At 71.5% G+C, this 57671-nt stretch carries 48 protein-coding genes (1 of these 48 only partly in view); 28 read left to right on the top strand and 20 right to left on the bottom strand.

The genetic code is table 11. The features are described 5' to 3' along the window. A protein-coding gene (locus ABT057_RS32195) for a pyruvate carboxylase (RefSeq protein WP_352347167.1) crosses the window boundary here: on the top strand, window positions 1-529 show its 3' end. 2846 nt of this gene lie to the left of the window's left edge; the window shows 529 of its 3375 coding nt (coding positions 2847-3375); its start codon lies off the left edge, out of view; the stop codon is at window positions 527-529. A 27-nt stretch (window positions 530-556) separates the two neighbouring features. On the opposite strand, the gene ABT057_RS32200 is transcribed toward ABT057_RS32195, so the two are convergent. Then, complete coding sequence (locus tag ABT057_RS32200; protein WP_352347168.1) at window positions 557-1537, bottom strand: STM4015 family protein; 981 nt, start codon at window positions 1535-1537, stop codon at window positions 557-559. Between the two features lie 225 nt (window positions 1538-1762). On the opposite strand from ABT057_RS32200, the gene ABT057_RS32205 reads away from it, so the two are divergent. Continuing rightward, complete coding sequence (locus ABT057_RS32205; RefSeq protein ID WP_502974001.1) at window positions 1763-2869, top strand: M23 family metallopeptidase; 1107 nt, start codon at window positions 1763-1765, stop codon at window positions 2867-2869. Between the two features lie 100 nt (window positions 2870-2969). Here ABT057_RS32205 and ABT057_RS32210 read toward each other — a convergent pair whose 3' ends face one another. Next, complete coding sequence (locus tag ABT057_RS32210) at window positions 2970-3896, bottom strand: GNAT family N-acetyltransferase (protein WP_352347170.1); 927 nt, start codon at window positions 3894-3896, stop codon at window positions 2970-2972. Between the two features lie 209 nt (window positions 3897-4105). Between ABT057_RS32210 and ABT057_RS32215 the strand changes: the two genes are divergently transcribed. Beyond that, on the top strand, window positions 4106-4804 hold the full coding sequence (locus tag ABT057_RS32215; RefSeq protein WP_502974002.1) for an FAD binding domain-containing protein: 699 nt from the start codon (window positions 4106-4108) through the stop codon (window positions 4802-4804). A 20-nt stretch (window positions 4805-4824) separates the two neighbouring features. Here the strand turns inward: ABT057_RS32215 and ABT057_RS32220 are convergent, their stop codons facing one another. Beyond that, window positions 4825-5871, bottom strand: coding sequence for a DUF6745 domain-containing protein (locus tag ABT057_RS32220; RefSeq protein ID WP_352347172.1), 1047 nt, complete (start codon window positions 5869-5871; stop codon window positions 4825-4827). Between the two features lie 31 nt (window positions 5872-5902). Continuing rightward, window positions 5903-6229, bottom strand: coding sequence for a DUF8820 family protein (locus ABT057_RS32225; protein WP_352347173.1), 327 nt, complete (start codon window positions 6227-6229; stop codon window positions 5903-5905). Between the two features lie 172 nt (window positions 6230-6401). Between ABT057_RS32225 and ABT057_RS32230 the strand changes: the two genes are divergently transcribed. Genes ABT057_RS32230 through ABT057_RS32250 form a run of 5 tightly spaced genes read left to right on the top strand, consistent with a single transcriptional unit; the run spans window position 6402 to window position 11561 of the window. Then, the gene (locus ABT057_RS32230) at window positions 6402-7370 is read left to right on the top strand and encodes an STM4015 family protein (protein ID WP_352347174.1); all 969 of its coding nucleotides are present in this window, start codon (window positions 6402-6404) and stop codon (window positions 7368-7370) included. Between the two features lie 11 nt (window positions 7371-7381). Then, the gene (locus ABT057_RS32235) at window positions 7382-8491 is read left to right on the top strand and encodes an STM4014 family protein (protein WP_352347175.1); all 1110 of its coding nucleotides are present in this window, start codon (window positions 7382-7384) and stop codon (window positions 8489-8491) included. A gap of 16 nt (window positions 8492-8507) precedes the next feature. Next, on the top strand, window positions 8508-9323 hold the full coding sequence (locus ABT057_RS32240) for an STM4013/SEN3800 family hydrolase (protein WP_352347215.1): 816 nt from the start codon (window positions 8508-8510) through the stop codon (window positions 9321-9323). Then, complete coding sequence (locus ABT057_RS32245; RefSeq protein ID WP_352347176.1) at window positions 9320-10648, top strand: STM4012 family radical SAM protein; 1329 nt, start codon at window positions 9320-9322, stop codon at window positions 10646-10648. The genes ABT057_RS32240 and ABT057_RS32245 overlap by 4 nt, the downstream gene beginning before the upstream one ends. Before the next feature lie 10 nt (window positions 10649-10658). Then, window positions 10659-11561 (top strand): STM4011 family radical SAM protein, encoded by a 903-nt coding sequence (locus ABT057_RS32250; RefSeq protein WP_352347177.1) that lies wholly within the window; start codon window positions 10659-10661, stop codon window positions 11559-11561. Between the two features lie 45 nt (window positions 11562-11606). Here the strand turns inward: ABT057_RS32250 and ABT057_RS32255 are convergent, their stop codons facing one another. Beyond that, entirely contained in the window at window positions 11607-12563 is a 957-nt protein-coding gene (locus ABT057_RS32255; RefSeq protein ID WP_352347178.1) for an ATP-grasp domain-containing protein, read from the bottom strand. Window positions 12564-12660: 97 nt separating this feature from the next. Further along, window positions 12661-13911 carry an MFS transporter gene (locus ABT057_RS32260; protein WP_352347179.1) on the bottom strand — a complete coding sequence of 417 codons (1251 nt, stop codon included), beginning with the start codon at window positions 13909-13911 and terminating at the stop codon, window positions 12661-12663. Between the two features lie 793 nt (window positions 13912-14704). Here ABT057_RS32260 and ABT057_RS32265 point away from each other — a divergent pair. Next, a complete protein-coding gene (locus ABT057_RS32265; RefSeq protein WP_352347180.1) occupies window positions 14705-15499 on the top strand; it encodes an AfsR/SARP family transcriptional regulator in 795 nt (264 codons plus the stop codon). A gap of 79 nt (window positions 15500-15578) precedes the next feature. Beyond that, window positions 15579-16865 carry an MFS transporter gene (locus ABT057_RS32270; protein ID WP_352347181.1) on the top strand — a complete coding sequence of 429 codons (1287 nt, stop codon included), beginning with the start codon at window positions 15579-15581 and terminating at the stop codon, window positions 16863-16865. A 177-nt stretch (window positions 16866-17042) separates the two neighbouring features. On the opposite strand, the gene cs1 is transcribed toward ABT057_RS32270, so the two are convergent. The 5 genes from cs1 to ABT057_RS32295 are packed head-to-tail and all read right to left on the bottom strand — an operon-like array spanning window position 17043 to window position 23511. Next, window positions 17043-18020 (bottom strand): clavaminate synthase Cs1, encoded by a 978-nt coding sequence (gene cs1, locus ABT057_RS32275; RefSeq protein ID WP_352347182.1) that lies wholly within the window; start codon window positions 18018-18020, stop codon window positions 17043-17045. Continuing rightward, entirely contained in the window at window positions 18020-18913 is an 894-nt protein-coding gene (gene speB, locus ABT057_RS32280; RefSeq protein WP_352347216.1) for an agmatinase, read from the bottom strand. Before speB ends, cs1 begins: the two co-directional genes overlap by 1 nt. Before the next feature lie 53 nt (window positions 18914-18966). Then, a complete protein-coding gene (locus tag ABT057_RS32285; protein ID WP_352347183.1) occupies window positions 18967-20274 on the bottom strand; it encodes an ATP-grasp domain-containing protein in 1308 nt (435 codons plus the stop codon). Continuing rightward, complete coding sequence (locus ABT057_RS32290; protein WP_352347184.1) at window positions 20271-21788, bottom strand: asparagine synthase-related protein; 1518 nt, start codon at window positions 21786-21788, stop codon at window positions 20271-20273. Before ABT057_RS32290 ends, ABT057_RS32285 begins: the two co-directional genes overlap by 4 nt. A gap of 1 nt (window position 21789) precedes the next feature. Continuing rightward, window positions 21790-23511: a thiamine pyrophosphate-binding protein gene (locus ABT057_RS32295; RefSeq protein ID WP_352347185.1), complete on the bottom strand. Its 1722-nt coding sequence runs from the start codon at window positions 23509-23511 to the stop codon at window positions 21790-21792. Window positions 23512-23659: 148 nt separating this feature from the next. Between ABT057_RS32295 and ABT057_RS32300 the strand changes: the two genes are divergently transcribed. From ABT057_RS32300 to ABT057_RS32335, 8 genes are all read left to right on the top strand, one after another. Beyond that, window positions 23660-24742: a GNAT family N-acetyltransferase gene (locus ABT057_RS32300; RefSeq protein ID WP_352347186.1), complete on the top strand. Its 1083-nt coding sequence runs from the start codon at window positions 23660-23662 to the stop codon at window positions 24740-24742. Further along, the gene (locus ABT057_RS32305; RefSeq protein ID WP_352347187.1) at window positions 24742-26370 is read left to right on the top strand and encodes an ABC transporter substrate-binding protein; all 1629 of its coding nucleotides are present in this window, start codon (window positions 24742-24744) and stop codon (window positions 26368-26370) included. Before ABT057_RS32300 ends, ABT057_RS32305 begins: the two co-directional genes overlap by 1 nt. Continuing rightward, complete coding sequence (locus tag ABT057_RS32310) at window positions 26367-27392, top strand: GNAT family N-acetyltransferase (protein ID WP_352347188.1); 1026 nt, start codon at window positions 26367-26369, stop codon at window positions 27390-27392. The genes ABT057_RS32305 and ABT057_RS32310 overlap by 4 nt, the downstream gene beginning before the upstream one ends. Before the next feature lie 142 nt (window positions 27393-27534). After that, entirely contained in the window at window positions 27535-29133 is a 1599-nt protein-coding gene (locus ABT057_RS32315) for an ABC transporter substrate-binding protein (RefSeq protein ID WP_352347189.1), read from the top strand. Between the two features lie 144 nt (window positions 29134-29277). Then, window positions 29278-30444 carry a bifunctional glutamate N-acetyltransferase/amino-acid acetyltransferase ArgJ gene (argJ, locus tag ABT057_RS32320; protein WP_352347190.1) on the top strand — a complete coding sequence of 389 codons (1167 nt, stop codon included), beginning with the start codon at window positions 29278-29280 and terminating at the stop codon, window positions 30442-30444. Window positions 30445-30689: 245 nt separating this feature from the next. Further along, window positions 30690-33179 carry a glycoside hydrolase domain-containing protein gene (locus ABT057_RS32325; protein ID WP_352347191.1) on the top strand — a complete coding sequence of 830 codons (2490 nt, stop codon included), beginning with the start codon at window positions 30690-30692 and terminating at the stop codon, window positions 33177-33179. 3 nt (window positions 33180-33182) lie between these two features. Then, entirely contained in the window at window positions 33183-33608 is a 426-nt protein-coding gene (locus tag ABT057_RS32330; protein WP_352347192.1) for a hypothetical protein, read from the top strand. Beyond that, the gene (locus ABT057_RS32335; RefSeq protein ID WP_352347193.1) at window positions 33605-34291 is read left to right on the top strand and encodes a hypothetical protein; all 687 of its coding nucleotides are present in this window, start codon (window positions 33605-33607) and stop codon (window positions 34289-34291) included. Before ABT057_RS32330 ends, ABT057_RS32335 begins: the two co-directional genes overlap by 4 nt. Window positions 34292-34378: 87 nt before the next feature. On the opposite strand, the gene ABT057_RS32340 is transcribed toward ABT057_RS32335, so the two are convergent. The 5 genes from ABT057_RS32340 to ABT057_RS32360 form a co-directional block, all read right to left on the bottom strand. Then, window positions 34379-36406 carry a glycoside hydrolase gene (locus tag ABT057_RS32340; RefSeq protein WP_352347194.1) on the bottom strand — a complete coding sequence of 676 codons (2028 nt, stop codon included), beginning with the start codon at window positions 36404-36406 and terminating at the stop codon, window positions 34379-34381. A 164-nt stretch (window positions 36407-36570) separates the two neighbouring features. Next, the gene (locus tag ABT057_RS32345; protein WP_352347195.1) at window positions 36571-38616 is read right to left on the bottom strand and encodes a beta-galactosidase; all 2046 of its coding nucleotides are present in this window, start codon (window positions 38614-38616) and stop codon (window positions 36571-36573) included. An 85-nt stretch (window positions 38617-38701) separates the two neighbouring features. Continuing rightward, window positions 38702-40039: an ABC transporter substrate-binding protein gene (locus ABT057_RS32350; protein WP_352347196.1), complete on the bottom strand. Its 1338-nt coding sequence runs from the start codon at window positions 40037-40039 to the stop codon at window positions 38702-38704. 101 nt (window positions 40040-40140) lie between these two features. Further along, window positions 40141-41088: a carbohydrate ABC transporter permease gene (locus ABT057_RS32355; protein WP_352347197.1), complete on the bottom strand. Its 948-nt coding sequence runs from the start codon at window positions 41086-41088 to the stop codon at window positions 40141-40143. A 4-nt stretch (window positions 41089-41092) separates the two neighbouring features. After that, window positions 41093-42019, bottom strand: coding sequence for a carbohydrate ABC transporter permease (locus tag ABT057_RS32360; RefSeq protein WP_352347198.1), 927 nt, complete (start codon window positions 42017-42019; stop codon window positions 41093-41095). A 238-nt stretch (window positions 42020-42257) separates the two neighbouring features. Between ABT057_RS32360 and ABT057_RS32365 the strand changes: the two genes are divergently transcribed. Further along, the gene (locus ABT057_RS32365; RefSeq protein WP_352347199.1) at window positions 42258-43307 is read left to right on the top strand and encodes a LacI family DNA-binding transcriptional regulator; all 1050 of its coding nucleotides are present in this window, start codon (window positions 42258-42260) and stop codon (window positions 43305-43307) included. A 64-nt stretch (window positions 43308-43371) separates the two neighbouring features. Here ABT057_RS32365 and ABT057_RS32370 read toward each other — a convergent pair whose 3' ends face one another. Together ABT057_RS32370 and ABT057_RS32375 are read right to left on the bottom strand one after the other, a co-directional pair. Further along, window positions 43372-44037 (bottom strand): lysophospholipid acyltransferase family protein, encoded by a 666-nt coding sequence (locus tag ABT057_RS32370; protein ID WP_502974003.1) that lies wholly within the window; start codon window positions 44035-44037, stop codon window positions 43372-43374. A 124-nt stretch (window positions 44038-44161) separates the two neighbouring features. Beyond that, on the bottom strand, window positions 44162-44590 hold the full coding sequence (locus tag ABT057_RS32375) for a PPOX class F420-dependent oxidoreductase (protein ID WP_352347200.1): 429 nt from the start codon (window positions 44588-44590) through the stop codon (window positions 44162-44164). A 193-nt stretch (window positions 44591-44783) separates the two neighbouring features. Here ABT057_RS32375 and pgm point away from each other — a divergent pair, with 193 nt between their 5' ends. The 7 genes from pgm to ABT057_RS32410 all read left to right on the top strand — a co-directional run bounded on the left by pgm (window position 44784) and on the right by ABT057_RS32410 (window position 53259). Next, the gene (pgm, locus tag ABT057_RS32380; RefSeq protein WP_352347201.1) at window positions 44784-46424 is read left to right on the top strand and encodes a phosphoglucomutase (alpha-D-glucose-1,6-bisphosphate-dependent); all 1641 of its coding nucleotides are present in this window, start codon (window positions 44784-44786) and stop codon (window positions 46422-46424) included. Between the two features lie 135 nt (window positions 46425-46559). Further along, complete coding sequence (locus ABT057_RS32385) at window positions 46560-47318, top strand: YqjF family protein (RefSeq protein WP_352347202.1); 759 nt, start codon at window positions 46560-46562, stop codon at window positions 47316-47318. Window positions 47319-47566: 248 nt separating this feature from the next. Continuing rightward, the gene (locus tag ABT057_RS32390) at window positions 47567-49120 is read left to right on the top strand and encodes an MFS transporter (RefSeq protein WP_352347218.1); all 1554 of its coding nucleotides are present in this window, start codon (window positions 47567-47569) and stop codon (window positions 49118-49120) included. A gap of 157 nt (window positions 49121-49277) precedes the next feature. Next, entirely contained in the window at window positions 49278-50363 is a 1086-nt protein-coding gene (locus ABT057_RS32395) for an S-(hydroxymethyl)mycothiol dehydrogenase (protein ID WP_352347203.1), read from the top strand. A 187-nt stretch (window positions 50364-50550) separates the two neighbouring features. Beyond that, window positions 50551-50913, top strand: coding sequence for a bifunctional 3-phenylpropionate/cinnamic acid dioxygenase ferredoxin subunit (locus tag ABT057_RS32400; protein WP_352347204.1), 363 nt, complete (start codon window positions 50551-50553; stop codon window positions 50911-50913). Continuing rightward, on the top strand, window positions 50910-52076 hold the full coding sequence (locus tag ABT057_RS32405; protein WP_352347205.1) for an NAD(P)/FAD-dependent oxidoreductase: 1167 nt from the start codon (window positions 50910-50912) through the stop codon (window positions 52074-52076). The genes ABT057_RS32400 and ABT057_RS32405 overlap by 4 nt, the downstream gene beginning before the upstream one ends. A 52-nt stretch (window positions 52077-52128) precedes the next feature. Beyond that, window positions 52129-53259: an aromatic ring-hydroxylating oxygenase subunit alpha gene (locus tag ABT057_RS32410; protein WP_352347206.1), complete on the top strand. Its 1131-nt coding sequence runs from the start codon at window positions 52129-52131 to the stop codon at window positions 53257-53259. A 1-nt stretch (window position 53260) separates the two neighbouring features. Here the strand turns inward: ABT057_RS32410 and ABT057_RS32415 are convergent, their stop codons facing one another. Then, the gene (locus ABT057_RS32415; RefSeq protein ID WP_352347219.1) at window positions 53261-54007 is read right to left on the bottom strand and encodes an IclR family transcriptional regulator; all 747 of its coding nucleotides are present in this window, start codon (window positions 54005-54007) and stop codon (window positions 53261-53263) included. A 202-nt stretch (window positions 54008-54209) separates the two neighbouring features. Here ABT057_RS32415 and betA point away from each other — a divergent pair, with 202 nt between their 5' ends. Both betA and ABT057_RS32425 read left to right on the top strand, forming a co-directional pair. Continuing rightward, a complete protein-coding gene (gene betA / locus ABT057_RS32420; RefSeq protein ID WP_352347207.1) occupies window positions 54210-55880 on the top strand; it encodes a choline dehydrogenase in 1671 nt (556 codons plus the stop codon). 3 nt (window positions 55881-55883) lie between these two features. Then, a complete protein-coding gene (locus ABT057_RS32425; protein ID WP_352347208.1) occupies window positions 55884-56708 on the top strand; it encodes a methylenetetrahydrofolate reductase in 825 nt (274 codons plus the stop codon). Between the two features lie 60 nt (window positions 56709-56768). On the opposite strand, the gene purU is transcribed toward ABT057_RS32425, so the two are convergent. Next, window positions 56769-57641, bottom strand: a complete 873-nt coding sequence (gene purU / locus ABT057_RS32430) for a formyltetrahydrofolate deformylase (RefSeq protein WP_352347209.1) — start codon at window positions 57639-57641, stop codon at window positions 56769-56771. Window positions 57642-57671: the final 30 nt, after the last annotated feature.

The raw sequence follows: 57671 nt of genomic DNA on the forward strand, positions 1-57671 counted from the left end.
GTCCCGCCGCACCACCCTCAACCGGCTCCTGTTCCCCGGTCCGACCCGCGACTTCGACACCCACCGCCAGGCCTACGGCGACACGAGCGTCCTCGACAGCAAGGACTTCTTCTACGGCCTGCGCCCGGGCAAGGAGTACACGGTCGACCTCGAGCCGGGCGTCCGGCTGCTGATCGAACTGCAGGCGGTCGGCGAGGCGGACGAACGCGGGCTGCGCACCGTGATGTCCACCCTCAACGGCCAGCTGCGGCCCATCCAGGTCCGGGACAAGGCGGCCGCCTCCGACATCCCGGCGACCGAGAAGGCCGACCGCGCCAACCCCGGCCATGTCGCCGCCCCGTTCGCGGGCGTGGTGACCCTGGCGGTAGCCGAGGGCGACGAGGTGGCCGCCGGTGCCACGGTGGCCACCATCGAGGCGATGAAGATGGAGGCGACGATCACCGCGCCGAAGGCCGGCCGCGTCAGCAGGCTCGCCATCAACCGCATCCAGCAGGTGGAGGGCGGCGACCTGCTCGTCGAGGTCGGCTGAGCAGCCCGGTCGAACGGTCGCCGGCGGTCACTCGCCGGCGACCACGTACCGCCCGTCGCCGTCCTCGTCATCCTCGTCCGGCTCCGGCTTTCCGGACAGGTCGACCTTCACCCCGTGCGGCTCCAGGGCCTGCCGCACCCGCTCCGCCATCTCGTCCGAGAGGAAGTGGTGGTGCAGGTCGAGCTCCTCCAGGTGCAGCAGCGGCTGACCCGTCAGGAGGGCCTCCGCTCCTTCGTCGCCGAGAGTGCCGCGGCCCAGGTGCAGGGCGGTCAGCCGGGCCACCACCGGGGCGGAGGCGACGGCGGCGGCCACCTCGTCCTGGTTGTCGGCGTTCTGCAGGCCCAGCCGGCGCAGGGCGGGCAGCCGGGAGCCGTCGAGGATCGGTGCCAGGTCCTCCACCGACGTGCTGCGGCCGTAGTACTCCTCGCCCAGCCACAGGTCGAGGTGCTCCAGCGCCGGCAGGTCGGAGGCGACGAGGCCGTGGACCACCTCGGCGGGCAGGCCGCCGGTGTCGAAACGGAGCGTCTGCAGGTGCTCGTGGCGCAGTGGCGTGAACCGCAGCCCCGGCTCGCCGTCGAAGCCGCCGCCGGAACCGCGGACACCGAGTTCCCGCAGCCGCGGGTAGGCCTCGAGGATCGGGCTGACATCGCCCTGGACGATCCAGGAGAGCTCGCACTCCTCGAACGTGAGATCGGCGAGATACAAGGCCTGCAGACCGGTCAGCCGGTCGGCGGCCGCGACGAGCCACTCGGTCGTGGTCCCGGGATCGCCGACGTCCAGCTCGCTGCCGTAGGCACCCTCCCCGAGGACCAGGGCCCGCACCCGCGCCGGGTCCACGGTGTCCAGGAAACGGTCCCAGCACTCGTCGAAGTCCTCCGGGTCGCTCTCCCGCCGGACGAGTTTCCAGGCGACGGACTCCGGCTCCGGCAACTCCGGGACGTCCTCCCCGGGCAGGGGGAACACGAACACCGGCAGACCGTGCAGTTCCTTGATGTGCGGGAAGGCCATGGGCGGGTACCTCCGTGAGCAGACGGCGGCCGGTACTGTGCGCCCGGCCCGTGCGGCGTACTTTCTACCAACCCCCACCGACGGCCCCGGCGCGGTCGTTGCCCGCGGGGGCAGCAGGTCTGCCCTCGCGTCCGGTGACGTGCCGCGGGCCACCCGCTATCGTCCGCACGTGAACAACTGCACTTTTCGGCAGCGGTCGATGACGGACCGTCAGGACTCTGCCGCGTGAGCGACGAGCAAGCCGTCGAGACACCTCCGCAAGTGCCTGCAAGCACTTCCCGACCGCCCGCTCAACGGCCCCGTCGGCGCGGCCCGGGCCCCTTCACCCTCCTGGTCCTGCCCGGCGTGCTCACCCTCACCGCCGTGGCCGGGGGCATCGCCCTGACCGGCGGACTTCCGGACGGCTGGACCGCAGGGGGGAACACCGAACAGGACGCCGCCGGGGGAGTCAACGCGACCTACGGCCCCTGGCTGCGCAAGTCCGCGCAGGCCTGCACCGTCGTCACCCCGTCCGTCCTCGCCGCCCAGATCGACCAGCTCACCGGCTTCAGCGACGACAGCGCCACGACCTCCGGCGAGCAGGGCATCGCCGCCTTCACCGACGCCGGCTGGCGGACCTGGGGCAAGGACGACGACGGCAACGGGCGCTCCTCGCCGCACGATCCGGCCGACGCCATCATGGCGCTGGGCCGCCAGGACTGCTCCCTGGCCCGGAAGGTCACCGATCTCAGAACCGACGGGACCGTCAACGGGGACCTGGTGGACCTCACCCTCGCCGCCTACGCGGTCGGCACGGAGGCGGTGGCGAAGGCGGGCAAGGTGCCCGCCGACGCGAAGACGTACCTCAGCGAGGTGAAGTCCCGGTTCGCGACGTACGCGGACTTCGACAAGGAGGACCCGAGCGGCGGCACCGCCCAGGCCGACGCGATCCTGGCCCCGCCCACCACCGTCCTCACCGTCACGTCGCCCTACGGCTCCCGCAAGCACCCGCTGACCGGCGTCACCAAGCTCCACACCGGGGTGGACTTCGGCGCACCACAGGGGGCGCAGGTCTCCGCGGCGCGCGCGGGCACGGTCGTCTTCGCCGCCATGACCAAGGCCTACGGCAACCGGGTCGTCATCGACCACGGCACCATCGAGGGCAAGCGGCTGCAGACGACGTACAGCCACCTGTCCGCCATCGAGGTCACCGTCGGACAGAGCGTGCAGACCGGCGCCCCGGTCGGAAAGGTCGGCTCCACCGGCCTGTCCACCGGCCCCCACCTGCACTTCGAGGTGATCTACGACGGTTACTACGCGGACCCGATGCCCTGGCTGTCATCGAGCGGCTGACGGGCCGCCATGCGGCCGTCCACCGGCTCGGCCGGTGAACCGGCTGCATGATGCCGCCGGTCGTGCCCGCGCGGCCGCGAGGCACCGGCCTCCTGCGCGGTCACCGCAGGACGGCCTCCCAGGTGTCCACCGCGTAGTGCAGGGTCATCCCGTGGCGCGCGTACAGCGCGGGCGCGCCGGTGTCGTTGGAGGTGTCCACGCCGAGCCCCACGGTGTCCCGCCCCCGGGCGGCGAAGGCCGCGAAGGCGTGCCGCAGCAGGAGCCCGGCGACTCCGCGTCCCCGGGCCTCGCGCAGCACACCGATGCTGCGGATCCAGCCCATCGCCTCCCGGTCGTCCCGGGCCATCAGGAACCCGACGTCCCCGGACTCCTCCGTGGCGGCGATCCACACCAGCGACCAGTCCAGCCGTTCGGCGTCCACGTCGTGCAGCCACAGCTCGTAGCCGCGGGGCTGGAAGTCGAAGTGCTCGGCGAACGAGGCCTGGTACAGCTCGTGGACCCGGATCCGGTCCGCCTCGGTCGTGCAGGAGCGCAGCCGCACGCCCGGCGGCCACGGCGGCACCTGGTCCCGCGCCCGGTCCAGGGCGCGGTGCAGGACGTGGTAGCGCCGGACCACGGACCAGCCGCGGGCCCGGATCAGCGAGGTGTCGAGGGTGGGCCGCACGTTGAGATGAAGATGCACCACGGCTCGCCCGGCGCCGTTCTCCCGCGCCTTCTCCAGCGCCCGCGCCTCCATCGCCGCCAGGACCAGCTGTCCCGCGTCCTGCCGGTCGGGCAGGACGTAGTGGTCGATGTCGACGCGCTCACCGCCGGAGTCCTCCCACAGCAGTCCGTACGCCACCAGCCGGTCGCCCTCGAAGGCCAGCCAGGAGTCCCGGTCCAGGTCCGCGCCGGGATGCTTCAGATCGCTCTCCACGGTGTGCAGATCCGTCTCGGGCCGGCCGATCTCGATGGCGTCGATCTCGTTGAGCAGAGCCGTGACGGCCGCAGCGTCGGCGAGGGCGGCGGGCCGCACGAGGATGGACATGCGCCAAGGGTCCTGTGGAGCCGGACCGGCCGCAACGCAATTTCACCTTGCGCGATGCAGCCATGAGCCCTGTATGCGCCCCCGTGTGCCTGGGCAGAATCCGTTCTGCCATTGATCATGCGGGTGAGTGCCACGGTCTGCCACGGTCCTCCCCGCGAACTACCCGGGAAGGCAGGTCGGTTGTCGTGCAGTTGCGTCTTCCCTCCTCCATGTCCGAAGCACAGCGGTGCCTGGCCGAGGGAGCGGTACCGATCGGCGGAGCCACGCTGGTGTGGGCCGGGTGGCTGCGCGACGGCTTCCCCGAACAGGCCGTGTCACTGCGCAATCTGCCGGAGGCCAACACGGTCGCCCCCGAGGAGCTCGGCGGGGCCGTGCTCCTGCACCGCGTCGACACCACCGTGCCCGAGGTGCTGCACCGGGCCGCCTCCGGAGTGGGCACGGGCGCCGTGCGCCGGGCGGCGACCGTCGGCGGCAACATCGTCGGCAGCACTCTGCGCTGTCTGCTCCCGGCGGCCCTCGTCCTCGGCGCCCGGCCCACCGTCCTGGACGCCGACGGCGTCCGCGACACCGACCTGGCCGAACTGCTGGCGAAGCGCCTGGTACTGCTGACCCTGCGCTGGCGCACCCCCCTGGCCAGCGGCTACCGCAAACTGGACGGCGAGGCCGGCGGGCCGCCGCCCCTCGTGGTCGCCGCCGCGGTGCACACCGACGGCGACGGCCCCGGCCGGGTGCGGGTCGCCGTGCGCGACGGGTACGAGGTGCTCAGCGAGAGCACGCCGTACGACCCGGACACCGGACAGGTGCTGCACGCCCTGGAGGGCACCGACCTGGGCAGCCTGCCCGCCGCGGGCCGGGACGCCGTCCGCGCACAGGTCACCGACGTACTGGCCCGCGCCGCCCGCGCCTGAGAGCCGTCGGGAGCCCGTCCTCACGTCTCCCGAACGGGCGCGTACACCTCGGCGCCCAGGCCGAAGGTCCACGCGACGCCCTCCCGCGCCGTACGCGTCGACGGCGGCACGCGCAGCCAGTAGGTGCGCCGCGTCCCGTCCGGCTCCGGGGTGGAGTTGAGGACTTCCACCATCAGGACGGCCTCGTCGTCGGCCAGGTCGATCCGCCACAGCGTGCCCGTCTCGTCCCGGTGGACGGGGTGGGCCCCGGAGTCCGCCAGATAGCGGTCGTAGCCGTAGTACTCCAGCATGACCCGGCGCAGTTCGGCGTTCTCCTCGGCACGGATCCGCTCCGGGGCGAGCGTCGGCAGCTCGGCCAGGAAGCCGGCCGGTACCGGCATCCCGCGCCACGCGTGGAGGGCGAAGCCGTCCGGATAGGCGAGCGCCGGGCCGTCGCCGCGGTCCAGCCGGCCCGCCTCGTCGCGGTGCAGGGCGACGGGACGCTCGCACACCACCGCCACACGCGTGAACGGCCACCACCAGCCGGCGCTGCGGCACACCGCCGCCAGCCCTTCGAGCGGTCCGCCGTCCGTGGGGAACGCCGCGAGCCACGGTGCGTCGTGCTGCCCCAGCACGGCGTCCAGAAGGGTCAGCCGGACCGCCGTGGCCGCCTGGCCGGTGTCCTCGCCGACCAGGTCCTCCACCACGCCGGTGCGGATCCGGTTCACCAGGGCCTGCGTCGACTCCCACAGACGGCCCCCGGTCGCCGCCCAGTGCGCCGCCCAGCCCGCCGCGCCCAACTCCTCGTGCATTCGCCGCCGTTCGCGGGCCCACGGGGCGCTGCGGACCGCCTCACGCACACTGGGACCCGGGTCCTCGAGCCCCTTGATCAGCTTCACCGCCTCGCGCGGCGAACCGGCCCACACCACCACCTCCGGCTCCGCCAGCCCGGCCTGCCGGTAGGCCAGCCGCACACCCGCCTCCGCGGCGGCCCGGTCGGCCGCCACGGCCGCCGCGGCCCACCCGCGCCAGGCCTGGACACCGGTGTCGTGAGAAACCCCGCCCGCCTGCGTCCGCGTCGTCGTCATCGTCGTCATCTCCCCGTCCCTCACACTCTGTTCAGTCCGCCACGATTCGCACGGACCCCGGCACGTACTCCCGCTGCCGGATCACCCGGTACCAGCCCTTCGGCAGCGAGATCGCCGCGTGCTCCTCGTGGACCACCCGGCCGCCCTGCGGCAGATGCAGCAGCAGCGGGCCGAACGGACCCGGCTCGCGCACCAGCTCACCCGGTCCGACGACCGCGTGGGCATGCCCGGTGACCTCGCCCGACGCCAGCACCAGCCGCCCCCGCCCGTCCCGCGCCTCCCGCGGCGCCTGCCCCACATGGGCCGGCACCGCCTCTTCCGCCACGGACACGATCAGCACATCTCCCTGCCGGTACATGACTCTCCCCTCACCGCCGGGTGCACCTCGCACCGGCCTCACACCCACGACCGTACGGCCCGCCACCGACAACGGTCCCGAACGCGGCCCCCGCCGACGGGCGTTGTCAGTGCCGGTTGGTAGAACTGCGACAGTCACAGACCCCGCACCTTTTCTCCGCAGGAGCAGCCGTATGAGCCGCCAAATCCGAGACCACCTGCACACCCTGTACCGGCTGCCCGCCTACGACTTCCCCGGCCCCGACGAGGACACGACCGACCTGCCCGACCCGGAGGCCCACGCCTGGCGGCTCACCAGCGACACGTACGACGCCGACGAGGAGTGGACCGAGGCGTTCGCCCGCTTCTGCGCAGCCGTCGACACCACCCGCGTCAGGGCCCTGATCGTCGGCGCCTGGAAGGACTCGTACGAGGAGGACCCGACCCCGATCATCGAGGCCCTGCTGGCCGCCCGGGACCGCTTCCCCGCCCTGCGCGCCCTGTTCCTGGGCGACATGGTGGGGGAGGAGTGCGAGATCTCCTGGATCACCCAGACCGACGTCACCCCGCTCCTCACCGGCTTCCCGCACCTCGAGGAGTTCGGCGTGCGCGGTGGAACGGGCCTGGAACTCGAGGCGGTCAGCCACACCGCGCTGCGCAGGCTCGTCGTCGAGACCGGCGGTCTGGGCGCCGAGGTGGTGCGCGGGATCGCCGCCAGCGACCTGCCCGCCCTGGAGCACCTCGATCTGTGGCTCGGCATCTCCGAGTACGGCGGCGACAGCGAGATCGCCGACCTGGAGCCGATCCTGTCCGGCGCCCGCCTGCCGAGCCTGCGCCATCTCGGCCTGCGCGACAGCGAGACGCAGGACGCCGTCGCGGCGGCCGTCGCCGCCGCCCCCGTCGTCGCCCGCCTGGAGGTGCTGGACCTCTCCATGGGCATCCTCACCGACGAGGGCGCCACCGCCCTGCTGGGCGGCCAGCCGCTGACCCACCTGAAGAAGCTCGACCTGCACCACCACTACCTCACCGAGCCCCTCCAGGACCGCATCCGCAAGACCCTGGAGACCGAGGGCGTCGAGGTGGACCTCGACCGGGGCGACGCCGAGGAGGACACCGACGAGGACGACGGCACGGTGTGGCGCTTCGTCGCCGTGGGCGAATGAGCTCTCCGCCCATGGCAGGCCCCCGCTTCGCCGTGGTCGGCAACCCCGAGAACCGCAGGGTCGCCCTGTTCCGCGACGCGGTGCGCGCGGCCGGCCTGCCCGGCCCGCGCGTCGTCGCCTGGCGGGACGTCCTGCGCACCGGGGGAGCCGACTTCGCCGCCGACGAGATCGTCCGCGTCGACTCCCCCGGTGAGAACCCGGAGGTCGACCGGCTGCTGCGGGACGCCGAGGACCCCACCCGGGTCGAGGGCTCGGCCCGCTGGTACACCCGCTTCACGGCCGCCCTGCGCGGCCTGCGCGGCGGCGTCCGCCTCGACGACCCGGACGACCTCGGGGTGCTGTTCGACAAGCGGCTCTGCCACGGCGTCCTCGACGCCGCCGGGGTCCCCGTGCCGGTTTCGCCGACGTCGGGGCCGCGGGGCGCGCCGGTGACCGGCTGGGACGACGTCCGCGCGCTGATGCGCGAGCACCGGATGCCCCGGCTGTTCGTGAAACCCGCGCACGGCTCGTCCGCCTCGGGCGTCCTGGCCGTCGAGTCGGGCGGCGGTGGCCGGATCAGGGCCGCCACCTCCGTCGAACTGGCCCCGGACGGCCGCCTGTACAACTCGCTCCGAGTGCGCCGCCACGACCGCGAACACGAGATCGCGGCCATCGTCGACACCCTCGCCCCGGACGGCCTGCACCTCGAACGCTGGCTGCCCAAGGCCTCCCAGGGGAACCGCGCCGCCGACCTCAGGGTCGTGGTGGTGGCCGGCCGTGCCACCCACGCCGTCGTGCGCACCAGCCGCTCGCCCATGACCAACCTCCACCTCGGCGGCAGCCGCGGCGACCTCGACGCGGCGCGGGACGCCGTCGAGGCGGCGGGAGCCCGCTGGGCCGACCTGCTGGGTGTGTGCGAGCGGGCCGCGGCCTGCTTCCCGCGCACCCTCTGCGTCGGCGTCGACCTGCTGCCGGCCGTCGGCTGGCGCCGCGCCGCCGTCGGAGAGGTCAACGCCTTCGGTGACCTGCTGCCCCGACTCACCGGACTGCCCGGCAGCGGCGCCGAGGGCATGGACACCTACGCCGCCCAGGTGGACGCCGTACTGAACGACCGCCACAGAACAGGAACTCCTCATGCCTGAGCCCGACATGCCCCACATGGCGGATGTCGTCGGCAGTCACGACATCCTCCTGGTCACCCTCGACACCCTGCGCTACGACGTGGCCGTCGAACTCGCGGAGACGGGCCGCATCCCCCACCTGGCCCGCCACCTGCCCGGCGGACGGTGGGAGCGGCGGCACGCCCCGGGCAGCTTCACCTACGCCTCCCACCAGGCGATCTTCGCCGGATTCCTGCCGACCCCGGCCACGCCCGGCCCGCATCCGCGCCTGTTCGCGGCGAGCTTCGCCGGCAGCGAGACCACCGCCGACGGCACCTTCGTCTACGACACGCCCGATCTGGTCTCCGGCCTCGCCAAGCAGGGCTACCACACCGCCTGTGTCGGGGGAGTGGGCTTCTTCAACAAGCAGGGCCCGCTGGGCTCGGTGCTGCCCGGCCTCTTCCACGAGTCCCACTGGACACCGGAGTTCGGCGTCACCTCACCCCACTCCTTCGAGAACCAGGTCGACAGGGCCGAGCGGATCATCGAGGAACTCCCCGCCGAACAGCGACTGTTCCTCTTCGTGAACGTCTCCGCCCTGCACCAGCCCAACTGGTTCCACCTGCCCGGCGCGACCCGGGAGGCCGGCGACAGCCGTGCGACGCACGCCGCCGCCCTGGAGTACGTCGACCGGCACATCGGCCGCCTCTTCACGGCCGCGAGCAGCAGACGCCGCTGCTTCGCGATCGTCTGCTCCGACCACGGCACCGCCTACGGCGAGGACGGCTACACCGGCCACCGCCTCGGCCACGAGTCCGTGTGGACCGTGCCGTACGCCCACTTCCTCCTCGACCCCGCCGAGGCCGCCCGATGACCACAGCCCAGCTCACCAGCCCCTACCAGCACTACGTCTACGCCTACCCCCACAAGACCGCCTACCGCGTCCTCGAGGACCGCCCGCCGCTGAGGGACCTGTGGGCGGCCGAACCGAAGGACGCGCTCTCCCTCTATCTGCACATACCGTTCTGCGAGGTCCGCTGCGGCTTCTGCAACCTCTTCACCCGCATCGGCGCCCCCGACGGCCTGACCGGCGCCTACCTGGACGCCCTGGAACGCCAGGCGGCCGCCGTACGCGACGCGCTCGGGGACGGGATCCGCTTCGCCACGGCCGCCTTCGGCGGTGGCACCCCCACCTTCCTCACCGCCGCCGAGCTGGAGCGCCTCTGCGACATCGCCGAGCACCGCATGGGCGCCGGCCTGCGCGCGGTCCCGCTCTCCGTCGAGGCCTCGCCCGCCACGGCCACCGCCGACCGGCTCGCCGTCCTCGCCGACCGCGGCACCACCCGGCTCAGCCTGGGCGTCCAGAGCTTCGTCGGCTCCGAGGCGCGGGCCGCCGTACGCCCACAGCGCCGCGCCGACGTCGAGGCCGCCCTCGGCCGCATCCGTGACACGGCCATCCCCGTTCTGAACATCGACCTGATCTACGGCATCGACGGCCAGACCGAACAGAGCTGGCTCCAGTCCCTGGACGCGGCCCTCGCCTGGCACCCCGAGGAGCTCTACCTCTACCCCCTGTACGTGCGCCCCCTCACCGGACTCGACCGGCGCAGCCAGGCGCCGGGTCCCGACCCCGCCTGGGACGGGCAGCGGCTGCGGCTGTACCGGGCCGGCCGCGACCACCTGCTCGCGCACGGCTACACCCAGCAGTCCATGCGCATGTTCCGACGCCCCGACGCGCCGCCCCAGGGCGCCGACGACCACGCCTGCCAGACCGACGGCATGATCGGCCTCGGCTGCGGCGCCCGCTCCTACACGGCCGGCCTGCACTACTCCTTCGACTACGCCGTCGACATGCACCAGATCCGCGGCATCATCGACGACTACGTCACCACGGAGGACTTCGCCCGTGCGGAGGTCGGATTCCGCATGGACGCCCGCGAGGCGCGCCGCCGCCACCTCCTGCAGTCGCTCCTGCAGGCCGCGGGCCTCCCCGTCGACGACTACCGGGGCCGCTTCGGCAGCACGCCGGCCGACGACTTCGGCCCCGAACTGGAACGCTTCGCCGACCGCGGCTGGCTGGCCGACGACCCCTCGACGCTCCGGCTCACCCCCGAGGGTCTCGCCCACTCCGACGCCCTCGGCCCCGAGTTGTTCTCCCCGGCCGTGCGCGCCGCCATGGCCGCCTACGAGCGGAAGTGACCGGACCGTCATGGACCTGACCCTCCTCTACCGGGGCCCGCTCGCCTCCTGCGACTACGACTGCCCCTACTGCCCGTTCGCCAAGCGACGCGACTCCACCGCCCAGCTCCGCGCCGACCGCGCCGCGCTGGAACGCTTCGCACAGTGGGCCACGGCCCAGCGCGACGACCGGCTCTCGATCCTCTTCACGCCGTGGGGCGAGGGCCTGGTCCGCTCCTGGTACCGGCGCACGCTCGCCGAGCTCTCCCACCTCCCGCACATCCGCCGGGTCGCCATCCAGACCAACCTCAGCTGCCGCACCGACTGGCTCGCCGGCGCCGACCCCGGCACCCTCGCCCTGTGGTGCACCTACCACCCGGGCCAGACCCCCTACGACCGCTTCCTCACCAAGTGCCGTGACCTGGCCGACCGGGGCATCCGCTTCAGCGTGGGCGTCGTCGGCCTGCCCGAGCACCGGGAAGCCGCCCGCCGGCTGCGCGCCGACCTGCCGGAACACGTCTACCTGTGGGTCAACGCGGCCGAGGGACACACCTACACGGACGCCGAGGCGGACGACTGGACCGCCCTCGACCCGCTGTTCCCCTACAGCCGCCACCCGCACACCAGCGCCGGACTGCCCTGCCGGACCGGCGAGTCCGTGATCTCGGTCGACGGCGAGGGCACGGTCCGCCGCTGCCACTTCGTGCGCGCCGAACTCGGCAACCTCTACGACGGCTCCTACCGCGCCGCACTGCGCCCCCGCGCCTGCCCGCTCGCCGTCTGCGACTGCCACATCGGTTACGTCCATCTCGAGACGCTGCCGCTGTACGACGTGTTCGCGGGCGGCGTCCTGGAGCGCGTCCCCGCGACCGTCCCCGCACGGCACTCCGCCCGCGTCACGACGATCGCGACGCGGGCGGAGCTCACCGGGTAACCGCTGACGGCCCCAGGAGTCGTCCCCGCCTTCCGAAGCGGCCGCTCATACCGCGGCGAGCCGACGCCGGATGTGGTCGACGAGGGCTCCTTCGACCCGCAGGCGTGGGGCGCCGGCGAGGTCCTTGTAGCCGGCCAGGACGGTCATCCACTCGTTGAACACGGGACGGTCCCCGGCCAGCAGCCAGTCCACGCACAGGTAGTCCGCATCGAGGCTGCGGGCCAGCAGTTCGCTGAGCGCGGCGGTCTCCTCCGGCGGCTCGTACGCGGACCCGCTGCCGCCCTGACTGATGTTGGCCAGATACGCCTGTTCCCCGGGGCGCCGCAGCTGCGCCGCGACGGCCTTCCCCTCGTGGACGTAGACCCGCAGGTCGCCGGTGTTGGGCAGGTGGGGCTGGACCAGGCAGCCCAGGCCCGCGGGTGCCAGCAGGTCGACCGTGGCGGCGAGGTGCTGGGGCGTCTCGGCCTTGAGTACGCCGAAGCCCATGGCCATCGAACGCGGCTTCACCACATAGGCACCTTCCGGCAGTTCGGAGCGGACGGCGTCGAGGGCCCGGCGTGCGTAGCGTCCGAAGGGAACGCTGACCGTGGGCAGGACCGTCGCACCGAGCGAGGCCGCGTGGTGGTACATGGCCAGTTTGTCGGTCCCGAGGCCGTCGGGATCGATGGTCCCGTCCGTCAGGAGGACACTGTCCGAGGCGCGGACGGTCCGGACGACGGCCTCGAGGTGGCGGGCGATGCCCGGATCCCATGTCCAGGACGTGACGATGAATCCGGCGCGCTCCGCGAGGAGGTCACCACTGCCGTGCAGGAGCCGCGGGCGGCCGTTCCAGGCGGGGACGAGGTCGCACGAGTGGACGACGCGCACGTCGAAGCCGGCCGCGCGCAGCAGGTCCACGCGCTCCGCCCCTTCGCGTTTCAGCTGCTCCTGAACGTGCGGGTCGTAGTTGTCGGGTGTGGTGATCCAGATCAGGGGCGTCGGGGCCGGTTCGGCGCCGTCCACGGGGTCTCCTTCGACGAGCGGTGACGGTGAGCGGTGATGGCTGAGCGGTGATGGCTGAGCGGTGGCCGGCGGCGGACGGGACGCCTGGTCGGCGGCCTCAGGGGACGCCCGGTTCCGGCACCGCGTCCGGTCCGGGCAGTACGCGCAGGGACCGCAGTGGGGAGCACAGCAGCCACACGCCCGAGAGGGCGGTGCCGGCCGCTCCGGCCCAGACGGCCGTCCGGGTCCCGAAGGACTCCGCGAGGACGCCCCCGGTGATGACGCCGAGCGGTCTGGCGCCCCAGGCGAAGAAGCGCACCGTCGCGTTGACCCGGCCCAGCAGTTGTGGCGGTACGGAACGTTGGCGGTAACTGACCTGGGCGACGTTGTAGACGACCACTCCCGCCGCGAAGGCGAACTGGCCGCACGCCACCAGCGCCAGCCCCGGTCCGGGGGTGGCGAGCGCCGAGAGCAGTGTGCAGGGGCCGCCCAGTGCCACGCTCAGTACGACGGCGCGTCCGTCGCCGAGCCGTTCGATCAGGCGGCGTACGACGGCGGTGGCGAGGAGTCCGCCCGCCCCGCCTGCGGTGAACAGCAGTCCGATGGTGGCGGCGGGCACCGCCAGGTCCTGGGCGAGCAGCACCACGAGCATGGCGTACCCCATGCTCCAGCAGAAGGTCATCGTCGTGGAGCAGGCCACGAGAGGGCGGATCAGCGGATGCCGCCACACATGGCGGACGCCCTCGGCCACCGCGCGGTGCAGGGGCTCGCCGCTCTTCGTCCCGGTCGGCTCGCCGCGGTCCGCGATGCGGCCCAGGCAGATCGCCGAGCCCAGGTACGAGACGGCGGTGACTGCGATGGCCAGCGGCGCGGTGACCGCCTGCACGACGAGTCCGGCGGTCCCGGGGCCGGCGACCGCCGCCGTCTGCTCCACGGTGACCAGTCGCGCGTTGGCGGTGACGAGCCGGTCGGATCCCACCAGGTGCGGAAGGTAGCTCTGTTCGGCGACGTCGAAGAAGGCCGTGGCGGTGCCCACCGCGAGCGCGACCGCGCACAGTGCGGTGACCGTGAGGGCGTCCAGCGCCCACAGGGTCGGGACCAGTGCGAGTGCCGCGGCCCGCACGAGATCGGCCGTGATCATGATCCGCCGCTTGCGCATCCGGTCGACCCAGACCCCGACGGGCAGCCCGATCAGGAGGAAGGCGGTCGTCTGGCACGCGGAGACCAGGCCCACACCGAATGGGGACGCGCGCAGGGAGGTCGCCGCGATGAGCGGCATGGCGAGGTTCATGACGACGAACCCCGCCTGGCTCAGTGACTGCGCGAGCAGCAACCGGCGAAGTCCGGTGGGCAGTCGGTCTCGGCCCACGCCGCGGGCGGTGCCGTTCCGGAGCGTGCTGATCTGCATATGACCGCCGCGGGAACTGCCCGGCGCCGTGAGCACCGGGACGTGGACACGTCAGAACGCGGCGAACCTAAGCGCCTTCGTGCCGTGCCCGCAACAGCCGGCGGGGCGGCGTTCCGCCGCTGTCCCGAGCGTTCCGCGGTTCACCGGCGGCGTCGGGGGTCGCGCGCCGTGCCGGGGCGGAGAGCCGGTGGAGAGCCCGGTGAGAGGAGAGCCCGCGGCGGGGGAGCGGACGCTCATGCCGACGTGCACGCCGCAGGGTGACCGGGCTGATCACCCACGTTCGGGTGCCGCCGGCCTCGTGCGGGGCCGAAACCGCCGACGACCGGGCAGGTGGCGTCCGCAGCCCCCGCCGCGGACCGGGCGAGTGGGGTGACCATTCCGGCGTGGCGGCTCGGCAGGACGACCGGCGGATCGCCGAGCACCTCCAGCAGCGGCTCCGGACGGCCGCGTCCGGCCGTGGGCCGGCAGTGGCGGGACGTCCGGGAGGTGGCCGAAGTGCCCGTGGGTGACCGGGATGAGGTCGGGGGCGCCGGACAGTCTCTGGCGCGCGACCAGCTCGGCGGTGTCGGGAGGCGGCCAGGTGACGCGGACGTGGCGCCGGGGGCGGGCCAGGGCATGCACTCGTACGCGGATCGGGGGAAGCCCTGTGCCCTTCGCGGCACAATTGACATCCCCTCCGCGTATCCGTCTACTGCCTACGCAAGGGTCCGTGAATCCACGAATCTACGCGTGTCGGGTATTGAGGGGGATGACCATGAGAGTGCAGGTGGGCGACGGTTCGTCCAGACCGGTTCAGGTCGGGATACTCGGTCCTCTGGAACTGCGCGTCGGCAGGGCGCCGGTGACGGTTCCGGGCCGCAGGCAGCGCGGGCTCCTGGCCGCGCTGGCGCTGCAGCCAGGGCGGATCGTGGCCACGGACCATCTGATCAGGGCCGTATGGGACGACAGGCCGCCGCGGACCGCAACAGGCCAGGTGCAGACGGGCATATGGATGCTGCGCAGTACCCTGACCGGCGCGGGGAGTCCTACCGGGGCCCTGCAGTCCTGCAGCACCGGATATCGGCTGAGCGGGGAGTTATGCACGGTCGACATCTCGACCTACCGCGCCAGGGTCGCCGCCGCCAGGGACATGGACCGGTGGCACCGGCCCGACGAGGCGGTCCGGCTGCTGAGGTCGGCGCACGAGCTGTGGCGCGGTCCGGCGCTGCTGGACATCACCTATCAGGGGTTGCACAATGCCCTGATCCGACTCGAGGAAGAGCACATCGCCGCGGTGCACTTCCGGGTCACTCTGGAACTGCGACTCGGGCGGCACGACGAGGTCATCCCGGAACTGTACGAACTCGTCGAGCAGTTCCCGCTGCGTGAGAGTCTGCACCGCGACTTGATGCTCGCCCTGTACCGGTCGGGGCGCCAGGCGGACGCGCTCGGTGTCTTCCGCCGCGTGCGGCGGATCCTCGCCGAGGAACTCGGCATCGACCCGGGGCCCAGCCTGCGCAAGCTGGCCCAGGCGATTCTGCGGCAGGACAGCGCTCTGATGCCCACCTGAGCCCGGCCGGGGCGCCGTAGTTTCCTGTTCTGACATGGTCATGGCGATATTTCGCCGGTCGACGAGGAGGGGGACCGTCATGAACGTTCCGGAGGAGTCCGGTGGTGCGACGAGTGAGAGTTCACCGCGGGAGACGAAGGCGCCCCGGGCGGCCACACTGCCCCGGGGCGCGGGGGTCGGCTGGTTCGGGCTCGCGGCCCTGGTGAACGCGGTGGGAACCGGCTTCTTCTACCCCTACCAGTTACTGTTCTTCCTGGCGGTGACCGGCTTCTCGCTCACCACGGTCGGCACCGGCCTCACGGTGGCGACGCTGCTGGCGCTGCCCGCCGTCCAGTGGGTGGGGCGGTGCGTCGACAGTTGGGGCACCAGGCGCGTGCTGGTCGCCGCCGCACTGACGCGGACGGTGGCGTTCGTCGCCTACCCGTTCGTCCACAACAGCGTCTCCTTCGTCGTCCTCGCCGTCCTGGCTGCGGTGGCCCAGCGGGCGGAGCAGGTGTCCGTTCCGGTGCTGGCGGCCGGGATCGCGCCCGAGGGAGAGGTCGGGCGGTGGCTGGCGCTGGCGAAGGTGGCCTTCAACGCGGGGATGGGTTTCGGCGGCCTGTTGGCCGGACTGGCGCTGATCGCCACCGGCGACCGCTCCGGGTTCGTCCTGGTCGGCCTGCTCAACGCCGCCAGTTTCGCGCTGGCGGCACTTCTCTACCTGCCCCTGCCGACCGTGCGCCCCGCCCGGAAGGAGGCCGGTGGTTCCAATGGTTCCGGTGGTCCGTGGCGCGATCCGCTGTTCCTGCGGATCGCCGTCGCCAACTTCCTCCTCATCACGGTCATCGTCGCCACCGAGGCGGGGCTGCCGGTGTACCTCGTCGACCACCGGCGAACGCCGGCCTGGATCGTGGGGTTCCTGTTCGCGGTGAACACCGTGATCATGGTGCTGTTCCAACTGCCGATCAGCAGCCGCCTGCGAAACCGGGCGCCGTTGCGGGTCATCGCGGCGGGCAGCGTCCTGCACGCCGGCCTGCTGGGGGTACTGGGCTTCGCGGGCTGGCTGCCGCTCCGCGCCCTGCTGCCCCTGCTGGTGCTCGGCATGGCCGTCTACACGTTCGGTGAGATCGTCTCCACCCAGATGCTGTCCGTGTTGCTGGTCACCCTGGCGCCGCGGCGGCAACTGGGGGCGTACCAGGCGTTCAACCAGGTCCTGGTGGGTCTGTCGCTCGCCATTGTCCCCGTGCTGGTGGCCTTCTTCCTGACGCACGCACCGGCCGGCCTGTGGTGGACGCTCGCGGCGACGACTGCGGTCATCTGCCTCGGAATGCTGATCCTGCACCGAGGACCGGCCGCCGCAGCCGCCCAGCGGGCGGCCGCCGGTTAGGGTCGGTCCGGCGGATCATGCCGCGGACGGCACCGGACACGCCTTTGCTCATGAGGCGCCGTCGCTTTCCTGCGACCTGATCCCCCGGGCAGGCCCCGGCGTCCCGAGCCGGAGCACACCGGCGCCCCGCAGCTCCCGCCCACCTGGGCGCGGGAGCTGCGGGGCGTCAGGGGGCGGTCACCGGCGCGGAGTGAAGGTGACCACGTCGCCGGCGCGTTCACCACCCGTCGGGAGCTGCCCGTAGGAGTTGGTGCGGATGTAGACGCGGTGCAGCCAGCGGTCCTTGCCGTCCCAGCGGGGCGAGAAGGGCGTACGGGCATGCGTGGTGCGGAAGTTGTCGACGATCAGTAGATCGCCCGGTTCCAGGGCGACGCTCTCGGTGACCTCGTCCAAGGACGCGGACAGCTTCGCCACGGCCTCGGCGTCGGTCCCCTCGTGCGGCTTGAGCAGTTCGCGGTCGTAGCCGAGCAAGGGGTCGTCCTTCGGGCCGTAGAGCGGCTTGACGTTGGCTATCGCGCCGGGGTCCTCTACGCCGCCGCGGAACGCCACATCCACCTCGCACGGCTGCTTGACGTCGTAGAGCCGGTCGATCGTCTCCTCGTCCAGCAGACGGATCGCCTTGCGCACCGAGGCGACGAGGGTGTGTGCCCGGCGCTCGTGGTCGGCCCTGGAACAGGCCAGCAGGACGTAGTTGGGCTGGAGCGTGTGGTAGGCCATCTCGGTGTGGAACTCCAGCAGCGTCTCGCTGGTCTCCGAGGACAGATGGTGCGCGCCCGGCGACGGGTACACGTCGTGGTAGACGCTGCCCGACCGCAGCTCCGCGTAGCCCGTGTGCAGTCCGAGCCGACGGCCGACGACCGCGAGGAACGCCTCCATGTTCAGCCGCTCGCGGTCGACGGGGGCCGGCGTGGCGGACGGTGTGGCGGGCAGGTCCTCGTCCGCTTCGACCGGGAGCCCGCGCAACAGCAGGTGACCGTCCTCGTTGCCGCCCTGGTTGAAGGCGTCCAGCGTGTCGCTGATCTCGTACGGGAGTTGCTGGGACAGCTTGTGCGCATCTTCCAAGAACCCGTAGAGGTCCCGGCGGGGCACCGCGGGCAGCTGCGCCGCGAGCGGCAGCAGATCCTTCCGGTGCCGGGTGACGTCCAAAGTCGCCACTACTCCTCCTCCTTCTTCCGGTGTGCGCGGGCGTACTGGTACAGCAGCTCCGCGCCGATCTCGGTGGCCAGGACGCAGGTGATCCCGGCGTGGTCGTACAGCGGGGAGACCTCCATGACGTCGAATCCGACGGGGGCGAGGTCGCCGACCGTGCGCAGCAGCGCGAGCACCTCCCGGCTGGTGAGCCCGCCCGGGGCGGGTGTCCCGGTGCCGGGGGCGAAGGCGGGGTCGACGACGTCGATGTCCACGGAGACGTAGACCGGTCGGTCCCCGATCCTCGCCCGGATCAGGTCCGCCGCCCGCGCGGTGCCCAGCTCGGCGAACTCGTCCGCGGTGACCACGCGCACCCCGTGTCCGCGTGCGTAGTCCAGGCTGTCGGGTTTCGGGTTGTGGCCGCGGATGCCGAGCTGGACCATGGCGTCGGCCTGGACGAGGCCCTCGTCGATGGCGTGCCGGAACGGCGTCCCGTGGTGGAACTCGCCTCCGATCATGGCCGGGTTGGTGTCCGAGTGGGCGTCCAGGTGCAGCACCGCCACCGGACCGTGCTTGGTGTGGACGGCCCGCAGCGCGGAGAGCGTGAGCGAGTGGTCCCCGCCGAGCATGAGGAAGGCGCCGTTGTCGGCCAGCAGGCGCGAGAGGCGGTCCTGCGCGGTGGCGATGGCGATGTGCTGGTTGAAGGGCGTCAGATCGATGTCCCCGCCGTCGACCACGGAGATGAGGTCGAAGACCCCGGGGCCGCGGTCGATGCCGACCCCGTGGATCAGGCCGGACTCGCACCGGATCTGCCGTGGCCCGAAGCGGGCCCCGGGGCGGTAGCTGGTCCCGCCGTCGTAGGGGGCGCCGATGACCACGACGTCCTTCCCGACCGGAGCCGGGTCGTGGGACAGCCGCATGAACGTGGGAATCTGCGCGTAGCGCGGAGAGATGTGCGAGTCGACCTGATCGCTCACGGCGCCTCCTGCCGGGTGTGGATGCGGATGCGGCCCGCCGCCCGGCGGGCCTCGTCGAGGGCCGCCTCGGCGGAGTGCGCCCGCGCGTACACGAAGCCGACGGAGGCGGAGTTGTCCAGCCGGGTGGCGACCAGGTCCCCCGGCTCGTGGTGCAGGTGTACCGACACCCCGTGGTCCGGTTCTCCGCCGGCGCCGCCGGTCCCGTCGGTCCCCCGGATTCCGTCGATGCCCGTGAACTCGCCCGGCTCGTCGGGGAAGAGCACGACCACCGCGGCGCCGCCCACGGCCCCGTCACCGGGCCCGCGGTGCGGCACGTGCCCGGCCCCGAGGGCGAGCAGCTTGGCGTCCAGGTGCGGATCCGTGCCGCACACGTCGGTCACCATGGTCGAGATCATGTGGGCGGGCAGCCGCGGGTTGACCTCGATGATGCGCGGACCGTCCTCGGTGACCATCACCTCGGTGTGCGCCGGGCCCTGACGGTACGAGATCGCACGCAGCGCACGGTCCACGCACGCGCGCACCTCGTCCCAGACGTCGGCGTCCAGGGCGAGCGGGAAGGAGTGGGCCTCCTCCAGCATCGTGTCCTTGTGCAGGGTCTTGGAGGTGGCGCCGAAGAAGTGCGTCACCCCGTCGGCCGTCATCGACTCCACACTGACCTCGGTGCCCAGCACGTACTCCTCCAGGAGCACGTGCCCGGGACGTGGCTGGCCGCGCAGCGAGGCCCGGACCGCGGACAGCTCCCGCCACGCGTCGAGGGCCTGGTCCCGGGTGGTGCACCTGCGGACGCCGAAGGAGATCGCCTCCGAGGGCGGTTTGGCGATCAGCGGCAGCCCCACGTGGTCGATGGCGGCGTCCAGTTCCTGTCGGCGGGTCACCAGCCGCCACCTCACGTTCGACGGATCGTCCCCCAGGGCTTCCCGCAGCAGGTGCTTGTGGTTGGCGGCACGCACCGCCGCCAGTCCCTGCGTCGGCAGGCCCAGGCTCTCCGCGACCCGCGCGGTGACCTCGGTGTGGTAGTCGGAGAACGACAGGACGCCGTCCACCACCGGCTTGCCGTCCGCGTCGGTGAGGGCGTCGGCCACCGCGCGCCAGTCGTGGGTGTCCACCTGGAGGACCCGGTCGACCCTGCCCAGCGGGTGCTCGGACAGCGGGCGCCCTCCGGTGTACCACTCCTCTCCCCGCACCAGCAGCCACACCTCGCAGCCGAAGTGCCGGGCGCGGTGGATGCCGTTGTAGAAGGCGTCGTGCAGCATGGACTCGACCAGGGCGAGCCGCTTGCCCCGGAACTGCTCGTATCCGCTCATGCCGCCACCCCCGCCGCGGCACTCTCGACGACCTCGTCCACCGCGATGTCGTCCGGGTGCACGCCGCCGGCCACGGTCCGGTCGAACAGCTCCTGAACCACCCGGGCCTTCACGGCGGGCACGTCCGGCTCCGCGACCCCGGAGCGCAGGAGCAGTGCGGAGAAGCCGGACGACGTCCCCGAGCCCTCGTGGACACCGAGCTTGGGCCGGTTCACGGTCTCGGCGGGCAGCAGGTCGGCCATCGCGGTGCGCAGCACCCACTTGTCCCGCCCGCGGCGGCGCTTGAGCCCTGCCTCCAGCGAGGTCAGCAGGTCCAGCACCTCCCGGTCCCAGTAAGGGTGCGTGGACCAATGGCCGTTCATGGCCGAGAGCACCGGGCTCATCTCGTTGAGCCCGTCGAAGGTGTCCATGTCCAGCACCACCGCGGCGTCCAGCTCGGGCAGGCGATCCTCCCGGTGCATTCCGCCCAGCGGGATGTCCGCGCCGTACCCGGTGAGGACCCTGCGCCCCGGTCCGTCCAGCCGCCGGTACAGCGCGGTCAGCGGCAGCAGGTACTCGATGATCTCCGGGTCCGTGGTCTCCGCCGCATGGACGGTGTGCGGCAGTTGCGCCAGCAGTTCGCCGACGGGAATCGTGATCTCCCGGTGCGCGGAGCGCAGGTGCCCGGCCACCAGCCGGGCCTGCGGGAACTCGTCCGACGCGGTGGTCCCCATCGACAGCGTGTCGATCCCTTGCGGGGCCGCGCTGTTCGACAGGGCCGCGACACCGGACGAGTCGATGCCTCCCGAGAGCACCACCAGCGGCCGGCCGACGGGGGGAAGGCGCCTGACCACGGCCCGCTCCAGTGCCGTACGCACCAGGTTCACGGCCTCGTCCTCGCTGACCAGGAGCCGGTGGACGGGCGGCATCCAGGTGCGGTGGACGCCCACCGCCCCGGTGTCGGTGCGGATGTCCAGCACCGCACCGGCCGGCACCTGGTGGAGCCCCGGGAGCCGGCGTACCCCGTCGAGCGGGGCGCCGCGCCCCGCGGAGGTGTGCGCAGCGAGCACCTTGGCCTCGGTCGCGGCCAGCACGTTCCCCGGGACCGCCCGCACGTACAGCGGCACCGAACCGGCGTGGTCGGTGACGGCCAGCACTCGGTCGCCCGCCGCGAGCAGCGCCGCGTACCGGCCGTTGAGCAGCCGGAACGCATGCACCCCGTACTTCTCGAACAGGCCGAGCAGCAGCTCGGCGTCCGACACTTCGGCGCGCGTGCCGAGGGTGGCGTGGATCTCGTCGCGGTTGTAGATCTCTCCGGCGATCAGCGCGAACACGTCCGCGCCGCGGGAGTGCGCCCGGGAGGCGTCGGCGCCCGGGTGGACGAGTGTGGCGTCCACGCTCTGCAGGCGCAGCCGTTCCCCGACCAGGGTGTGCCGGCCGCGCGTCGCGAAGGCCGCCGAAGGGGCCGCCCGCCCTCTGCCGGTGTGGGCAGAGGCCAGGAAGCCGAAGGCGGCGGGGAGGTCGGTGTCGGTCATGTCAGATCTTCAGCGCCCCGAAGCCGCCGGCGGTGAAGTCGTAGGCGACGGGGACCTCGATCAGGTACGGGCGGCCCAGTTCGATGCCTTTGCGCAGCGCCGCGAGCAGCTCGTCGCGGGTCGTCGCCTTGGTCCCGTCGACGCCGTTGGCCTGCGCGAGCTGGACGAAGTCGACGCCGGTGAACTTGATCGCGGGGGCGTGGCTGCGCTGGTGCCCGATGTTCTGGTAGAGCTCGATCAGGCCGTTGGTGTCGTTGTTCACCACGACCATGACGATCGGCAGGCCGAGACGGGCGACGGTCTCCAGGTCGGCGCTGTTGGAGTGGAAGCCGCCGTCGCCGGCGATCAGGAAGGTGGGCTGGCCGGGCCGGGCCAGCTGCGCGCCGATCGCGGCGGCGATGCCGTAACCGAAGCTGGAGCAGCCGGCGGAGGTGAGGAACCCGTACGGTTGGTCGGCGCGGGCGAACAGCACGCCGTAGTGGCGGAAGAAGCCGATGTCCGAGACGATCGTTCCCTCGCCCGGGGCGGCGATGTCGGCCAGGACGGTGTTCATGGAGTCGATGACCTGGTGCACGCGCATGCCGTCGGTGTACTGCTCCGGGTCGGACAGGAACTCGGCGATCCGCTCCCGCAGCGGTGCGATGTCGTGGCGGTCCTTCGCCTGGAGGCCGCCGGTGCCGGCGTCCAGGTGCTCGACGAACGCCAGGACGTCCGTGACCACGTCCACCGTCGGGCGGTAGATCCGCGGAACGGGGTTGGCGGTCGGGGAGACGCGGACGGTCTTCTTGGCCGGGCCCCGCTCCCACATCGACGGCCTGAGGTCCTCGGCGTAGTCGTAGCCCAGGGTCAGCACGAGATCGGCCGGCCCGAACAGTGTCTCCAGCGCGGGGAACGACAGGATTCCGTCCATGTACCCGGTGACGGCGCCGTAGTTCAGTTCGTGTCCCTGCGGCAGGACGCCCTTGGCGATGTACGTGGTGATCACGGGAATGTTCAGCCGCTCCGCGAGGGCACGGACGGCGGGGACGGCACCGGAGCGGATGGCGGACGCGCCGACGACGAACACCGGGCGGGCGGCCTCGCGCACCAGGGCCACCGCCTCGTCCGCCCTGCGCTCCCAGCCCGGCTGGACCGCCGTGATCGGCTTGGCCGGCGTGCCGGCCGGGCCGTGGTCGGCCGCGAGGTCGATCCCCTCGGAGGAGCCGAGCAGGTCCACCGGGAGACTGAGGAAGGAGGGGCCCACCGGTTCGGTCATCGCCGAGACCACCGCCGAGTCGACCAGGTCGGTGATCTCCCGGGGGCGCTGCAGCTCGGCCGCGTACTTCGAGATCGGCTCGGCGATCTTGACCAGGTCAAGGCACTGGTGGGTGTCGTTCGGGAAGATGTCGTGCGACTCGGACTGGGCCGCCATCGCGATGACGGGGGAGCGGTCCAGGGCACTGGTCGCCATGCCCGTGGTCAGATTGGTCATGCCGGGGCCCAGCGTCGCCCAGCACGCCTGCGGCCGGCCGCTGATGCGGGCCAGCACGTCGGCCGCGACGCCGGCGGTGAACTCGTGCCGGGTCAGCACGAACTCGATGCCGTCCTGCTCGTCGAACAATATCGAGGCCGCCTCGCGGCCGACGACGCCGAACACCTTTTCGATGCCGTGTTCTGTCAGTCTCTTGAGGAGGGCATGCGCGGTCGTGGGCTGCGCGCTCGGACCAGTGGATACACGGGACATGGCTGCTGGGATCTCCTGTTCGCACGGCGACGGGGAATCTGTGCACACCCTGGGGCGGTGTCCTCTCATGGATCTCTCGGGCGGGTATCGCCGGTGGCGGGGACCACTTCGAGAGCGGTCGGAGACCGCGGCGGGCGACACTCCCGACGTGACCGATGGGATGGTGATCGACCAGTGGCGGACGCCCGAGGAGGCGCGCGCGGCCGGCTGGGCCGCGCTCGTCGGCGGCGAGGACTTCTTCCTCACGCCCGACTGGATGCGCGTCCTGCAGGACTCCGCGGGAGCGTGGATGGGCTACCTGACCGCGACCGAGGATGCGCGCCTCGTGGCGGCCCTGGCGATGGTGCTGGCCGACCGTGGGTCGCCCTGGGCGCTGGGCCGCACCGACCTGCTGATCCGGCACTGCGCGCGGGAGGGCATGACCGGCGCCGGCGACGTCCTCGCGGGCTTCGGCGACCCGGACCGCCTCATGCCCTCGATGATGTGCGGCGGCCGCCACCTCGGCCGGACCCGGCTGTTGCTCCACCCGGACGCGACCGCGCAGAGCGCACACCGCCTCGTGGAGCAGGCCGAGCGGACCGCCGCGCTGCACGGGTGCCGCTCGGTCTGCTTCCCGTACGTCGACGCCTCCGACCGGCTCCAGCGGGAGGTCCTGCGCGAGCGCGGCTACACCTCCCACGTGTCCGGCGAGTTCGCCACCCTCACCCTGCCCGGTGAGGGGTTCATGGACTACGCGATGGCGCTTCCCTCGAGGCGCTCCCGAAGAGTCCGCGCGGAACGCCGGCGTATCGAGGCGTCGGACGCCGTCATCGGCCTGGAGCCCCTGGACCCCGCGGAGGTCCCGCGCCTGGCGGCCCTGGAGACGCAGCTCTTCGCCAAGTACGGCATGACCGGCTGGGATCCCCGGCGCTCCGAGGCCGTGCTGTACGCCGCCGCCGAGCGGCTGGGCGACCGGGCGCTGGTGTCCAAGGCCGTCCTGGACGGACGGATCGTCGGCTTCGGGCTGGTCCTCGCACACGGCGGCGACTGGTTCGCGCACCGGGCCGGCTTCGACTACGCCGCGCAGGGCGCGCTCCCGCTCTACTACGAGCTGCTGTACTACACGCTCGCCGACCACGCCGGCCGGCACGGAGTGAAGACCGTCCACTACGGCATCGGTTCGACGGACGCCAAGGTCTCCCGCGGGTGCGCCCTGTCGACGCAGTACCTGTACGTCAAGGAGCTCGGCTGATGCCCGGCTGGAACGCCGCCGTCGGTGCTGTGGCCGATCCCTCCGACCGGCGCGGCGGAACGCTGGCCATGGTGGCCTCGGCGGACGTGGACTCGCTCGACCCGGCCCGCACGTACTACGTGTGGTCGTGGCTGCTCCAGCGGACCATGCACCGCACGCTCATGGCCTTCGGTACCGACCCCCGCACTCCCGCCGTCGTACCCGACCTGGCGTGCGAGCCGGGCGAGGTCTCGGACGGCGGGCTCACCTGGACGTACCGGATCCGCGGTGGTGTGAGGTTCGAGACCGGGGAGGAGGTGGGTGCCCGGGACATCGCCCACGCCGTCGAGCGGGTGTTCGCCCAGGACCTGCTGCCCGGCGGGCCCACCTACCTCATCGACCTGCTCGACCACGGCGGTTACCCCGGCCCCTACAAGGGCGGGCGGTGCAGGGCCGTCGAGTGCCCCGACGACCGCACCCTCCGCTTTCGGCTGAAGCGGCCGTTCGCCGACTTCGACTACCTGATGGCGCAGCCCAACACCGCACCCGTACCCGCGCACCGGGACTCCGGTGCGGCGTACGGCGGCGCACCGGTCTGCTCCGGCCCCTACCGCATTCGGCGGTACGTGCCCGGCCGCTCCCTCCACCTCGTCCGCAACGCCGAATGGGACGGGGCGACGGACCCGGTGCGGCGCGCCCTGCCGGACGCCCTCACCGCGGCCTTCGGAGTCGAGGTCGACGAACTGGACCGGCGCCTGCTGGCCGGGGATTTCCACGTGGACGTCGAGGGCAGGGGCATCCAGCATGCGGCGCGCGACGTGATCCTCGCCGATCCCGTGCTGCGGTCCCGGTCCGACAACCCCGCCACCGGTTTCCTGCAGTACGTCACCGTACAGACCAGCGTGCCGCCACTGGACGACCTGCACGCCCGGCGCGCCGTGTTCTACGCCGCGGACAAGGCGGCGCTGCTGGAGGCCCGCGGCGGGGACGGGGTCGGCGGTTCGCTCGCCACCGGCCTGATCCCGCCGAACCTGCCCTCCCACAGCGGCGGCGACCGCTACCCCTCCGGGGCGGACCTGACGGGCGACCTGGCCGCCGCCCGCGCGGAACTGGCCGCCGCGGGAATCCCGGACGGCTTCGAGACCGCCATCGCCACGCAACCGGGCAAGTTCGAACTCGTCGCCCGCACCCTCGCCATGGGACTGGCCCGGGTCGGCATCCGCGCCCGAGTGGAGGTGCTGGACACCGCCTCGTACTACCGCAGCGGCCTCGGCCACCCCGGCACGGTGCGTCGGCTGGGCCTCGGCCTCGGCATCACCGACTGGGGCGCGGACTACCCCACCGAATACGGCTTTCTCGCCCCGCTGGTCGACGGAAGACAGATCAGGCACGGCGGCGGCAACTTCAACTTCGCCGAGCTCGACGATCCGGCGGTCGAGCGGCTCATCGACGAGGCGCAGTCGTGTCCCGATGCCGCCGAGCGGCGGCGGATCTGGCGACGGGTCGAGGCGACGGTGATGGACCGGGCCGTCATCCTCCCCATGGCGCACGACCGCACTCTGCACCACCGCCATCCCGACCTCACCAACGTGTATGTGCACCCGGCCTTCGGGCTGTACGACGTCCAGGCGATGGGACTGGCGCGATGACGCCCGCCTTCACCCGCGTCGACGGCGCCGCAGGACGCGTGATCGAGGACGTGCACGCGCTCCGCGTCGCGGCGCACGCGGCCGACACGCCCCACCTGCCCCGCCCCTGTTTCGCGGACTTCGAGGGCTCGCTCGCGGTCCGCCCGCCAGCCACCGAGGTGGAGGAGTGGGCGGTCTACGACGGCGGGGAATGCGTGGCCTGCGCGCGCCTGGAGTTCCCGCAGGAGGAGAACACCGGCACCGCGACCGCCGCCGTCTTCCTGGTCCACCCCGCCGGGCGCGGGCGCGGATGGGGCGGGCGGCTCGCCGCGTTCGCCCGCCGCCGGGCCGAGGCCCACGACTGCTTCCGGGTGCTGCTCGTCGCCGACGCCGCCGATGCCGCCCACGCCTCCGGCGAGCAGACCGCCGCCTCCGCGCAACGGTTCGCGGACCGGATCGGCGCCCGCCTGGTGTCGGTCCAGCACCACCTGCGGCTGGACGTCGGGCAGGCGCCCCGCCCGGAGCCGGTCCGCGGGCCGCTACGGCTCCGCTTCTGGGCGTCGACCGTCCCCGGCGACCTCGTGGCGGATGCCGCGCGGCTGGAGGCCGCGCTGTCCGCGGACGCCCCCACCGGCGGGCTCGACCGGGAACCACAACCTGCGGCGGTCTCCCGCATCCGGGACTTCGAGCGCATGCGCGCGGCCCGCCGCCGCCGCGCCTACCAATGCGGCGTCGTCGACGACGGCACCGGGCGCATGGTGGCCTGGACGGGGCTGTCCATGACCCGGACCAATCCCGACAACGCGCTTCAGGCCGTCACCGTCGTCGACCGCGCCTACCGCGGCCGCGGCCTCGGGCGCCTGGTGAAGGCGCACAACCTGGCCGTGTGCCGGGCCGGTGAGCCGCGGCTGACGCACGTGGACACCTGGAACGCGGAGGAGAACGTGCACATGCTGCGCATCAACTCCGAGTTCGGCTACCGGCGCATCGGAGCGCGCCTGATGTGGGTGATCGGCGCCACGGTGCCCGCCGGGCGCGGATGACCCGCCGCCCGCCGTGCAGACCGGGGCGCATGCCACGGGGCCTTTGCCGGCCCGGAGGCCTGTCCCGGATCCCTAGCGAGACCCGTCCGACGAGAGAGGCGCTGGCATCCCCGTGGTCTTCGACGCCGCATCACGCGCAATCGTGAACCCCTCCGCCCGCAGGGGCGGAACGCTCAGGTTCGTCCGCACGGACGACTTCGACTCCCTCGATCCCGCCGACACCTACTACGCCTACACCTGGAACTTCATCCGCCTTTTCGGCCGTCCGCTGGTCGGCTGCACCACCGGCGAGGACGGCGGCCCCCGGCTCGTCCCCGACCTCGCGGAGGCGCTCGGCGAGGTCCGCGACGGCGGCCGTACCTGGACCTACCGCATCCGCGAGGGCGTGCGGTTCGAGGACGGCACCCCCGTCACCGCTCACGACGTGCGCTACGCCGTTCTGCGCGCCGCCTTTCCCGAGCACGTCTACGGCAGACCCGCCGCCCGGGGCGGACCCGCCTACTTCCGGCAGTACCTGGCCGGCCCGGCGGGCGTGCAGGCGCCGGACGACCGCACGGTCGTCTTCCGGCTGAACGAGCCCTTCGCCGCCTTCGACCGCATCGCCTCGCTGCCCGCGACCATCGCGGTGCCGCGGGGGTGCGACACCTTCCCCGACTACCGGCTGCACCCCGTCTCCTCCGGCCCGTACCGCATCGCGCTCTACGCACCGGGCGAGGCTCTGGAACTGGAGCGCAACGAGTACTGGCGGGCCGACACCGACCCCGTCCGCACCGCCCTGCCGGACCGGATCACGGTGCGGCTCGGGGTGAGCGGACCGGAGGTGGACCGCCTGCTGCTCGACGGCCTCGCGGACATCGACCTCGCCGGAGTCGGCGTGCAGCCCGAGACGCAGGCGCGGCTGCTGGCCGATCCGGGGCTGAGGAGCGGCGTGGACAACCCCCGCACCGGATTCGTGTGGCTGTACTGCATCAATCAGCACATCGGACCGCTCGCGAACGTCCACGCCCGCCGCGCCGTGCAGCTGGCGACCGACAAGGCCGCGATGCTCGCCGCCTACGGCGGCGAGCACGCCGGCGAGATCGCCACCTCGCTGCTGCCGCCGTCCATGGCGGGCCATGTGCCCTTCGACCGCTACCCGGTCGGCCCGGACGGCACCGGCGACGTGGCAGCGGCTCGCCGCGAGCTGGAACTCGCGGGCCTCCCCGAGGGTTTCGCCACCCGGATCGCCGCCCGTACGGACCGCCGCAAGGAGTGGAACGCCGCGGTGGCCCTCGCCGAGGGCCTCGCCCGCGTGGGCATCCGCGCCGACCTGGTTCCGTTCGGCTCCGGCGACTACTTCACCAAGGCGGTGGGGGTCCCGGCGTACGTCCGCGAGCATGGCATCGGGATCGTGATGTTCGGGTGGGCCGCGGACTTCCCGGACGGCTACGGCTTCCTGCAACAGATCGCGGACTCCCGGGCGATCAAGGAGACGGGCAACCAGAACCTCGGCGAACTGGCCTGTGAGTCCATCGACGCGCTCCTCGACACCGGGGCGCGGACGCTCGACGAGAAGGAGCGTGCGGACATCTGGACGGCGGTGGACCGCGCCGCCATGGACGAGGCCGTCATGTGCCCCTACATGTTCGTGAAGTCCGTGCTGTTCAGGGGGAAGAGGGCGGCCAATGTCACGATGTCCCCGGTCTACGGCATGTACGACTACGCCGTGCTGTCGGTCGTGGAGGAGGAGGCGGCCGGCTGACCGGTCCCGTGGCGCGCGGTTCCGCCGACTGGTTCTGCGGCGCGGGGTGCTCCTCGTCTGGTACGAAAGGGCGTGATGGCCGGGGCGGTCGCTCCGGCCTCTCGTTCGGATATGCTGCATATTCATTCTGGAGGTTGTAACTTCATGCAGGGACAGGTTCCCCGGGGGTACATCGTTCACACCGCGCCCGTCGGCATGCTGGGCGACGGGCGCGACGACCTGTGCATCATCGCCTCGCAGGTTCCCGCCCGGACGGCGGCGGTGTTCACCCGGTCCCGGTTCGCCGGCCCGTCCGTCCACCTCTCGCGCGCGGCCGCGGCCGACGGCACGGCGCGCGGCGTGGTCGTCATCGCACGCAACGCCAACGTCGCGACCGGCGACGAGGGGGAGCGCAACGCCGCCGAGGTCCGGGACCGCGCGGCCCATGCCTTGGGCATCGCACCCGAGGAACTGCTGATCGCATCCACCGGGGTGATCGGCCGCCAGTACCCCATGAAGCAGATCACCACCCACCTCGACAACCTCGCCTGGCCCCCGCCGGGAGAGGCGGATCTGGGGACGGCCGCGCGGGCGATCATGACCACGGACACTCGCCCCAAGTGCCTCACCGCCCGGATCGGCGAGGCCACCCTCACCGGAATCGCCAAGGGCGTCGGCATGCTCGAGCCGGACATGGCGACGCTGCTGACGTTCTTCGCCACCGACGCCCTCCTGGACGGGGAGACGCTGGACGCGGTGTTCCGGCGGGTCATGGACACCACCTTCAACGCCGTCTCCATCGACACCGACACCTCGACCTCCGACACCGCCGCGATCTTCGCGAACGGCCTCGCCGGCCCCGTCGGAGTCGAGGAGTTCGAGCAGGCGCTGCACAGCGTCGCCCTCGGCCTGGTGAAGATGATCGCCTCCGACGGCGAAGGGGCCTCGAAGCTGATCCAGGTCGAGGTGGCCGGTGCGCGCGACGTGGCCCAGGCGAAGCGGGTCGGCAAGACCGTGGTCAACTCGCCCCTGGTCAAGACCGCCGTGCACGGCGCCGACCCGAACTGGGGCCGGGTCGTGATGGCCGTCGGCAAGTGCCAGGACGACCTGGACATCCTCCCGGAGAACGTCGCCGTCCGCTTCGGCGGCATCGGCGTCTACCCGCCCGGACCCGACGAGGACGATCGCCGAGCGTCCGTCGCCACCTACCTCAAGGAGAACGACGAGGTCGTCATCGGCATCGACCTGGGCATCGCAGACGGAGAGTTCACCGTGTACGGCTGCGACCTCACCGAGGGGTACGTGCGGCTCAACTCCGAGTACACCACCTGACCGCCGCCTCCCAGGCGCGTTCCGCCCCGGCACCGCCGCGCCCCTCTGCGCGGCGGCTCCGCCCGGCTTCGGAGGCCGCATCGTCTGTCACCGCGCGGGCCCGCGCCCGAGGCGCGGGGCAGGTCGTGCAGGCAGCCCGGTTCGGCCCCATGGAGAGTGGCGCGAGAGAGCGCGCCTCTAAGGTCGCCCCAGGCCAGAGGCCGGCTCCGATCCGGCCTGTCTCCCCACGACGTGAAGGCTGGACGATGGCGGACGCGAAGGTTCTGGAAGCCCAGCAGTGGGTCAACGCCACCTATGGAAGTGTCACCGGCTATCAACCCTGCCCCGAGGACGGCCGTACCGGCTGGTCCACCATGTACTCCCTGATCATGGGACTCCAGCACGAACTGGGTATCTCTCCCGTGGTGGCCAGTTTCGGGCCGACCACCATGTCCCGGTTCGCCGCTCTCGGTGAGATCGGCTTCGGATGGGACGTGAACCGCAACATCGTCGCGATCCTCGAGCACGGCCTGTTCTGCAAGGGCTACTGGGGAGTCGAGCCCGACAGCTACGGCTGGTTCACCGGTGTCACCCGGGAGGCGGTCAAGGACCTGCGCGCCAACATGGGGATACCCGAGGGCGACGGCACGATCAACGCCACGATCGCCAAGTGCATCCTCAACATGGACGCTTACGTCGTCGTGGCCGGAGGCACCGACAAGATCCGCGTCATCCAGCAGTGGCTCAACGGCCGGTACTGGCAGCGCAGCGCGTACAGCATCGGCCCGGCCGACGGCATCTACTCCCGGGACGTGCAGAAGTCCTTGATGATCGGCTTGCAGTACGAGCTCGGGCTGGAGCCCAACGGGAACTTCGGGCCCGGCACCCAGGCCGGTCTGCGGCAGCACACCGTGCGGCAGGGTGACTCCGGCATCTTCGTCGAACTCTTCACGGCCGCCTGCGTGTTCAACGAGCCGGTGATCCTGCGCGGCCTGGACGACTCGGAGGTCCGGACCACCTTCAAGAGCACCTTCGACGACAAGACCCGCGAGTTCGTCGAGATCTTCCAGGAATTCTCGCAGCTGTACAGCCAAGGTGACGCGTCCTACGGGGTGGGCGAGTACGACACCTGGGCGCAGCTGCTGGTGTCGATGGGCAACGCCGACCGGACGGCCACCGGTTCGGACACCCGCTTCGAGATCACCGCCTCCAGGGCCCGCTGGATGTACGACAACGGCTACCGCGTCGTCGGCCGCTACCTGTACGACCCGCCGGGCTCCGACCTGGACAAGGAGATCAAACCGGGCGAGCTGCAGACCATCTTCGACGCGGGACTGCGGGTCTTCCCCATCTACCAGGACAATGCCCGCCAGTTGTCCGACTTCACCTACGGCCAGGGCTACCAGCACGCCCTCAACGCCCACGACCTGGCGTCCGGATACGGCTTCGACCGGGGCACCACGATCTATTTCGCGGTGGACTACGACGCCCAGCAGTGGGAGATCGACGGGCAGCCCGTGGGCGTCATCGCCTACTTCAACGGAGTGGTGGCCGGTCTGGCGAGCCGCGGCAAGAAGTACTTCCACGGTGTCTACGGTTCCCGCAACGTCTGCGCCAACGTCACCAAGAGGACCGGAGCACGGTTCTCCTTCGTCTCCGGCATGTCCTGGGGCTTCTCCGGGAACCTCGGCTACCCGCTGCCGTCGAACTGGGCGATGAACCAGATCAAGGAGTTCCAGGTCGTCAACGGCTCCGACACCTTCGACCTGGACCGGGACGTGTGGCGCCGCGGCACGTACGCCGAACCCGCGGTGGGGTCGGTGAACAGCTCGGCCGGCCCCGCGGACTCCTTCATCGCCTACGTGCAGCGCGTCTACGACCTCGCCGTCGCCTACAAGGCCGCGAACGACGTCGGAACCGACGCGAGCCGGCTGGTGATGGAGCACATCCGCCACCGCAAGTACCAGGGCCTGACCTGGTGGTGGCTGGCCGGGGCGTACGACGGCGACTTCGTCGAGTACTGCGACAGCCGCGGCGCGGGCGTTCCGGACTCCTACTCGTTCACGGACCCCGTCACCGGCTACAACCTGGACGCCGCCCACCTGATGGCCACCGCCAACGGCTTCCTGGTCGCCTCCGACCCGGACGACAAGGGTGACGCGACCGGTGGCGACGTCGCCGGCTGGGGCGGCGACATCATGACCTTCTGGGCGGACTGGCGGAACTCCGAAGAGCAGTACGCCTCGCCGGGCGCCTTCTGCCAGGCCAAGCTGGCCGTCCCGGGCACGGTCTCCAGCTTCTCCTTCACCGACATGATCGAGGACGTCGACGGCTACCTGCTGGCCAAGCACGTGGCGGCGGGCGGCGACATCGTGGACTGGGTGACCTCCCAGTACAACGACGGAGGCGGGCTGACCCGCTTCCGTGCCCACTTCGACCGGCGCTGGCAGACGGCCGGCAACAGCACGTCGTCCTGCGGCCGCCTGCTCTTCGGCGCTGCCGACTCCAAGATCAGCCCGGCTCGGTTCGCGCTGATCACGGCAGCCGGCGCGGTCCTGCCGGGCGACTACGTCCTGCTGCCGGGCGGCCAGGCCAAGTTCGACGAGTTCTGCCAGGGCTTCACCGACCGGCAGCTCGCCCTGATCGGTCTGGAGAACAGCCGGGCCGCGCAGTACCGCCGGAACCTGGAGGCCTACCAGGAGCAGGCCGCGAAGCGGGCTGCGGCACGGGCCACCGGGAAGAGCGTGCACAGTTAGCAGATGGGTTTGTTCAGCGTGCTGCTGTCACTCGTGCTGTTGGGCGGATCCGGCCTGTGGGTGTGGGGCCGGGCGCGCGTCACCGGACGGTGGTGGCCCGGTGCCGGCTGGTTCCTCGGCGCCGCACTGCTGCTCATGGCGGCAACGGGCGTCACGTACCTTGCCGGCTCTGTGGCCGCAGGGGGCTTCGACCCGGAGGAGGCGTGTCACAGGGCCGGTCAGGTCTACGACGACGCCTACCGCAGGACGCACTTCGACGAGTACACGCAGTGGTTCCCGCTCCACGACAGGTGCCACGCCGGCTACGACCTGGTGCCGGGCTGGGTGAACCCCGCCCTGGTCGTCCTGCCCGTTCTGGCCGTGGTCTGCCTGGCGTTCTCCGTATGGCTCGCCGTCCTCCACCGACGCACCAAGAGAGGCACACCGTGAACGAGCTGACCAGGCGTCACCTGCTGGGCGCCACCACCGCACTGACCGGGGCCGCCGGCCTGGGGATGCTGGGCGCGACGCCCGCCGCCGCGGTCCCGGCGAATGCGCCGGGCGGGGCGGCCGCCTGGCGCGGCAGCCGCTCGGCCAACGGCTGGCGGGTCCTCACCTCGGCCGAGGCGCAGTCCCACGTGATCGAGGGCAGCGGCCGGCCGGTGCGCCTGGCCGGCGGTGCCCCGGCGATCATCCTGCTGCACGTCGCCCGGCGTTTCCACTACGAGATCGACCAGCTTCGGCCTGGTGACGTCCTCGGGCACCGGGCCTCGCACCGCGTGCGGGAGGCGTTCGAGTCGAACTACCTGTCCGGCACGGCGCTGGAGATCAGGCCCCTGGCCTACCCGCTGAACGCCCGGGGCGGCTTCTACCCGCACGAGCTGACCGTGATCCGCGACGTCCTGGCCGAACTGGACGGTGTGGTGGCCTGGGGCGGCGACTTCACGGTGCCCAAGGAGTCCCACCTGGAGATCGCCCTCGCACCGGGCCACCCCAAGGTGAAGGGCGTGGCCCGGAAGATCCAGGAATGGAACGCCGGGCTCGGCGGCGCCCAGGGCGCCGGGGCCACCGACGCGTTCGACCCCGCCCGCCTGGCCCGCGCCCGCTCCTTCGCCCGGCGCACGGCAGCCTGACGGCGCCTGGTCTCCGCCGCCCCGCCGCAGGTCGGCGGAGCGGCGCGCCTCGGGCAGGGTCCGTCGGCGGGACAGGCGGACGGCCTCTCACGGGGTCACGTCGGTGACCCTCCAGCGCTGGTTGGAACCGGAGTTGGCGGTCCAGGTCGTCACGGCCGCGCCCTCGTTGGTGGCCTGGCCGCCGACTTCGAGGAGGCGTCCGGTCGCCACGTTGACGAGCGTCCAGGTGCCGTCACCGGTGGTCGACATGATCCACTCGGTGGCGGGGTCCCGCTCCCCGGTGTCCGGCTCGACGACCGGCACGTTGTCGCGGACGGCGAGTCGCTTGCCCTCGGCCGGGTTGGCGAACACGTACCGCTGACGGTTGCCGGTCTTGCCGTGGCGGGCGTCGAGCTGCCACTCCTGCGCGACCGTGCCGTTGGCCGAACCGATGACCAGGTTGGTCCCGTTCGCCGCGACGGTCACCGCCTTGCCGCTCTGCACACCGGTCAGCGTGTAGGAGTGCCCCTTGGTGAACAGGCCCGCGTCCTTCGCGACGCCCGAGACGCCCTGCACGGCGAAGGAGGTCACGGACTGGGCGGGCACGGTGTAAGTGGCCCTGCCGTCGACGACCTCGACCGGGGCCTGCTGCTGGAGCTTGCCGTCGGCGCTGGTCACGGTCGGGGTGACGGTCGCGTTGCCCTTGACCGTGCGGAACTTCGACAGGTCGATGGTGACCGTGCGGGCCGCGGTGGTGGAGTTCACGTGGACGAGCGAGACGCCCTTGCCGTCCTTGGTCACGGCGGCGGCGCTGGAGGTGTCGTCCACCTTGATCAGCTTGTCGCCGGGCTTGATGAAGTGCGTGAAGTTGCGCGCGGTGTCGAACTTGGTGTTCGTGTAGACCGGGCAGGACTGGAGGGTGTCCGCCTCGGTGCAGCTGAACGGGAGCTGGATGGAGCCCCAGTTGCCGCCCTTGGCGGACTCGCCGCCCGGCTTCATGTTGTCGTAGTCCTCGACCGGCTGCCAGAACACCCAGGCCGTGGGCTCCAGTTCGCGCAGATCGTTGACGATCTGCTGGGCCAGGCCGAGCCCCGGGCGCATGTCGGTGAAGCTCTGCCCGTCGCCCCAGTCGCCCTCGACCTCACTCATCCACAGCGGCTTGTCGGCCGCCTTGGCGAGGTCACGCACGGTGGTGCGCTGCCCGGTGCCGTAGGTGTGGACGTTCATCTGCCCGACGGCGTCCTTGGACGCCTGTGAATAGGAGTTCCAGTTGTTGGCGAAGATGCTCGGGTTGGTCTCGTCCATCGCCGAGATGTCCGCCTTGACCTTCGCCTTCCTCAGCGCGGACGGCAGCGCGGCGAGCACCTTCTGCTGGAGTTCGGGCCCGATGTGAGCGCCCTCCTGCCGGCCGCCGACCGGCTCGCCGTCCGAGCCCAGACGAGTGCTCCAATAGCCGGTGTTGGGCTCGTTGAACGGGTCGATCGTGTCGACCTTGATGCCCTCGGCCTTCTCGAGACGCTTCGTCGCGCCCGCGAGGTACGCGGCGAAGTCGTCGACCGAGTCGGCCTTCAGCTGATCGGTGGTGGCGTTGAACCCGCCGGAGACGTAACCGCTCTCCGTCATGAACCACGGCGGGGAGTTGCTGAACGTCTCCCAGTGGTCGATGTCGTGCCTGATGCGGTTCACCCACCACCGCTGGGTGGCGTCGGCGTCCTTGTTCCAGTCCGCCGGGTCGTCCGCGTTCCACCAGTCGGTGTCGGTACGAGTGGTGCCCGCGGGCGCCTTCCACCAGCCCTCGACCGCGCCGCCGGCGCGCAGGTAGTCCTTCACGTCGGGCGCGTTGCCGCCGCCGATGTTGTACCGGGCGATGTTCAGCGCGAGGCCGTCGTCGCCGAAGAGGAGCTTCGCGAGCTTCTCGCGGATCGCCGGCGGGTAGTCGCCGGTGGCGTTGGCGAACCAGACCAGGCTGGTGCCCCAGCCCTCGAACTTCTGCTGCTGGTACGAGGGGTCCGGCGTCACGGTGACGGCGGCGTCGGCCTGTGCCTGAGCGGGGACGCTCAGCAGGGCGGCCCCGGTGGCCAGGGCGGTCAGCGCGGCGGCTCCCAGAGACCGTCTGCTGCGGGTACGGCGTGCCATCTGTGCTCCCAACTGCGGTGGTGGTCGCTGAAGCGGGCCCCTCCCGCCACATGGGCGGGAGGGGATGGCCCCCGGCACGGGTCAGGCCGTGCCGGGGAGTCGTGGGGGTGCGGGTGTCGTGCCTTGCCAGGCGTCGCCGGGCAGGCGGGACTTTCGGAACGCGCCTAGAGGGCCCGGCGCAGTACGGCGACCTCGCGCGGTCCGAGGACCAGGCCGCCGTCCGCGAGGTTCCCGCCGGTCAGGACCTCGCCCTCCAGGCCGGTCACCGGCACGGCCTCGTCGGTGCGGTTGACCACGAAGAGGAACCGATCCGCCGCCCCGCGGCGGACGGTCAGCTCGACCTTTCCGCGGATCGCGTCGGGGAGTTCGCTGTGCACGCCGGCCGGCTCCAGCAGCCGCGGCAGCAGCGCGCGCAGCCCGTCGACGCCGAGCCGGGTGGAGACGTACGAGGCCGAACCGGCGCCGGTCGTACGGCGGGTGACCGCCGGACGGCCGCTGTGCACACCGGTGCGGTAGCGGGCCAGGACCTCGGTGTCGGACTCGTCGGTGACGGTGATCCGGTCGGTCCACAGGGTGCCCGTGGAGTCGTCGTCCAGTTCCACGCTCTCGCCGGAGAGCAGCGGGCCGAACTCCTCGATGCGCAGGCCGAGCAGCTCGCGCAGGGCGCCCGGGTAGCCGCCGAGCCACACGTGGTCGTTCTCGTCGACGACCCCGGAGAAGTAGGTGGTGACGAGGTGGCCGCCCTGCTCGGTGTAGCGCGTCAGCTCCTTGGCGAGCTCGGCGGGCACGACGTGCAGCACGGGCGCGATCAGGACCTGGTGGCGGGAGAGGTCGGCCCGGGTGGTGACGAGGTCGGCGCGGACGCCGAGGGCGAGGAGCGCCGAGTACCAGTCGAGCGCCTCCTGCCGGTAGTCGAGCAGCGAGGTGGGGTGCGAGTCCTGCTCGCTCGCCCACCACGACTCCCAGTCGTAGAGGATGCCTACGGCGGCGTTCTCGCGCTCCGAACCGGCCACCGGGGCCAGGGCCTCGAGGGTGGCGCCGAGGTCGGCCACCGCGCGGAAGACGTCACTGTCCCTGCCCGCGTGCGGGACCATCGCCGAGTGGTACTTCTCGGCGCCGGCCGCCGACTGGCGCCACTGGAAGAAGCAGACGGCGTCCGCGCCGTGCGCCACGTGCAGCAGCGAGTCACGGGCCAGGTCGCCGGGCCGCTTCGCCACGTTCACGGCCTGCCAGTTGACGGCGCTGGTCGAGTGCTCCATCAGGAACCAGGGCCGGCCGCCCGCGATGCCGCTGGTCAGGTTCGCGGAGAAGGACAGCTCGTCGCGGTCCTGCGGGCCGGGGTGGACGTAGTGGTCGTTGGAGACGAAGTCGATCTCGCTCGCCCAGTCCGGGTAGTTCATGCCCCTGGTGCCGCCCATCACCATGAAGTTGGTGGTGACCGGGATGTCGGGCGTGATCCCCTTGAGGATCTCCCGCTCGGCGATCAGGTGGTCCTTCAGCGCGTCCGAGGAGAACCGCTTGAAGTCCAGCTGCTGCGTCGGGTTCGGGTGGGAGGCGGCCAGCCGCGGGGGCAGGATCTGCTCCCAGTCGCTGTAGCGCTGCGACCAGAAGGCCGTGCCCCAGGCGTGGTTGAGGGCGTCCAGCGTGCCGTAGCGGGAGCGCAGCCAGCCGCGGAAGGCGCGTGCGGCGTCGTCGGAGTAGTCGTAGATGTTGTGGCAGCCCAGCTCGTTGGAGACATGCCAGGCGACGAGCGCCGGGTGGTCCTTGTAGCGGTCGGCGATCTCGCGGACCAGGCGCAGGGCGTGCTCGCGGAAGACCGGCGAGGTGGGCCGCCAGTGCTGGCGGGCGCCGGGCCACACCGTCTCGCCGTTCGCGGTGACCGGCAGGATCTCCGGGTGGGCCGTCGTCAGCCACGGCGGCGGGGAGGCGGTCGCGGTGGCCAGGTCGACGCCGATCCCGCCCGCGTGCAGCAGGTCCATGACCTCGTCGAGCCAGTCGAAGTCCCAGGTGTCCGGGCCCGGCTGGATCCGGGCCCAGGAGAAGATCCCCACGGAGACGACGGTGACACCGGCCTCCTGCATCAGCCGGACGTCCTCCTCCCACACGTCCCTGGGCCATTGCTCGGGGTTGTAGTCGGCGCCGTACGCCAGACGCGGAGCGGGGTCACCGTCCGCCCCGCGCAGCATGCGGGACTGGAGGGTGGAGATCATGGCGGTCCTTCCGAAGGGTGGTACACGGGGGCGGCGCGGCCCGGGTGCCGCGCCGCCCGGCGTGCTGTTGCTGCTGTTCGACGAACTACTTCTCGATGGTGAAGCCCTGCTCCTTGCCGTACTTGATCGAGGCTTCCTGCCAGGCCTTCAGGCCGTCCGCCAGCGTGGTGCCGGAGACGTAGGCCTTCCCGACCGTGTCGTTGAAGATCGAGTTGGCGTACGGCTGGAAGGGCAGGTACGACCAGTCGTCGGCGACGTTGGCCGCGGACTGGGCGAAGATCTCGTTGGCCTTCTGGCCGCCGAAGTAGTCGAACTCCTTGTTGAGGAACTCGGTGGACTGCAGCTCGGCGTTGGTCGCCGGGAAGGCGCCCTCCTTCACCCGGCTGGCCACACCGGCACCGGCGTTGGCGTACTCGACGAAGGCGTAGGCGAGTTCCTTGTTCTTGGCCAGCGCGGGCACCGCCAGGGAGCTGCCGCCGTTCTCGGCGCTGGCCTTGTCGCCCTTGGTCCAGGCCGGCAGCGCGGCCGCGCGCCAGTCACCGGAGGCGTTCGGCACACCGGTGATGAAGTTGGCGGGCATCCAGGCGCCGGTGGCCAGGGTGGCGATGGTGCCGTCGCCCAGGCCCTTGTACCAGTCGTCGGTCCAGCCGGTGACCGGGGCGAGGAGCTTCTCGTCGATCAGCTTCTGCCAGACGGTCTCGAACTTCTTGGCGCCCGCGTCGTCGAAGTTGATGCCGACCTTGGTGCCGTCGACCTTGTAGGGGCGCGAACCGGCCTGCCACAGCATGGAGGTGGTGAAGCCCGCGTCACCGGTGTCGTTGGCGATGTACGCCTTCGGGTCGGCCTTGTGCAGCTTGCGGGCCGCGTCCAGGTACTCGTCCCAGGTGGTGGGGACGGTGATCTTGTACTTGTCGAAGACCTTCTTGTTGTAGAACAGCGCCATCGGACCGGAGTCCATCGGCAGGCCGTACACCTTGTCGCCGTCGCTCACGGCGTTCCACGGGCCGGGGGTGTACTTGGAGGCGAGCTTGTCGGCTCCGTACGGCGCCAGGTCGGTCAGGCCCTTGGTGAGGGAGTACTGGCCGAGGGCGAAGTACTCGACCTGCGCGACGTCGGGGACGCCCTTGCCGGCGGAGATGGCGTTCGACAGGGCGGTGTAGTGCTTGTCGCCGGACCGCTCGCTGACCAGGTTGATCTTGACCTTGGGGTACTTCTTCTGGAAGTCGGCGGCGACCGTCTTCAGCGTGGGCTCCCAGGCCCAGACCGTGACCGAGCCGCCCTTCTTCAGGGCCGCCTGGATGTCCCCGGCGGAGACCGCCTTGGTGTCGGAGCTGTCGTCCGAGCTGCCGCAGGCGGTGGCGCCCAGGGCGACGGTGGTCAGGAGGGCGAAGCCGCGCAGCAGGCGGCTGGTCGTTCTGCGCATGAAGATGCTTCCACTTCTTCGTGGGTGGGACAGGTGAGGGTGGGGGTTGCGCACATGCAGGGCTGAACGTGGGGCTTGGGGGCGGCCGGTGGGCCGCGGGGTCACTCCTTCACGCTTCCGGCGGCGAGACCCGACTGCCAGTACTTCTGCAGGAACAGGAACGCGGCGATCAGCGGGAGGATGGTCAGCAGCGACCCGGTGATGACGAGGTTGTAGATGACGTCACCGCCGATGGTCTCCGCCTGGGAGTTCCAGACGCTCAGGCCCAGGGTCAGCGGGTACCAGTCCGCGTCCTTGAGCATGATCAGCGGCAGGAAGTAGTTGTTCCAGGTGGCGACCGTGGTGAACAGCAGGACGGTCACGATCCCGGGGGCGAGCAGCGGCAGCGCGACGGTGAAGAAGGTGCGCGCCTCGCCGGCGCCGTCGATCCGGGCGGCTTCGAGGAGTTCGGTGGGAATGGCCTCGGTGGCGAAGACCCACATCAGGTAGAGGCCGAACGGCGACACCAGCGACGGGATGATGACCGCCCACGGGGTGTCGGTCAGGCCCATCTTGCTGAACATCAGGAAGGTGGGCACCGCGAGGGCCGTGCCGGGCACCGCCACCGCGCCGATGACCGTGGCGAAGACGCCGCGCTTGCCGGGGAAGTCGAACTTCGCCAGCGCGTAGCCGCCCAGGACCGCGAGCAGCGTGGCGCCGCCGGCGCCGAGCACCACGTACAGCACGGTGTTCCCCAGCCAGCGCAGGAACTGTCCGTCGTGGTACGTGAACGTGTCGCGGACGTTGTCCCAGAGGGCGAAGTCGTGGGCGAACCACATGCCGGACGAATCGGCCAGCCCCGACTGGGTCTTGGTGGCGTTGACGGCCAGCCAGATCAGCGGGACCACCGTGTAGAGGACCACCAGCGAGGTCAGTGCGGTCAGCAGCTTGCTGCGCCGGGGCCGGCCGGGCGAGTGCTTGCGGGTGCCCCGCAGTCGCGGTGCGCCCTTGCCGGGGCCGGAGGTCTTGGCCGGGGCGGCGGGGGAGGCGGTGGTGAGAGGGCTGCTCATCGGGTCACGCTCCCTTGCGCATGCCGCGCAGCTGCACGACGTAGGCGATCACCATCGTGATCAGGCCCATGATGATGGCCACCGTCGCGGAGTAGTTGTGCTGCTGGCCGTTGAAGGACAGCGAGTACGTGTAGAAGTTCGGGGTGTAGTCCGTGGTGATGGCGTTGGGCGCCAGGGGACGCAGGATGTTCGGCTCGTTGAAGAGCTGGAAGCTGCCGATGATGGAGAAGATCGTCGCGATGACCAGCGCGCCCCGGATCGCGGGCAGCTTGATCGCGGTGATCACCCGTATCTGTCCGGCACCGTCGATCTCCGCCGCCTCGTAGAGGGAGGTGGGGATGACACGCAGCGCGGAGTAGAAGATCAGCATGTTGTAGCCGACGAACTCCCACGTCACGATGTTGCCGATGGACGCCAGCACCAGGTCGGGGGAGAGCGGGTTGGGCAGCTTGACGCCGAACGCGTCGTTGACGTCGCCCACCAGGCCGTACTGGGTGCCGTACATGAAGCCCCACATCAGGGTGGCGACCACGGCGGGCACCGCGTACGGCAGGAAGATCGTGATGCGGAAGAAGCTCTTGCCGTAGAGCCGTCCGCTGTCCAGCGCCAGGGCCACCAGCAGGGCGATGCCGAGCATGATCGGCACCTGCACCGCGAGGAAGAGTGACACCCGGCCGAGGGAGGCCCAGAACTGGTCGTCCTTCAGCGCCTGCGTGTAGTTGTCCAGGCCGACGAAGGTGTTGCCGCCGATCAGCTGGTCACGGAACAGGCTCAGGTAGATCGAGTAGCCGATCGGGGCCAGGAAGACCAGGGCGAACACGGCCACGAAGGGACCGATGAAACCCCACCCCGTCCAGGAGCGTCGGTCCCGTCTCGCCGGAGGTGGTGCCGGCCGCGGCGCGGCGGCCGCCGGCGGTTGCAGCGTCGTCATGTCGTTCCTCGCTCGTGCAGATTGGAACAGGCGGTGTGTTGCGCGGAGATTTCCGATCGCCTCACCGCCACCATGATGTTTGCGTAAACATCGGCCACGCAAGAGCCTGGGCAAGCTGTTATGTTTACGTAAACATCTGATGGCGGCATGTCTACACTGCCCTGATTACGATGGTCAAGGGTCCCCTGGTCAGACCGGGATGCCTGCGCGGAACAGAGAGGTGGGGACACCCGTGGACATGGCTGAAAGAACACCGGCGACATCGCCGAGACGCCGCCGGGCCACCGCCTCCATGGCCGACGTGGCCCGCCTGGCCGGAGTCTCCTCGCAGACCGTCTCCCGGGTCTCCAACGGTTACGCCGGGGTGAACGAGGAGACCCGGCAGCAGGTGCTCACCGCGATGAAGGAGCTCGGCTACCGGCCCAACAGCGCGGCCCGCGCCCTCAAACGCGGAGAGTTCCGCACCATCGGCGTGATCACCTTCTCGCTGTCCTCCACGGGCAACGTCCGCACCCTCGAGGCCATCGCCAACTCCGCCGCCGCCGAGGGCTACGCGGTGACCCTGCTGCCGGTCGCCGTGCCCACCCAGGACGAGGTGCGCGGGGCGTTCAGCCGGCTGGAGGAACTCGCGGTCGACGCGGTGATCGTCATCATGGAGGTGCACCTCCTGGACGCCGCGACCATCATGCTCCCGCCCTACGTCCAGGTCCTCGTCGTCGACTCCGACGCCGGGGACCACTACACGGTCGTCGACACCGACCAGGCCGGCGGCAGCCGCACCGCCGTCGAGCATCTGCTCGGCCTCGGCCACGAGACCGTGTGGCACCTGGGCGGTCCCGAGGACTCCTTCGCCGCGCAGCGCCGCACCGACGCGTGGCGCGCCGTCCTCACCGAGGCCGGCCGCACCCCGCCGCCGCTCATCCGGGGCGACTGGTCCGCCGAGTCCGGCTATCACGCCGGGCTGGAACTCGCGGCTCGCGAGGACTGCACGGCCGTCTTCGCCGCGAACGACCAGATGGCGCTGGGTCTGCTGCGGGCGCTGCACGAACAAGGGCGGCGGGTGCCGGAGGACGTGAGCGTCATCGGCTTCGACGACATCCCCGAGGCGAGTTCCTTCCTGCCCCCGCTGACCACCGTCCATCAGGATTTCGCCGAGGTCGGGCGGTTGTGCGTGCAGGCCGTGCTGCGGAAGATGCGGCAGCACGACGAGGCGGAGCGGGGGACGACCTTGGTGCCTACCCGGCTGGTGGTGCGGGACAGCACGGCTCCGCCGGGGAGCGCCGGGTAGAGATTTCGGGGTGCGGGTGTCCGGGGCCGCCGCACAGTTCCCCGCGCTCCTCGGGAGGTAGTGCTCAGCCGCGGTTTTCCAGGGCTCGTTCGCCCGCTGCCCTGACTGCCGTTCGCCATGCCGCCGTCACCGCCTGGTGGGCCGCTCTCGTGCCTCGGTCGGTCTCCACGGGCAGACGCATGGGGGACCCGAGGTGCACGTGGCAGCGGGGGCGGCGGACCGGGGCCGTCAGAGTGCCGGCGAGCTGCTTGCCGGCCGAGCCGGAGGCTATGCGGCGGGCGCCGGCATGGCCCACCGGGACCACCAGCGCGCCGGAGGCCTGCGCGAGCCGGGCCAGACCGGTGCGGAACTCCTCGGGCGGGGTGGGGGACGCCTCGCGGCGGCGGGGGAGTCCGCCCTCGCCGTAGAGCAGGACATGCCGGCCCCCGGCCAGCGCCTCGGCGGCCGCGTCCAGAGCCAGGGCCGCACGGTTCGTGCCCCGGTGCACGGGGATGTGCCCCTCGCGTGTCAGTGCCCGCCCGAGCAGCGGGATCCGCCACAACCCGGCCGTCGCCAGGACCACCGGCTGCAGTTCGAGACGGCGCAGCGCCGTCATGACGACCGCCGGGTCGGCCAGCGAGTCGTGGTTGGCCACGAAGATGCTGGGCGCGGGCAGTCGCATCCTGATCTCACTCGTGACGGTGAGCCGCCCGAAGAACGGGGTCATGGCGATGACGGTACGGCTGAACACGGACAGGCCCTCCCTGTGAGCGGTGATCCACTCCCAGTGTGACGGGCGGCACTGCGACGGCGCCTGAGTACGGATACTCAGACAGGGTGGGGTCGGCGACGGCGGAGTGGCCGGCGCCGGCCGATCACCCGACGTTCCGGGACCGGGTGCCGCCGTCCTCCGGCTCGAGGTGCCAGCTGACGATGCGACGCGGGTGGATCCGGATCACGTGGTTGCCGAAGAAGTCGGGGGCCATGGGAGGGGCGTCGAGGACCAGTACTTCGGCGTGGCCGCGGATCTCCACGCCGCGACCCCAGCCGGGCGCGATCGGATCGTCGGCCGGCGCCATGTCGTCGACCACCAGGGAGACCGCGGGGCGGGCCTCGGCGTTGCGGTACTTCTGGCTGCGGTCGAGTGCGGGCCCCCCGATGTCGATGGTGTCGTCGTCGTTCAGGACGAAGCCGACCGGGCGCACCTGCGGCCCGCCGTCCGGCCCCGTGGTCGCCAGGCGGGCCAGCCGCTGTCCGGCCAGATAGGCGCGTTCCGCCGGCCTGAGCAAGCGTGTCGTAGTCATGGCGGCGACGCTAGGACCTCAAGCGCGATTGAGGTCAAGGTGGAGCCGAGATCTGCTCGGACACCTGCGAACCGCTGGACCTGAGCGGGTGACGCGGTGGCCATGGGCGGTGCGCGGACCTCGCGCGTGATCGCCGCGGCGGGGGAAGATGGGGCCGCAAGCCAATGGGCAACCGACACGGAGGAGCGGGCACATGCAGCACGAGCGAGCGGGCGGGCCGGCCGGCCCTGAGGACCTCGTCGACGTCGCCCGGCTGGTCACCGCGTACTACGCGCTGCACCCGGATCCGGCCGACCCGGCACAGCGCGTCGCGTTCGGCACCTCGGGCCACCGCGGCTCGTCCCTGAACACCGCGTTCAACGAGGACCACATCGCCGCCACCAGCCAGGCGATCTGCGAGTACCGCGCCGCCCAGGGCACCGACGGTCCCCTCTTCCTCGGCGTCGACACCCACGCCCTGTCCGAGCCCGCCCGGGTCACGGCCCTCGAGGTGTTCGCGGCGAACGACGTGACCGTGCTCATCGACAGCGCCGACGGCTACACCCCCACCCCGGCCGTCTCGCTCGCGATCCTCACCCACAACCGCGGCCGCACCACCGGCCTCGCCGACGGCGTGGTCGTCACCCCCTCGCACAACCCGCCCGCCGACGGCGGCTTCAAGTACAACCCGCCGAGCGGCGGCCCGGCCGGCTCCGACGCCACCTCCTGGATCCAGGACCGCGCCAACGACATCATCGCGGCGGGCCTGAAGGACGTACGCCGCATCCCCTGGACGCAGGCGCTCGCCGCGCCCACCACCGGACGCCACGACTTCCTCGGCGCGTACGTCGCCGACCTCCCGAACGTCCTGGACCTGGACGCCGTCCGTGCCGCCGGGATCCGGATCGGTGCCGACCCGCTCGGCGGGGCCTCGGTCGCCTACTGGGGCCGGATCGCCGAACAGCACCGGCTCGACCTGACCGTGGTCAACCCGCTCGCGGACCCCACCTGGCGTTTCATGACGCTGGACTGGGACGGCAAGATCCGCATGGACTGCTCGTCGCCGTACGCGATGGCCTCGCTCATCGAGCAGCGGGACCGCTTCCGGATCGCCACCGGCAACGACGCCGACGCCGACCGGCACGGCATCGTCACGCCGGACGCGGGCCTGATGAACCCCAACCACTACCTGGCCGCCGCCATCGCCTACCTCTACACGCACCGCGAGCAGTGGCCCGCGGACGCGGGCGTCGGCAAGACGCTGGTGTCGTCCTCGATGATCGACCGGGTCGCCGCCGACCTGGGCCGCCGCCTCGTCGAGGTGCCCGTCGGCTTCAAGTGGTTCGTGGACGGCCTGGTCGACGGCTCGCTCGGCTTCGGCGGCGAGGAGTCGGCCGGCGCGTCCTTCCTGCGCCGCGACGGCTCCGTGTGGACCACCGACAAGGACGGCATCATCCTGGCGCTGCTCGCCTCAGAGATCACCGCGGTCACCGGGAAGACGCCGTCGCAGCACTACGCCGCCATGACGGATCGTTTCGGCGAGCCCGCGTACGCCCGGATCGACGCCCCGGCCACCCGGGAGGAGAAGGCGCTGCTCGCCAAGCTGTCGCCCGCGCAGGTCACCGCCGACTCGCTGGCGGGGGAGGCGGTCACCGGCGTGCTCACCGAGGCCCCGGGCAACGGCGCTGCGCTCGGCGGGATCAAGGTGACCACCGCCAACGCCTGGTTCGCGGCGCGTCCGTCGGGCACCGAGGACGTCTACAAGATCTACGCCGAGTCCTTCCTCGGTCCCGAGCACCTCGGCCGGGTCCAGGAAGAGGCCCAGGGTGTGGTGACGGCGGCGCTGGGAGGCTGAAACCCGCGCCACGCCGGGCCCCGCGCCGGTCGGCACGGGGCCCGAAGCATCTGCCGGCCGGTCGGTGTCTTCTCTTCCGATTCCGACGCGGGACCGGGAGAACTGAGGGAAGGGGAGTTTTGGCATGCTGACCGCGTGCAGCCGCCCGAGCCCGCGCCGGTCACGCCCGACGCCCCCGCCGCCATATCCTTTCCGCTCCTCACCCAGCAGTGGCTCGATCTGTGCTTCCTCCACTGGGCCGTCGCCCCGGACACCGTGGCGCGGCTCCTGCCGGCCGGAACCGTCCCCGACACGCACGGCGGGGTGACGTACGTCGGACTCGTCGCCTTCCGTATGCACCGGGTCGGCTGGCTGAGACTGCCGGGCGTGCCGTACCTCGGGTCGTTCCCGGAGACCAACGTCCGCCTGTACTCGGTCGACGGGCACGGGCGGCGCGGCGTCGTCTTCCGGTCGATGGACGCGGCACGGCTGATCCCGGTGGCGATGGGGCGCCTCGGGTTCCGGCTGCCGTACCTGTGGTCCCGGATGAGCGTGTGCAGGGCCGGTGACACGGTCTCGTACACCAGTTCCCGCCACTGGCCCGGACCGCGCGGCGCGTACAGCCGTATCACCGTGCGCCCCGGGGAACGCATCGAGGAGCCCACGGCCCTGGAGCACTTCCTGACCGCCCGCTGGGGCATGCACAACGCCTTCTTCGGCGGGGCCGCCTATCTGCCCAACGACCATCCGCGCTGGCCCCTGCACCGCGCCGAGCTGCTCGCCTGCGAGGAGAACCTGATCACCGCGGCCGGCCTGCCCGCCCCGCGTGAGGAGCCGGTCAGCGTCCTGTACTCGCCGGGCGTGCCGGTGCGCCTGGGCCGCCCGGCCCGCCCCGCCGGGATTCCGACCCCCTGAGCCGCGGGCGCCCGCGGCTCAGGCGGTGGGTGTCGTCCGTGGCGTCGAGGATCCGCGAAAAGCGGTGCCCGGATGTCGGATGTCCGGGATTCGGCGGCCTGTGGCTCGCTCCGACCGGCCTGCGGGGTCGAAGGTGGCGGACGTCGTCCCCATCCAGTGCCCCTCGTGGGCGCCGTCAGGAAGAGTCCTCCGTGAATGCCACGACCACGGCGAACGCGCCGCAGGAACGGCGGGCCGCCACGCTCGTCATGGCCTGCGTGGGCGTGTTCGTCGCCTATCTGCCGGTGACCACCGTCTCCGTGAGCCTGCCCGCGATCCAGCGGGCCCTGAACGCGTCGACCTCCCAGCTGTCCTGGGTCTCCGACGCGTTCGTCCTGCCGATGGCCGCCCTCATCCTCACCGCCGGCGTCTTCGGCGACGTCCACGGCCGCAAGAAGGTGTACCAGGCGGGCCTCGCCCTCAGTGGCCTCGGCGCGGTCGTCGCCCTGTGCGCGCAGAACGTCCAGACCGTCTGGGCCGGCCAGGCCGTCGCCGGACTGGGCTCGGCGGCCCTGCTGCCCACCACCCTCGCCCTGATCAGCCACGCGGTCCCCGACCCGCGCGAGCGCGGCAAGTTCATCGGTCTGTGGGCCACGTCCCTCACCGCCGCCCTGGCCCTCGGCCCGGTCATCGCCGGCACCACCCTGGAGCACTTCGACTGGCGCTGGATCTATCTCCTGCCCGTTCCCGTCTCGCTCATCGCCCTGGCCTGCGCGGCGAAGCTGCTGACGGACTCGCGCGCGCCGGGCTCCCGCCGGCTCGACTGGCCCGGCCAGATCTCCGCCGCCCTGGCGATCACCGCCCTGGTCTACGGCATCATCGAGGGCGGCGCCGGGTCCTTCACCGACCCCGAGGTATTGGTCGCCCTGGCCACCGCCGTGGTGAGCGGCGTGGCGTTCGTGATGGCGGAGCGGGCGAGCTCGAGCCCCATGCTGGACCTGACCCTGTTCCGCAGCCCCGCGTTCACCGCCACCACCCTGGTCGCCATGATCAGCTTCCTCGGTCTGATCGGTTTCTTCTTCGCCCTCAGCCTCTACTTCGGCATGGTCCAGCACCTGTCCACGCTCGACGCGGCCTGGCGGCTGCTGATGGTGTCGATGGTCCCGCTGGTGCTCGGCGCCCCCATCGGCAGGCTCGTCCACCGGGTCTCGGCGCGGCTGCTCATCCCGGGCGGCCTGCTGGTCTCCTCGGCCGCACTGCTGTCCCTCACGGACATCGACGCGGACACCTCGTTCGGTTCACTGGCCTGGCGGCTGGCCCTGCTCGGCCTCGGCATGGCCTTCATCATCACCGCGATGACCGCCACCGCCGTCAGCTCGGTCCCCTTCCACCAGGCCGGCATGGCCGCCGCCGGCAACAACGCCTTCCGTCAGGTCGGCGCCGCGCTCGGCCCCGCCGTCCTCGGTGCCCTGCTGTCCGGCAAGGCCGTCGACGCCCTGCCGGGCCACCTCGCCGACGCGGGTCTCGGCGCCCGGACCGTGGAGCAGGTCACGACGGTCGCCGACCAGGCCGGCCTGGGTGCCGTCCGCGGGCTCGACCTGGGCGCGGACACCCCTCGCGTGCTGGGCGCGCTGTCCGAGGCCTTCCTGGACGGCCTCCACCTCTGCCTCGTCGTCGCCGCCGTACTGACCCTGCTCGCCGCCGTCGTGGGAGTGCTGCTGCTGCGCCGCCCGCCGCACACGGCACGGCCCGTGGCCGTCGGCGGGCGGGCGGCGGGCCACGACGCGGCGCCCTCGCTGACGGGCACGCCCGACGTGAGGTGACCGACGGACCACCACGGTGCCCGGGACCACGGACGACGGTCCCGGGCACCACTCTTGACCCCCGCCCGACCCTCCACGATGCTGTGTTGCGGCACATGAGATGTGTGCCGCGATAAGCAACATCTGATTCGAGCAACACCCGACGCCGAGGAGTGCCATGGCTCACCAGGTCCGTGCTGTCGTCGCGCGCGCGAAGGGCGCCCCCGTCAGCCTGGAGACGATCGTCGTCCCCGACCCCGGTCCGGGGGAGGCGCTGGTGAAGGTCGAGGCCTGCGGGGTCTGCCACACCGATCTCCATTACCGCGAGGGCGGCATCAACGACGACTTCCCCTTCCTGCTGGGCCACGAGGCCGCCGGTGTCGTGGAGTCGGTGGGGGAGGGCGTCACCGACGTCGCGCCCGGTGACTTCGTGATCCTGAACTGGCGGGCCGTGTGCGGTCAGTGCCGGGCCTGTCTGCGCGGGCGCCCCTGGTACTGCTTCAACACGCACAACGCCCGGCAGAAGATGACCCTGCTCGACGGCACCGAGCTCTCCCCGGCCCTCGGCATCGGCGCGTTCGCCGAGAAGACGCTGGTCGCCGCCGGTCAGTGCACCAAGGTCGACCGGGCCGCGTCCCCGGCCGCCGCCGGGCTGCTCGGCTGCGGAGTGATGGCCGGGATCGGCGCGGCGATCAACACCGGCAACGTCGGGCGCGGCGACAGCGTGGCCGTCATCGGCTGCGGCGGCGTCGGGGACGCGGCGGTCGTCGGGGCGAGCCTGGCCGGCGCCGCGAAGATCATCGCCGTGGACATCGACGACCGGAAGCTGGAGACCGCGAAGAAGCTCGGAGCGACCCACACGGTCAACTCCCGAGAGAACGACCCGGTCGAGGCGATCCGCGAGCTGACCGCCGGCTTCGGTGCCGATGTCGTCATCGAGGCGGTCGGCCGCCCGGAGACGTACCGGCAGGCCTTCTACGCCCGCGACCTCGCCGGCACGGTCGTCCTGGTCGGTGTGCCGACACCCGAGATGAAGCTCGAACTGCCGCTCCTGGACGTCTTCGGACGCGGCGGCACGCTGAAGTCCTCCTGGTACGGCGACTGCCTGCCCTCCCGCGACTTTCCCATGCTCATCGACCTCTACCTCCAGGGCCGACTGGACCTGGACGCCTTCGTCACCGAGACCATCGCCCTCGACGAGGTCGAGAAGGCCTTCGAGCGGATGCACGGCGGCGACGTGCTGCGCTCGGTCGTGGTCTTCTGACAGCACTCTCCGTACGACACCCGTTCCGCCTGTTCACGCAGGTGGAACGGGTGTTTCCGGCTGCGCCCGGAACGTCCGGCACACCCCCGCGAACCAGGCTTCGGGACGCCTTGACAACGGTTCAGGGCCGCCCCCAAACTGGCGTTGCGCTTACCGCAATCCGTTTCGCTATACGCACCGAGGTGTCATGATGATTCCCGTGTGCCGTCTCGCGGACCTCCCGCGAGGTGAGGCCATCCGGCTCGACATCGACCCGCCGGTCTCGGTGTTCCACACCGACGACGGCGAGGTCTTCGCCATCGACGACACCTGCACCCACCAGGACGCCTCGCTCGCCGACGGCTGGCTGGAGGGCTGCGAGGTGGAATGCCCGCTGCACGCCTCGAAGTTCGACCTGCGCACCGGCGCCGTCGACGCCCCGCCCGCCAAGCTCCCGGTGCGCACCCACGGGGTCGTCGTCGAGGACGGCACGATCTACGTCCGGGTGTCCACCGAGGCCCCCAACCTCCCGCCCTGCGTGGCCTCCCGGCTCGCCGGGGGTCCCGCGTGAGGACCGTCGCCGTGGTCGGCGCCTCGCTCGCCGGACTGTCGGCCGCGCGCTCGCTGCGGAAGCAGGGCTACGACGGGCGGCTCGTCGTCATCGGCGACGAACTCCACCGCCCGTACGACCGCCCGCCGCTGTCCAAGGAGTTCCTGGCCGGCACCCTCGGCGAGGCGGACCTCGCGCTGGAGGCGGACGGCGAGGACCTGGCGGCCGAGTGGCTGCTCGGCGCCCGCGCCGTCGGACTCGACCGCACCGACCGCGCCGTACGGCTCGACGACGGCCGGGAGGTCCGCGCCGACGGTGTCGTGATCGCCACCGGCGCCGCCGCCCGCAGCCTCCCGGGCTCCGAGGGCCTGGCCGGGGTGCACACCCTGCGCACCCTCGACGACGCCCGCGCCCTGCGCGACGAACTGGCCCGCGGCGGACGTCTGGTGGTGATCGGCGGCGGCTTCATCGGCGCCGAGGTCGCCTCCACGGCGTCCGCCCTCGGACTGGACGTCACGGTGGTCGAGGCGGCCCCCACCCCGCTCGCCGGCCCCCTGGGCACCGAGATGGGCACCCTTGTCTCCGCCCTCCACGCCGACCACGGCGTGCGGCTGCTGTGCGGTGTCGGCGTCAAGGGACTGAGCGGCGAGCGCCGGGTCGACGCCGTCCTGCTGGAGGACGGGCGCAGCGTTCCGGCCGACACCGTCGTCGTCGGCGTGGGCGCACGCCCGTGCGTCGACTGGCTCGACGGCTCGGGCGTCGAGCTCGACAACGGCGTCAAGTGCGGCGCCGACGGCCGCACCTCTCTCGCCGGGATCGTCGCGGTCGGCGACTGCGCCAACTGGTACGACCCCAGGACCGGCGCCCACCGCCGTGTGGAGCACTGGACCGGCGCCCGCGAACGCCCCGACGCGGCCGTGGCCACGCTGCTCGCGGGCGGCGCGGTGGAGCCGGGCGTGCCCAGGCCGCCGTACTTCTGGTCCGACCAGTACGGCGTGAAGATCCAGTTCGCGGGTCACGCGGCCGGCGCCGACAGCGTGACCATCGAGGAAGGCGCCGCGGAAGACCGCAACGTCCTTGCCGTCTACCGGCGCGCGGGCCGGCCGGTGGCCGCTCTCGGGATGAACCAGCCGCGGCTGTTCACCCGCTGGCGCAAGCAACTCGCCGTGACCGCGCCCTCGTGAATGAGCAGCCCGCGTGAATGACCCGTCCACGACGTTCCCCGAGGAGTGCACCGTGACCTCGACCAGCCTGCCGGACAGCCTGATCGCCACCCTCCCCGGCACCTCCTACACGGATCCCGGTGTCTTCGCCCTGGAACAGGAGCACATCTTCGAGACGATGTGGTTCTGTGTCGCGCGCGCCTCCGAACTGGCGAAGCCCGGCGCCTTCCGCACCGTCGACGTGGGCCGCGAGAGCATCCTCGTGACACGGGCACGCGACAACTCGATCCGCGCCTACTTCAACGTGTGCCGGCACCGCGGCGCCCGGATCTGCACGGAGGAGACCGGCGAGGTCAAACGTGCCTTCCAGTGCCCCTACCACGCCTGGACGTACGACCTGAACGGCAAGCTCGTCGCCGCCCCCAACCTCACCAAGATGCCCGACGTCGGCCGCACCGAGTACGGCCTGGTGAGCGTCGCCGTCCGGGAGTGGCTCGGCTATGTCTGGGTCTGCCTCGCGGAGAACCCGCCCTCCTTCGAGGAGGACGTCATCGGCGCGGTCGTCGAGCGCCTCGGCGACGTCGAGTCGATCGAGCGCTACGACATCGACAGCCTCTCCGTCGGCAGACGGATCGTCTACGACGTCAAGGCGAACTGGAAGCTCATCATCGAGAACTTCATGGAGTGCTACCACTGCGCCACGATCCACCCCGAACTCACCGAGGTGCTCCCCGAGTTCGCCGACGGCTACGCCGCCCAGTACTACGTCGGCCACGGCGCCGAGTTCGGCGAGGAGATCCAGGGCTTCACCGTCGACGGCTCCGAGGGCCTGGACCGCATCCCCGGCGTCTCCGACGACCAGGACCGCCGCTACTACGCGATCACCGTCAAGCCGCAGGTCTTCATCAACCTGGTGCCCGACCATGTGATCTTCCACCGCATGTACCCGGTGGCCGCCGACCGCACGATCGTCGAGTGCGACTGGCTCTACCTCCCGCACGTCGTCGAGAGCGGCAAGGACGTCAGCCGGTCCGTGGAGCTCTTCGACCGGGTCAACCGCCAGGACTTCGACGCGTGCGAACGCACCCAGCCCGGCATGGCCTCCCGGATGTACGCCAAGGGCGGCGTCCTCGTCCCCAGCGAGCACCACATAGGCGCTTTCCACGACTGGGTCAACGAACGCCTGGGTTCGCCTCAGGGGTGACTCAGCCCAGGTACCCCATCCGGTGGCTGATCTCCTCCGCTCCCTTGAGCAGGATCGGGGAGAGCTCGTGCAGCCGCTCCTCGGTGAACCGGTACGAGGGACCGGAGGCGCTCAGCGCGGCGATGACCATGCCGTCCCGGTCGCGGATCGGGGCGGCCATCGCGTGCAGCCCGATCTCCAGCTCCTCCAGCGTCCAGGCGTAGCCGCGCTCGCGTGCCTCGGCGAGGTTCTTCTCGAGCTTCGCCTTCGCGGTGAGGGTGTGCGGGGTGACCTTCTCCAGACCGGACTGCGCCAGCACCGCGGCGCGCTCCTTGGCCGCCAGGTGCGCCAGCAGGATCTTGCCGCTGGACGTCGCGTGCAGCGGGGTCAGCTCGCCGACCCAGTTGTGCGCGGCGACGGCCGCCGGGCCGCGCACCTGGTACAGGTTGATGGCGTAGTGCTCCTGCATGACCGCGATGTTGACCGTCTCGCCGATCTCCTCGGCCAGCCGCTCGCAGACCGGCCGGCCCTGCTGGGTGAGGTCGAGGCGTCCCGTGACCGCGCCGGCGAGGCGTACGATGCCGAAGCCGAGCCGGTACTTGCCGCGCTCGCCCGCCTGCTCCACGAGACCGCGCGCCTCCAGGGCGCCGAGCAGACGGAACGCGGTGGACTTGTGAACATCGATCTCGGCGGCCACCTCGCTGACTCCCGCCTCGCCGCGCTGGGCCAGAATCTCCAGCACGCTGATGGCCCGGTCGACCGACTGCACTCCGCCGGACTGGGAATTCGTCGTTTCAGTGTCTGTGCTGTGGTTGCTCACAGCGAAACTATACGCGTAGTAAACAACACCATTGCAAGTAACCAGGTGGAAACGAAGGTCCCGTAAGTTGCGTTGTTCGCAACCTAGTGCGTATAGCGCTACTGGTACTAGCATGCCTCGCGTATCTATGGCGCGAGCGAGACGAGGCACCATGGCTCCTCTGCAATACGACTTCGTCATCGTCGGCGGCGGATCGGCCGGCAGTGCACTGGCCAACAGGCTTTCCGCGGATCCCTCGAACCGGGTCCTGGTCCTGGAGGCCGGCCGGTCCGACTACCCCTGGGACGTCTTCATCCAGATGCCCGCCGCGCTGACCTATCCCATCGGCAGCCGGTTCTACGACTGGAAGTACGAGTCCGAGCCCGAGCCCCACATGGGCGGCCGGCGCATCTACCACGCGCGCGGCAAGGTGCTCGGCGGCTCCAGCAGCATCAACGGCATGATCTTCCAGCGCGGCAACCCCCTGGACTACGAGCGCTGGGCGGCGGACCCGGGCATGGAGACCTGGGACTACGCGCACTGTCTGCCGTACTTCCGCCGCATGGAGAACTGTCTCGCGGCCGACCCCGACGACGAGTTCCGCGGCCACGACGGCCCGCTCGTCCTGGAACGCGGTCCGGCCACCAACCCGCTCTTCGGTGCCTTCCTCAAGGCCACCGAGGAGGCGGGCTACGCGCCCACGGAGGACGTCAACGGCTACCGGCAGGAAGGTTTCGCCAAGTTCGACCGGAATGTCCATCGCGGACGGCGGCTCTCGGCCTCGAAGGCGTACCTCAAGCCCGCCAGGAAGCGGCCCAACCTCACGGTCACCACCCGCGCCCTCGTCACCCGTGTCCTCTTCGAGGGCAAGAAGGCCGTCGGCGTCGAGTACCAGCGCGGCAAGGGCGCCCCGACCCAGGTCCGCGCCAAGGAGGTCATCCTCTGCGGCGGCGCGATCAACTCCCCGCAGCTGCTCCAGCTCTCCGGCGTCGGCAACGCGGGGGAACTGAGCGCCCTCGGCATCGACGTCGTCCACGACCTGCCGGGCGTCGGCGAGAACATGCAGGACCACCTCGAGGTCTACATCCAGTACGCCTGCAAGCAGCCCGTCTCCATGCAGCCGTACCTGGCGAAGTGGCGCGCCCCCTTCATCGGCCTGCAGTGGCTGTTCAGGAAGGGCCCGGCCGCGACCAACCACTTCGAGGCCGGCGGCTTCGCGCGCAGCAACGAGGACGTCGAGTACCCCAACCTGATGTTCCACTTCCTGCCGATCGCGGTCCGCTACGACGGCTCGGTGCCCGCGGGCGGACACGGCTACCAGGTCCACGTCGGCCCCATGTACTCCGACGCCATCGGCTCGGTGAAGATCAAGAGCAAGGACCCGCGCGAGCACCCGGCGCTGCGCTTCAACTACCTCTCGACCGAGCAGGACCGGCGGGAGTGGGTCGAGGCGATCCGGGTGGCCCGCAACCTCCTCAACCAGCCCGCCCTCGCCCCCTACAACGACGGGGAGATCTCGCCCGGACCGTCCGTCGAGACCGACGAGGAGATCCTCGCCTGGGTCGCCAAGGACGGCGAGACCGCCCTGCACCCCTCCTGCACCTGCAAGATGGGCACCGACGAGATGTCCGTCGTCGACCCGACCACCATGAAGGTGCACGGTCTCGAGGGCATCCGCGTGGTCGACGCGTCGGTGATGCCGTACGTCACCAACGGCAACATCTACGCGCCGGTGATGATGGTCGCGGAGAAGGCCGCCGACCTGATTCTCGGGAAGGAGCCTCTGGCCCCGTCCAAGGCCGCGTACTACCGCCACCGGGACGCCCAGAAGCAGGCCGGGTAGACGTTGGCCGCCGAAGGGCTGCGGACGCTGCTGGAGTGCGTCCGTTACGAGGTGCTGCCCGCGAAGGCCACCGAGGACAAGGTCCTCGCCCATGTCCCGCGCGACGTCGTCGTCACCGTGACGGCGTCGCCGGTCAAGGGCCTGGACCCCACTCTCGAGCTCACCACCCGGCTCGCGGCGCACGGCTACCGCGTCGTCCCGCACGTGCCCGCGCGGCTGCTGCGGGACGACGCGCACCTGAAGGAGGTCGTCGAGCGGCTCCGCGAGGCGGGGGTGGACGACGTCTTCGTCCCGGCCGGCGACAAGGACCCGCCGGCCGGCGCCTACGAGAGCGCGCTGCCGGTGCTGCGCAGGCTGACCGAGCTGGGCGGGCCCTTCGCCCGCGTCGGCGTCACCGGCTACCCCGAGAGCCATCCCCTCATCCACGACGACCTCACCATCCAGGCGATGTGGGACAAGCGCGAGCACGCCACGTACATCGTGAGCAACCTCTGCTTCGACCCCAAGGCACTGGGGGAGTGGCTCACCCGGATCCGGCGCCGGCACATCACCCTGCCCGTCCATCTGGGCGTCGCGGGGCCCGTGCAGCGGGCGAAGCTGCTGGCCATGGCGACGAAGATCGGCGTGGGCGAGTCGGCCCGCTTCCTGACGAAGCACGGCTCGTGGTTCCTGCGCTTCGCCGCGCCCGGGGGCTACTCACCCGACCGCCTGCTGACCCGGCTGGAGCCCGCTCTCCCGGAAGTGGCCGGCCTGCACCTGTTCACCTTCAACCAGATCGCCGAGACGGAGGCGTGGCGGCGGGCGCTGCTGGCGCGCCTCGGCGCCTGAATCGCCGTATACGACCGAGGGGCGGACCGGATCTCCGGCCCGCCCCTCGGTCGTCCCGTGTCAGCGGAAGACCACCGTGCGGTTGCCCTCCACCATCACCCGGCTCTCGCTGTGCCACTTCACCGCGTGCGCCAGGACCTGGGCCTCCACGTCACGGCCGACCGTGACCAGTTCCCCGGGGTCCAGCGAGTGGTCCACACGGACCACGTCCTGCTCGATGATCTGCCCCTCGTCCAGCTCCGGCGTGACGTAGTGCGCGGTCGCGCCGACGAGCTTGACCCCGCGGTCGTAGGCCTGCTCGTAGGGCTTCGCGCCCTTGAAGCTGGGGAGGAAGGAGTGGTGGATGTTGATGGCGCGGCCCTCGAGCTGCTTGCACAGGTCGTCGGAGAGGACCTGCATGTAGCGGGCGAGCACCACCAGGTCGACGTCCAGCTCGCGCACCAGCTCGAGGAGGCGCGCCTCCGCCTCGGGCTTGGTGTCCCTGGTGACCGGGATGTGGTGGAAGGGGATCCCGTAGGTCTCCGCGAGGCCCTCGAAGTCCCGGTGGTTGGAGACGATCGCCGGGATCTCGATGTTGAGGGAGCCGGTGCGCCGGCGGAACAGCAGATCGTTCAGGCAGTGCCCGAACCGGGACACCATGATGAGCGTGCGGGTCGGCGTCGACGCGTCGCGCAGCGTCCAGGAGATCCGATAGGCCTCGGCGACCGGACCGAACCGGTAACGCAGATTTTTCAGATCGGTGTTTGGATCGGAAACGTCGAAGTGGACCCTCATGAAGAAACGGCCCTGGAGCCGGTCGTCGAACTGCTGGCTCTGCAGGATGTTTCCGGAGTTGCGGACGAGAAAGCCGCTCACGGCGTGGACCAGTCCCGCGCTGTCGGGGCAGGAGAGGGTGAGGACGTACTCACGGCCGGGCCGGGGTCGAGGATACACAGGCGACACAGTGACCTCCGTCGATGCGTA

The organism is Streptomyces sp. NPDC002588 (assembly GCF_040295925.1).
Taxonomy (GTDB): Bacteria; Actinomycetota; Actinomycetes; order Streptomycetales; family Streptomycetaceae; genus Streptomyces.

Coding starts and splice junctions, on each gene's coding strand:
- ABT057_RS32200 (WP_352347168.1), bottom strand. CDS start 1,537: ATGGCCTTCCCGCACATCAAGGAACTGCACGGTCTGCCGGTGTTCGTG.
- ABT057_RS32210 (WP_352347170.1), bottom strand. CDS start 3,896: ATGTCCATCCTCGTGCGGCCCGCCGCCCTCGCCGACGCTGCGGCCGTC.
- ABT057_RS32215 (WP_502974002.1), top strand. CDS start 4,106: ATGTCCGAAGCACAGCGGTGCCTGGCCGAGGGAGCGGTACCGATCGGC.
- ABT057_RS32220 (WP_352347172.1), bottom strand. CDS start 5,871: ATGACGACGACGCGGACGCAGGCGGGCGGGGTTTCTCACGACACCGGT.
- ABT057_RS32225 (WP_352347173.1), bottom strand. CDS start 6,229: ATGTACCGGCAGGGAGATGTGCTGATCGTGTCCGTGGCGGAAGAGGCG.
- ABT057_RS32230 (WP_352347174.1), top strand. CDS start 6,402: ATGAGCCGCCAAATCCGAGACCACCTGCACACCCTGTACCGGCTGCCC.
- ABT057_RS32235 (WP_352347175.1), top strand. CDS start 7,382: ATGGCAGGCCCCCGCTTCGCCGTGGTCGGCAACCCCGAGAACCGCAGG.
- ABT057_RS32240 (WP_352347215.1), top strand. CDS start 8,508: ATGGCGGATGTCGTCGGCAGTCACGACATCCTCCTGGTCACCCTCGAC.
- ABT057_RS32245 (WP_352347176.1), top strand. CDS start 9,320: ATGACCACAGCCCAGCTCACCAGCCCCTACCAGCACTACGTCTACGCC.
- ABT057_RS32250 (WP_352347177.1), top strand. CDS start 10,659: ATGGACCTGACCCTCCTCTACCGGGGCCCGCTCGCCTCCTGCGACTAC.
- ABT057_RS32265 (WP_352347180.1), top strand. CDS start 14,705: ATGAGAGTGCAGGTGGGCGACGGTTCGTCCAGACCGGTTCAGGTCGGG.
- ABT057_RS32270 (WP_352347181.1), top strand. CDS start 15,579: ATGAACGTTCCGGAGGAGTCCGGTGGTGCGACGAGTGAGAGTTCACCG.
- speB (WP_352347216.1), bottom strand. CDS start 18,913: ATGCGGCTGTCCCACGACCCGGCTCCGGTCGGGAAGGACGTCGTGGTC.
- ABT057_RS32285 (WP_352347183.1), bottom strand. CDS start 20,274: ATGAGCGGATACGAGCAGTTCCGGGGCAAGCGGCTCGCCCTGGTCGAG.
- ABT057_RS32290 (WP_352347184.1), bottom strand. CDS start 21,788: ATGACCGACACCGACCTCCCCGCCGCCTTCGGCTTCCTGGCCTCTGCC.
- ABT057_RS32295 (WP_352347185.1), bottom strand. CDS start 23,511: ATGTCCCGTGTATCCACTGGTCCGAGCGCGCAGCCCACGACCGCGCAT.
- ABT057_RS32305 (WP_352347187.1), top strand. CDS start 24,742: ATGCCCGGCTGGAACGCCGCCGTCGGTGCTGTGGCCGATCCCTCCGAC.
- ABT057_RS32310 (WP_352347188.1), top strand. CDS start 26,367: ATGACGCCCGCCTTCACCCGCGTCGACGGCGCCGCAGGACGCGTGATC.
- argJ (WP_352347190.1), top strand. CDS start 29,278: ATGCAGGGACAGGTTCCCCGGGGGTACATCGTTCACACCGCGCCCGTC.
- ABT057_RS32325 (WP_352347191.1), top strand. CDS start 30,690: ATGGCGGACGCGAAGGTTCTGGAAGCCCAGCAGTGGGTCAACGCCACC.
- ABT057_RS32330 (WP_352347192.1), top strand. CDS start 33,183: ATGGGTTTGTTCAGCGTGCTGCTGTCACTCGTGCTGTTGGGCGGATCC.
- ABT057_RS32340 (WP_352347194.1), bottom strand. CDS start 36,406: ATGGCACGCCGTACCCGCAGCAGACGGTCTCTGGGAGCCGCCGCGCTG.
- ABT057_RS32345 (WP_352347195.1), bottom strand. CDS start 38,616: ATGATCTCCACCCTCCAGTCCCGCATGCTGCGCGGGGCGGACGGTGAC.
- ABT057_RS32350 (WP_352347196.1), bottom strand. CDS start 40,039: ATGCGCAGAACGACCAGCCGCCTGCTGCGCGGCTTCGCCCTCCTGACC.
- ABT057_RS32355 (WP_352347197.1), bottom strand. CDS start 41,088: ATGAGCAGCCCTCTCACCACCGCCTCCCCCGCCGCCCCGGCCAAGACC.
- ABT057_RS32360 (WP_352347198.1), bottom strand. CDS start 42,019: ATGACGACGCTGCAACCGCCGGCGGCCGCCGCGCCGCGGCCGGCACCA.
- ABT057_RS32365 (WP_352347199.1), top strand. CDS start 42,258: ATGGCTGAAAGAACACCGGCGACATCGCCGAGACGCCGCCGGGCCACC.
- ABT057_RS32375 (WP_352347200.1), bottom strand. CDS start 44,590: ATGACTACGACACGCTTGCTCAGGCCGGCGGAACGCGCCTATCTGGCC.
- pgm (WP_352347201.1), top strand. CDS start 44,784: ATGCAGCACGAGCGAGCGGGCGGGCCGGCCGGCCCTGAGGACCTCGTC.
- ABT057_RS32390 (WP_352347218.1), top strand. CDS start 47,567: ATGGCCTGCGTGGGCGTGTTCGTCGCCTATCTGCCGGTGACCACCGTC.
- ABT057_RS32395 (WP_352347203.1), top strand. CDS start 49,278: ATGGCTCACCAGGTCCGTGCTGTCGTCGCGCGCGCGAAGGGCGCCCCC.
- ABT057_RS32400 (WP_352347204.1), top strand. CDS start 50,551: ATGATGATTCCCGTGTGCCGTCTCGCGGACCTCCCGCGAGGTGAGGCC.
- betA (WP_352347207.1), top strand. CDS start 54,210: ATGGCTCCTCTGCAATACGACTTCGTCATCGTCGGCGGCGGATCGGCC.